The sequence below is a fragment of the Kitasatospora sp. NPDC057904 genome (assembly GCF_042887925.1).
Classification (GTDB): Bacteria; Actinomycetota; Actinomycetes; order Streptomycetales; family Streptomycetaceae; genus Kitasatospora.
This window is the reverse complement of sequence record NZ_JBHVOL010000003.1, coordinates 115,344-172,573: the sequence shown is the minus strand read 5'-3', so window position 1 is coordinate 172,573 and position 57,230 is coordinate 115,344. Positions and strand designations below refer to the sequence as shown.

Here is a 57,230-nt window from a genome sequence, read left to right as displayed (position 1 = left end):
CCGGCATTTCGAAGAGGCTTCGAAGAAACGCGGGGGAGTTCGGGGAATGGGACGGACCCTCAGATTCGGCGCAGCCACGGAACGGCCGGCACCGCCGCGAGGAACAGCACTGTGGTAACGACGAACGGCCATGTGAAGGCATGGCTGCCGAAGGGTGCGGCGACGGCGTCGATCGCCGGGGTCAGCACGGTCGCGGCGACCGCGCCGAGCAGCGCGTAGGCCGCGCTCCACGCTCCGGGGGCGACGAACACCCCGCAGAGGGCCATCGCCACCAGCACGCCGTTGTAGCCCAGCAGCCCCTCGCCGACGGCTTCGGCCGGGGCGCCGAGGGCCCAGGCGGTGACCAGCGAGGTGGCGCTGCCCGCGCAGGCCGTGAGGGCGGCGAGGCGGCTGGCCGCGAGGAGCCCGGCGAGGAACAGCAGGCCGACGTACCACTGGGACATGAAGAAGATCTGGCCGATGTTGGCGAAGAAGCCGTGCCACAGCTGGTCCCAGGTCGGCCCGGTGGGGCCGGTGGCGGGCAGGGGCAGGGCGGCCGGGGTGGGGGCGCCGTGCCACAGCTGACGGAAGCCCGGCGCCGCCGCCGTGGTCGCGGTGGCGACGAGGCAGAACGGCTCGGTGAGCACGGGCAGCCGCCGGGCGGCGAGCAGGGTGGTGAGGCCTGCGGTGAGGACGACGGAGACGACGGCGCCGAGCACCGCGACGACGAGGGTCGCCGGGTGTCCGGGGTCGAGGAAGACCGCGCAGCTCAGGGCCACGAGGCAGCCGTTGTACCCGTGCAGCCCCGCTCCCACGGCCGCGGGTGCCAGCTGCAATCCGTACGCGGTGCCGGTGCCGACGACGCTGCCGAGCAGGCCGTAGACGCCGTACTGCCAGCCGGCGGCGAAGAGTGCGGCCACGAAGAGGAGGCCGCACACGGCCGACGGCAGGAAATCCACCTGGGCGATTCCGCGCAGGACTTCGATCCCCAGCCTGAGGGATATCGGGCGAGTGGCCGCCGGAGCCGCCGGTTCGTCCTTTTCCTGAGCCATTCGTCGCACCAATTCCCGCTACGGCTTTCCACCGCAAGGCGAAGTTCCCCGCGAAGCTGTTCGACGTGCCCTTACGAACGACTCGCGATTCCGTCGGAACCGTACTCCTGCGGATCGCCGACATGCTCGCACACACCAGGTTACGGGCGAATGACAATTGGTGATCAACCCGCCCCTGAGCTGCAACAATCTGTTGAATCTGCAGGTCGAAGGCCCCCCTGAAGACGTCCATTCTTTGCGAAGTTTTACTCATGGCTGCCGCGACGGAGAAGGTGGCCAGGCCGATGAATTCCACCCGAATCAACTCCTGACCGGCAATTCGGACACCCTGCACCGCTAACCGGCGGCCCGAAAACGCCCGCCGTCCCGGGTAAGCGGTTCCGCCCCCGGGTGGGCTCCGGGAGGGTGAGGAGGTGCTCATGGGAGAACCGAAGAACGACCGGGACGACGGGTTCCGGGCCTTCATCGTCGCGGCCTGGCCACGGCTGCTGCGGACGGCCTACCTGCTGGCCGGCGAGCAGTACGCCGCCGAGGACCTGGTGCAGTCCGCCGCCGAGCAGGCCTGCGCGTCCTGGCACAGGGTGCGCCGCGCCGACGACGCGTACGCCTACGTCCGCCGGATCCTGGTCAACCGGCACGCCCGCCACCACCGGCGCCGGCCGCCCGAGCTGCTGGTCGACGCCGTGCCGGACGCGCCCGGCACGGAGGACGGCTACCGCCGCTCCGACCAGCGCTCGGCGCTGCTGACCGCCCTGGCCACGCTGCCGCCCCGGCAGCGGGAGGCCGTGGTGCTGCGGCACTGGGAGGACCTGAGCGACAGCCAGGCCGCCGCGGCGATGGGCTGCTCGACGGGAGCCGTGCGCAGCCACGCGGCGAAGGGGATAGCGAAGCTGCGGCAGACCGCGGCGCTGAGGGAACTCACCGACATGACGCACAACGGAGGCCAGGCATGACCGGCAACGAGGGCTTTGAGGGCAACGGCGGCGACGAGCAGGACCTGTGGGTCGGACTCGAACTGGCCGACGCGGCGGCCGGGGCCGCGGTCGGCCCGGTGCCGGTGGACCGGATCGTGGCGGGCGGGCGCCGCATCCGGCGCCGCCGCCGGGCGGTCGTGGGCGCGGTCGCGCTGACCGCGGTGGTGGTCCTGGGCGGCGGCGCGTTCGCGGGCCTGGGCGGGCGGACGGCGGGCGGCACGACGATCGGCGCGGCCGGCGGCGCACCGCTGTCCGCACCGACACCCGCGGCGACGTCCGGCTCCACGCCCTCCGTGTCGACGGCGGCGCGGGATCCCCTGAGCCCCCTCCGCGTCGTGCTCGCGGAGGGCACCGCCAACGGCAAGGAGTGGAAGGTGTGGGCGGCGCTGTGGACGCTCGCGCCGAAGGAGGAGGCGTTCCGGCAGGCGCAGGCCATCGCCGCGGAGCGGCGCGCGGTCGACCCCGAGGTGCCGGAGCCGACGGAGGCGTACGTCCGGCAGTACTGGCAGCCCCACGACGACGTCGTGAACCTCTACTTCACGCTCGGCGGCGTCCGGCTGCCGCACGACCAGGAGTTCACCACGCGCTCCGCCACCCAGGCCCCGCCCCCCGGAGGCGAGGCGCTCACCGGCACCAGCCTCGGCCACTGGGGCAAGGACGACACCGCGGCACCGGCGGACGTGGCGGTGGTCTCGGTCGCCCCCGACGTCGCCAGGGTCGCGGTGACCTGGGCGGACGGCACGACCACGGAGCCGCCGCTGGTCACCGTCGCGGACTCGCCGATCCGCTGGGTCGCGGTGCCCCGCAAGGCCGGTACCCGGGCCGAGACCTGGCGGGAGTTCGGCCGCGACGGCGCCGAGCTCCCGAACCGCGAGCTCGGCTTCCTGAAGTGACGGCGGGCTTCCCGGCGTGAGCCGAAGGACACGCCCCGGCGCCGGCGTCGTCCGGTCCGCGGCGGGTAGAGGGTCGGACATGGATGCGATATTGGTGGAAGAGGACTTCGCCCACATCGACGGCACCGACATGAACGCGATCCTCGAACTGCTCGGCCGGCTGGGCCTCGACGCCGAGCCGACCGCGCCGCGCGGCGGCGGCCGGGGCCGCCAGTGGGAACTGACGATGCACTGGCAGACGCATGGTCCCATCTCGGAGGCCACCGAGAACGGGCTGCGCGACACGGCCGGCCGGATCAGGGAGCACTTCGTCGCCGCCGGCAAGCGGGCCCCGTCGAAGGTCGTCCTGTGCGGGCGGGACGGGCTCGTGCTCCGGACCTTCCAGTAACCCGCCCGTGCCTCCGCAGCGGGAGTGGGAAGTCGGTGCGGCCGACTTCCCACTCCCGCACGCTCATCGCCCCGCGCGCTCATCCCCCTGCCTGCTCGTCCCCCTGCCTGCTCATCCATGGGGGCTCATCCCCGCACGATCAGCCCCGCATGATCAGCCCCGCACGATCAGCCGCGCGCGCCCGGCTCCACAAGCCTCGCGCGGCCGACGGCGCTGAGCACCGCCCGCACGCCTGCCGTCAGGACCGACGCGTCGCGCCCGGCGCCCCAGCGCACCTCGTCGCCCACCCGGGCCTCCACGTAGGCGACCGCGTCCGGGCCCGACCCGACGGCGTGTTCGCTGAAGTGCAGGATCTCCACGCCCAGCGCGTCGGCCACCGCGTCCAGCGGGCCGGAGCCCGTACCCGACCGGCCGTCGACCTCGGCCCGGTCGCCGGTGACCGTCCACGCCCACGGCGGCGCCGCGTCCAGGTACTCGGTGCGGAACAGCGCGTACAGCTCCTCCCCCGTCACCTCGCGCCCGCTGTCGTCCGTCGCCTCCTGCACGACGCGCGAGAACTCGATCTGGAGCCGCCGGGGCAGCTCCAGCCCGTGCCCGGTCTGCAGGAGGTAGGCGATCCCGCCCTTGCCGGACTGGCTGTTGACCCGGATCACCGCCTCGTAGTCGCGCCCGAGGTCCGCCGGGTCGATCGGCAGGTAGGGCACGTCCCACGGCGCCTCCCGCTCCGGCACGCCCAACCCGGCGGCCACCTTGGCGTGGTGGGCGAGGCCCTTCCTGATGGCGTCCTGGTGGGTGCCGGAGAAGGCGGTGTGGACGAGGTCCCCGGCGTACGGGTGCCGCTCGGGCACCGGCAGCCGGTTGCAGTGCTCGACGGTGCGCCGGACGGCGTCGATGTCGGAGAGGTCGAGCATCGGGTCGACGCCCTGGGTGTGCAGGTTCAGCGCGAGCGTCACCAGGTCGACGTTGCCGGTGCGCTCGCCGTTGCCGAACAGGCAGCCCTCGACGCGCTGCGCCCCGGCCAGGACGGCGAGTTCGGCGCACGCGACGCCCGTGCCGCGGTCGTTGTGCGGGTGGACGGAGAGGACGACCGACTCTCGCCGCTCCAGGTGGCGGTGCAGGTACTCGATCTGGTCGGCGTAGACGTTGGGGGTGGCGATCTCGACGGTCGCGGGCAGGTTGTGGACCACCGGGCGGTCGGGGCTCGCGTCCCACAGCGCGGTGAGGCCGTTGCACACCTCCAGGACGTAGTCCGGCTCGGTCAGGTTGAACACCTCGGGCGAGAACTGGAAGCGCACGCCCTCGCGCCCCTCGGCCCGCCGGGCCATGTGCTCGGCGGCCCCGACGATCAGCTCGCGCACCTCCTCCCGGCCCCGGCCGAGGACGACGTCCCGCCAGACCGGGGCGGTCGCGGTGTAGAGGTGGACAACCACCCGCGGCAGGCCCTCGACGGCCTCGAAGGTGCGGTCGATGAGGTCGGCGCGGGCGGCGGTGAAGACGACGATCGTGACGTCCTCCGGCACCGCCCCCGGCACGGTGGCGAGTTGGCGCACGAAGTCGAAGTCGGCCCGGCTGGCGGAGGGGTAGCCGACCTCGATCTCCTTGAAGCCCATGGCCAGGAACAGGTCGAACATCCGCAGCTTGCGCGCCGGGTCCATCGGCTCGGCGAGTGCCTGGTTGCCGTCGCGCAGGTCGACGGGCACCCACAGCGGGGCCCGCTCGATCCGCTGCCCGGGCCAGCGCCGCAGCAACGCGGGCACGTGGACCCGCTCGTGGGCGGGACGGTAGCGGTGGGAGGGCATCGTGCCGCCGCGCTGGGGGTTCCAGGCGGGGGCGCCGGCCGGGACGGGACCGGCCGGGGCGCGCAGGGTCGTCGTGTGACGGGGCGTTGCGTGACTGGGCGCCGCGTGACGGGGCGTTGCATGGGAGGGCGTCGCGTGAGGCGGCGTCGCGTGAGAAGTGGGCGTGCGCGGGGTCGGGACGGGCATGCGGGGTCCTTCGGTGAGTACCGGTGACCGGCAGGACGGCGCCCCGCAGCGGGGTGCCGGTCCGGTCAGACCCCGCTGCGGCCGCCGAGGAGGAGACGCCGCTGCTGCATGGCCGGTAGACTAGCCACACCACAACTCCTCAGACAACCTGACAGGTGAACGCGATGTCCCCGATCGGCCCCCTGCGCCCCTCCCCCCTGGCCGAACAGGCCGCCGCGCGGATCGAGGAGCAGATCACCTCCGGACACTGGCCGGTCGGCGGCAAGCTGCCCGGCGAGGTCGCGCTGGCGAAGGAGCTCGGCGTCGGCCGCTCGACCGTCCGCGAGGCCCTGCGCGCGCTGGCGGGGGCCGGCCTCGTGCAGAGCCGCCAGGGCGCGGGCGTCTTCGTGACCGCGGACCGGCCGGCCGGGGACTGGGCGACCCGGCTGCGCCGGGCGGAGCTCGCGCACGTCTACGAGGTCCGCACGATGGTCGAGGTGCAGGCGGCCCGGCTGGCGGCGACCCGGCGGACGGACGCCGACCTGGCCGCCGTCGACACCGCGCTCGCGGCACGACTCGCGGCCGGCGCGGCGGACGACGGGGCCTTCGTCGACGCGGACATCGCGCTGCACACCGCCGTCGTGGCGGCGGCTCACAACCCGGTGCTGGACGACCTGTTCGCCCAGTTCGTCCCGGTCCTGCGGGAGCACCTGGTCGCGCTCGTCGGACTGCTGGGGCTGCGCGCCGGGGACCCGGACCACGGCCACGACGCCCACGCCGGCCTCGTCGGGGCGCTGCACCGCGCGGACGCCGAGGAGGCCGGACGGGTGCTCGCGGAGGAGCTGGAGGCCACGCGGGCGCGGCTGCTCGGGACCTGATGGCATGTCCGCGATGGACGTCACACACTCTTCACGCGGGCGCCACCTTCCGGGCAGCCACGTACATGACACTGAGCCGCACGGCTCCGAACAGGTGTCGTTCGCTGACGAACGGTCAACGGGGAGATGACATTGTGTCGAAGCGGTGCATGAGCACCGTCCAGACGGCGAACGGGCTTTCACTCCAATAACACGGTATGACTAGTATCGCTTCGTCAAAAAGCCCGCCCTAAGGAGTCAGCTCTGCGCGCGCGTGCGAATCGGCGGCCCCCGACGCCGAAGGCCCCCCGCAGGCGTCCGCGCCTGTCCCTGCGGACGGCGCTGCTCGTCCTGGCCGTCGTCCCCAGCATCGCCCTCGCCCTGCTCTGGGCGGTCACCAGCGGCGAGACGCTCTCCTCCTTCCAGCGGCAGGCCGCCCAGGGCATGCTCGCCCAGAAGGCCGGCCAGCCGTCCAACATCGTCTACTACAACCTCCAGGAGGAGCGCCGGCTCAGCGCCGAGGCGCTCGCCCGGCCCGGCGCCAACGCCGACCAGCTGCGCAGGCAGCGGCAACTGACGGACGACGCGGTGCGCCAGTTCCAGGCGCTCTCCGGCGAGACCGCCGACGAGGCCCCCGCCGAGGTGCGCACCGCCGTCGCCGAGGCCCGCCAGGCGCTCGGCCGGCTCGGCGAGCAGCGGGCCGCCGTCGACCGCGCCACCATCGACCAGCAGTCGCTGTACGCCTACTACACCGACCTGATCGCCGTGGACCTGCGGCTGTTCACCGCGCTCAGCCACGTCGACACCGGCGAGATCACCTGGATCTCCAAGACCCTCGTCAACGCCTTCTGGGCCAAGGAGATGCTCGCCCGCGAGGACGCGATCCTGGCCCGCGGCTGGCCCTCCGGGCGGCTCGGCGTCGCCGAGTACCAGCAGGTGCAGGAGGCGATCGGGGCGCAGGACCACCTGTTCGCCGTCCAGATCGCGCCGTACGTCCCCGCCGCGGAGGCCCCGGCCTGGCACGACCTGATGAACAGCCCGTCCTGGCAGGCCAAGACGGCCGTCGAGCAGGCGCTGACCAGGCCGACGGCCGCCGAGCCGGGCGGCGCCACGGTCAAGCTGCCGCCGATGCAGGACCAGTGGCGCCAGGCCGTCGACCAGGTCAACCCGCAGCTCGTCAAGGCGATCGAGACCCGCACCGACGGCGTGGTCAAGGTCGGCCTGGACTCCATCGTCTCGCTCCTGACCACCGTCGTGCTGACCGCCGTCGTCGGCCTGGTCGCCGTCGTCGGGATCGGCATCGCGAGCTGGCGCCTCAGCCGCTCGCTGCGCCGCCGGATCAAGGAACTCCAGACCCAGGCCGAGGCGCTGGAGCGCACCCTGCCCGAGGTCGTGGAGCGCCTCGGGCGCGGCGAACAGGTCGACGTCGAGGCCGAGAGCCGCGCGATCACGGCCGCCGCCGGGACCCTGCGCGGCGGCGGCACCGACGAACTCGCCACCCTCGGCCAGGCGCTCAACGCCGCCCGCACCTCCGCCCTGGAGACCGCCGTGCGGCAGGCCGAGCAGCACCGCGGCTTCGAGCGGCTGCTCCAGCGCATCGCCCGCCGCACCCAGCTGCTGATCGGCCGCCAGCTGCGGCGCCTGGACGAGCTGGAGCGCAAGCACGAGGACCCGGAGGTCCTGGAGGGCCTGTTCGACCTCGACCACCTCACCGCGCGCCTGCGCCGCTACGAGGAGAACCTCGTCATCATGGCCGGCGGCCAGCCGCAGCGGCGCTGGCGCAAGCCCGTCCCGCTGCTGGACGTGCTGCGCGCCGCGCAGGGCGAGGTGCAGGACTACCGGCGGATCATGCTGGACGTCGAGGGTCACCCCTGGCTCTCCGAGCGGGCCGTCGGGCCGGTCGCCCACGTGCTCGCCGAGCTGATGGAGAACGCCACCACCTTCTCCAAGCCGCCGACGCCGGTCGAGGTCAGGGCCGCCATGGTCGGGCGCGGGCTCGCGGTGGAGATCGAGGACCGCGGCCTCGGCATGGACCCGGAGCAGTACGACGCGGCCAACGCGCTGATGCTCCGCCCGCCCGCCCGCATCGACGTCCTGGAGCGCGGCGACGACATCCGCCTCGGCTTCCACGTCGTCGCCCGGCTGGCCGCCAACACCGGCCTGAAGGTCGAGTTCCGCCCCTCCGCGTTCGGCGGCACCCGGGTGGTCGTCCTCGTGCCCTCCGAGCTCGTCATCGACGGCGACGCCGGGCTGCCCGACGCCGCCCACGCGCCGGCCGCGGCCGCCGGGCCGATCCCGCTCGTGCGGCGCTCGCGCAAGGCGCTGATGACGGCGTCCAACGAGGCGCCCGAGGCGCGGCCGGTCCACGCGCTCTCCCCGGCGGACTCCTTCGGGGTGGCCGGCGGGGGTCACGCCCTGGCCGGACCCGCCGGGTCCTCCAGGTCCTCCGGGCACATCGAGTACGCCGGGCACGCCGAGCCGGCCACCGGGGCAGCGGCCGGGGCAGCGGCCGGGGCGTTCGAGCCCGCAGGCCGGCACGCCGCACCACTCGTCGTGCCCGACGCCGCACCACTCGCCGCGCCGCAGGGCGGCCCGTCTCCCGACCCGTACGCCGATCAGCACGCCGACCCGCACGCCGACCCGCGCGCCGCTCACCACCCCGGCCGGCGCAGCGCACAGCACGCCGACCAGCCGATCGAGCACAGCTCCCCGGCCCCGGACACGGCCCTCGACCAGGCGCCCTCGCACGACGCGCCCGCCCACGAGGCCCACGACGCCCCCGCCTACCCGGACATCGCCTACGCCCTGGTGACGGACGCCGAGGCCCCGTACGCCGACGAGCAGTACCGCCCGGCCGACCACTACCGGCTGGCCGAGCGGCGCCGCCGCCGCGAGTACGCCTCCGCCGTGCCGCTCAGCCCCGCCGCCGGCCACCAGCCGCCGCTGCCGCAGCGCATCCGCCAGGCCAGCCTCGCGGCCGAGCTGCGCGTCCCGCCGCCGCCCGGCGAGCAGACGGAGCCCCAGCGGCCCGCCCCGGCCGCCCCCGTGGCGGACGGGCAGCCCGCCGGCGGCCCGTTCCAGCGCCCGGTGCGCCGCTCCGGCGCCACCATCGGCGCCTTCCAGCGCCAGTCCCGCGCCGCCCGCGCGCAGGGCCTCCAGGGCGGCTCCCAGGACAGCGGCGAGACCCCCCTCCCCCGGACCGCCACCCCGCCGGTTCCCCCCACCGCCCCGGCCGGCTCCCCGACGCACGCACCGGAGCCCTCCCCCTGGGCGCTGCCGGCCGCGGACCCCCGAACGACACGAACGGATGACCAGTCATGAACCGCACGATCGCCACCCACCAGGACATCGACTGGCTGCTGGACGGACTCGTCGACTCGGTCCCCGGGACCAGGAACGCCGTCCTGCTCTCCGACGACGGCCTGGTCGTCAGCCACTCCCGCAGCATCGAGCGCGCCGACGCCGAGCGCCTGGCCGCCGTCGCCACCGGCCAGCAGAGCCTGGCCCGCGGCGTCGGCCAGCTCTTCGACGGCGGGCCGGTCCACCAGGTGATCGTCGAGCTCGCCGAGTGCTGGCTGTTCGTCATCGCCGCCGCCCAGGGCACCCACCTCGCCGTCGTCGCCTCCCAGGAGGTCGACGCCGAGGTGATGTCGGTGGCCATGCACACCCTGGTGCAGCAGGTCGGCCAGAAGCTCGGCACCCCCGTCCGCGGCGAGGCCGCCCCCGGCTCCTTCGACGCCTTCGCCGCCCGCCGGCCCGGCGCCACCGGACGGGGCTGACGCGGGTGGGCCCGCACTGGAGCGAACTCGACGACGAGGACGACGACTTCGCCGCCGGGACGATGGTGCGCCCGTACACCATCACCCGCGGCCGCACCGCGCCCGAACGCGACGACCTCACCCTGATCACGGTGCTCACCACCGACGAGGAGGAGGCCGCCCGGGCCCTCGCGCGCAGCCGCGGCGGCGTCCGCGCCCTCCAGCCCGAACACCGGGCGATCCTCGACCGCTGCCGCCGCCCGGCCGCGGTCGCCGAGGTGGCGGCCGGCCTGGACCTCCCGGTGTCGGTCACCAAGATCCTGCTCGGCGACCTGATCGCCCAGGGCCTGCTGCGGGCCCGTGCGCCGCTCTCGGTGGCCCGGGCCGCCGGCGGCGCGGACCTCGGCCTGCTCACGGCCGTACGCGAAGGACTCCGGAGACTGTGACCATGGCAACACCCCACCCCGCGGCCCCCGCCGCCGTCAAGATCCTCATCGCGGGCGGCTTCGGCGTCGGCAAGACCACCCTCGTCGGCACGGTCAGCGAGGTCGCCCCGCTGCGCACCGAGGAGTACCTGACCAAGGCCAGCGTCGGCGTCGACGACCTGGCCGGCGTCGACCAGAAGGACACCACGACCGTCGCGCTCGACTTCGGGCGGATCACCGTCAGCCCGGAACTCGTCGTCTACCTGTTCGGCACCCCCGGCCAGGAGCGCTTCTGGTTCATGTGGAACGACCTGGTCAACGGCGCCCTCGGCGGCATCGTCATCGCCGACACCCGGCGGCTGGACACCAGTTTCGCCTCCATCGACTTCTTCGAGAGCCGGGGCATCCCGTTCGTGGTCGCGATCAACTGCTTCCACGGCCACAACACCCGCACCCCCGACGAGATCCGGGCCGCGCTCGACCTCGACCCGCAGGTGCCGATGCTGATCGGCGACGTCCGCGAACGGGCCTTCGGACGGGACCTCCTGCTCGCCCTCGTCGACCACCTGATGGACCTCGCCGGCACCGCCGCCCCCGTCGGCTGATCCGGCTCGCCCTTCACTCCCTGGAGCCCCGCATGACCTCTCCCCTGCGCGTCCTCGTCCACGGCGGCGGCATCGGCGGCCTCACCCTCGCCACCGCCCTCGCCCGGCGCGGCCACCACGTCGACGTCGCCGAACTGCGCGACGGCCTGGAGGCGCTGGGCGTCGGCATCATCCAGCCGTCCAACGCCCTGCACGTGATGCGCGAGATCGGCGTCCTGGACGCCTGCCTGGCCGCCGGCTTCGAGTGGGAGGTGCTGACCATCTGCGACCCGGCCGGCGCCACCCTCGCCCGGATCCCGCAGCCCCGCATGGGCGACGCCCCCGCCAACAACGGCATCCCGCGGCCCGCCCTCGCCGAGCTGCTCGGCGCCGCCGCCACCGCGGCCGGGGCCCGCCTGCGCTTCGGCACGACGATCGCCGAACTCGCCGACGACGCCGACGGGGTGGACGTCACCCTCACCGACGGCCACGGCGGCCGCTACGACCTCGTGGTCGGCTTCGACAGCATCGGCTCGCCGCTGCGCAGGCGCCTGTACGGGGAGAAGTACCCGCCCGAGTACACCGGCTTCGCCAACTGGCGTGTCACGCTGCCGCGTTCGCCCGAGGTACGGGGCGTCGTGATGTCCGCCGGGAACCTGGCGGCCAAGGCGCTGCTCACCCCGATCAGCACCGAACTCATGTACCTGGGCTCGGTGTTCGCCGAGCCCGAGGACTTCCGGCCGGACCCGGAGCGCGCCCACGAGCAGCTCGCCGAGCGCCTGGCCGGCTTCGGCGGCCCCGTCGCCGAAGCCCTTGCCCAGGTCACCGACCCGGCCACGGTGGTCTACTCGCGCATCTCCCAGGTGACCGTCGAGGAGCCCTGGCACATCGGGCGCGTCGCCCTCGCCGGCGACGCCGCCCACGCCAGCACCCCGCACCTCGCCCAGGGCGCGGCCATGGCCGTCGAGGACGCGCTCGTGCTCGCGCTGAGCCTCGACGCCGCCGACTCCGTCGAGGCCGCCCTCACCGCCTGGGAGGAGCGCCGCCGCCCGCGCGCGCTCTGGGTGCAGGCGCTCTCCCGCGCGATCCTCAAGCAGGAGACCGGAACGCCCACGACGCCGGAGGAGGACGAGCTGCTGAAGGTCGGCATCCCGGGCGCGGCGCACGTGCTCGTCAAGCCGTACTGACGACCCGCCGTACTGACGACCCGCCGCGCCGACGGCCCGCCGTACTGACGGCGGTCCGGTTCACGGTCGGGCGGTGACGTCCCGGCGGCGGTCCCAGACCGCCGCCGAGATCCGCGCGACCAACCGGGCCGCCGGGTCGGCGGTGCCGTGGCCGGAGGCGAGCGGGCCGGTGTAGCAGACGGCGATCAGGTAGGGCGGGCAGTCGTCCGGGTAGACGACGCCCACGCTGTGCCGGGCGCCGGTGACCCAGCCGTTCTTGAACGCGATCCGGGTGCCCGGCGGCAGTCCGGCCGCGAGGTCCACCCGGTAGGCGTTGCGCTCCAGGAGGGCCAGCAGCTCGGGCTCGCCGTCCAGGGAGCGCAGGAGCCGGACGAGGTCGCGGGCGGTCACCAGGTTGTCGACACCGGCCTCGCGCGCGGCGGCGTCCTCGATCCCGCGCGGGGTGGCGCTGTGCGTCGCCCCGGCCCGCCGCCAGACCCCGGCCACCGCCTCGGGGCCGACGGCGGCGAGGCACAGGTTGGTGGCGAGGTTGGAGGAGTGGGTGATCATCCGCTCGGCGAGCGTGCGCAGCGGCGCGGTGCCGCCGAGGAGCTCCCAGGGCAGCTGATCGCCGTCGCCGTCACGGGAGTTGGCGAACTCGCCGCCCACCGCCGAGTCGAACCGGTTCACCACGGGCACCTCGGCGTCCAGGTCGACGCCGCTGCGGTGCAGCGCCGCGAGCACGGCGACCTTCATGGTGCTCGCGGCGTAGTGCCGGACGTCCGCCGCGCGCCTGAACACCGGCTCACCGCTCCCCCAGGGAGCCACCACCACAGACAACATCCGGCAAGCGTAGGCCCGGGGGCGGCCGGCGGCGAACAAAAAACAGCTGACAGATAACAGATTTCAAACTCTGTTATCTGTCAGCTGTTATCTGTCACCCGTCAGCTGTCGGTACGTCAGCTGCTCGGGCGCGGGGACGGGAGGGCGGCCGTGCCCGCGAGGAGGGGCCATTCGCGGTGGAAGGGCGGCAGCGGGAGCTTGCCCTCGATGATCGGGGTGCCGAAGATCTTCAGGTGCGCGGTGAGCGCGCCGTTCAGGTCGATGCCGCCGACCACCGACCAGCTGCCCTGCGCCTGCGGGGTGCCGCCCGGGACGTCGGCGCTCAGCGAGCCCTCCGCCTTCGCGCTCAGGTAGGGCGCGACGGTGGTCTCCACGCCGACCGTGTCGTACAGGCCGACGCTGGCCTCGGCGCCGAGCGCGGCGCGGACGCCGGCCTTGCCGTTCAGCCGCAGGTGGACCGGGGAGACCTTGGTGTCGGCGGCGTCGCTGATCGGGGCCCAGCCCTTGCCGCCGGTGTAGTCGGCGCGCACCGACCACGTGCCGGTGGCCTCCTGCTCGGCCTCGACGTGGACCTGGCCGTCGGCGCTGATCTCCAGGTAGCAGGTGAGGCCGAGGTTGACCACGACGGGCAGGCCCGCGACGGTCAGCACCGGGCTCGCCTGGAGCTTGGCGAACGGCAGCCGCACGGGCGCCGCGCCGGTGCTGCGGGCGAGGTCGCCGGTGACCTTCCAGTGGGCGTTGGCCCCGAGGTCGAAGCCGATGGACGCCGTGCGCGGGCTGCCCGCGGCGGCTCCGTGGTAGGCGAAGTGGACGGCGGGGTGCAGCTGGAGGGAGCCGGTCGCCGCCACGCTCGCGCCCTCGGGCAGCGGAATCGGGGCGTTGACGTCGACCTCCAGCGTGCCGGAGGCGTCGGCCTGCACGCCGCCGGAGCCGGCGCCGACGGTCGCCTTGAGGTCCTTGACCAGCGGCGTCACCTTGATGCCATGCGGGTCGACGGCGACCTTGCCGTCCGCCTCGGTGCCGCCGAGCAGTTCGGCGAGCGTGGCCGGGCGGGTGGCGAGCTTGATGCTGTCGCCGGCGCCGGGCTGGACGCCGGTGACGGCGACGAGCGCGCCCTGGGGCGCGGCGGCGGTCGGCGGGCTGGCGATCAGCGCGCCGGGCTGCACGGCGGCGGCGGTCGCGGACGCGCTCGGCGAAGCCTTCGACGGCGCGGCCGACGGGGCGCTCGGGCTCGCGGTCGGCGCGGCCGTGCCCGGGGCTGCCGTGCCCGGGGCGGCCGACAGGACGGCCGTGCCGCCGGCCGGGTCGTACGCCGTGAGCTGGAGGTTCTTCGCGGTGGCGGTGACGGCGCCACCGTCCTTGCCCGGCGTGCCGATGGCGGCCTGCTGGGCTCCGGCGGGGGCCGCCGCGACGGTCGCGGCCGCCGTCGGGCGCCCGGTGGGCGCGGCGGCGGCCGTGGTGGCGCGGGCGCGCGGGGCGCCGGAGGTCGGGGCGACACCGGCCGGACCGGTGTCGGTCGCCGTGGCGGCGACGGGGGTAGCGGCCGGCTCGGTGGCGGCCTGGGGAGTACCGGTGGACGTCGGCCCGCACGCGGCGACCCCGGTCAGGACGAGGGTGAGGAGGGCGGGGCGGACGGCCCTGCCTATCGAGCTATTGAACACGCGGCGCCATGTTACTGACGGGGAATAATTTTGTCGAAGACAGGCCAAGTCGGGTAAGGGGCCACTGGTTCGGCGGGCGGCTCAGCCCAGCCGGGCCCAGCCCGGCTCAGCCCAGCCGAGCCCACCTCAGCCCAGCCGGGCCGCCGGCAGCCGGTCGGTGTCCAGCGGGCGGAGGTCCGCGGGCGCCGCGAGTTCCTCCAGGTAGTCGGTACGGGGCAGCGGCACTGCGCCGAGACTGCGCACGTGCGGGCCGTCCCACTGCGCGTCGAGGAGCCGGCCCCCGGCGGCGGTGAAGCGGGCGGCGAGGTCGGCGACGGCGACGCGGGCCGCGTCGGGCCGGCGGTGGAACATCGAGTCGAGGCTGAGGACGGGCCCGGCGGCGACGCCGAAGACCCCGCCGATCAGCTCCTCCCCCTCCCACACCTCGCCGCTGTGGGCGGCGCCGAGCGCGTGCAGCCCGGCCAGGCCGTCGAGCAACTCGGCGACCAGCCAGGCCGGTTGGCGCCCCTCGGCGCACCGCGCGAGGACCTCGCCGAAGGCCAGGTCGGCGCTGGTCCACCACCCGAGCCGGTTGCGCAGCCGGCGCGCGAGCCGCTGCCCGAGCCGGACCCCGCCGGGCCGGATGACGGGCCGGGGGTCGGGCGACCACCAGGCGACGGCGTACGGGTCGTCGCCGCCGAGCAGAGCGATCTCCCCCGCCTCGACGGCCTCCTCGAACCGCGCCTCGTTGTAAGCGATCGCGAACTCGTCGGCGGCCGGCAGGGGGAAGAGCCCGCACCGGTAGGCGGCGAGGATCTCCTCGGCCCCGAGCCCCGCCCCGAACGCCACCGGCCCGTCGCCGGGCGCGGCCCGCAGGTCCACCCCGGCGAAGGCGTTCACGCTCCCGCCCCCAGGTACCCGTCCGCCTCCAGCTGCCCGAGGTAGAGGTCGAGCAGTTCGGCGTCCACCGCCGGGAGCCGGATGCCGCTGCCCGCCAGCGCCGCCTCGGTGTGCGTCCGGTCGAAGCGCGGGAAGGTCGGCTGGAAGTACATCTCGCTGATCGACATCGCCGCTCCCGGGGCCCGGTCGACGAACAGCGGGACGAACGGGGCGATCGGGTGGGTCGGGTGCGCGGCGGCGTACCGGACGAGGCCCTGCACCCAGTCCCGGTACGGTATCGGGGCCACGGGGTAGCCGCGCACCCGGAGCCGTTCGGCGAGGTCGGAGAGGTCGGCGGGCAGGGGCGAGGTCACGTGGTACACCTCGCCGTCGGCGGGCGCGTGGGCGGCGATGTGGACGACCGCGCGGGCGAAGCGGTCGGCGGGGACGTAGTCGAGCGCGAGCCGCACGTCGGGGCAGGTGCCGCTGTCCGCCATGTACTTGATGAGCGCGCACATCTCCGTCCCGTGGTTCATGACGCCGGTCGCCAGGTCCCCGGTGACATCGTTGGTGCGCAGCACGGTGACGGGCAGTCCGGCCGCGGCGGCGTTGTGCAGCAGCTGTTCGGCCACCCACTTGCTCTCCACGTACCCAACGCCCAGCCGGTCCGGGTGCGCGAGCGGCGTCCGCTCGGTGACCTCGCGGATGCCGGCCGCGCCGAACCCGGCGATGACGGCGAGCGTGGAGAGGTAGTGCACGGGCACGCCCCGGCTGAGCCCGGCGAGGCGGACGACCTCGCGGGTGCCGCCGACGTTGGGGCCGCGCAGCTGGTGGTAGGGGTAGATGAAGTTGACCTGCCCGCCGAGGTGGTGGACGGCGTCCAGGTTCTGCGCCATCCAGTCGAACTGACGCTGCGTCAGGCCGAGCAGTGGTTCGCCGAGGTCGCCGACCACCGGCACGACCCGGGCGTCCGCCAGGTCGTGGCGCAGGAAGCGCTGCTGGGTGGCGCGCAGCCGTTCGAGGGCGTGTTCCTCGTCGGGGGCGCGGACCAGGCAGTGGATGCGGGCGCCGGTGGTGGCGAGCAGGGCGTTCAGCAGGTGGGCGCCGCAGAAGCCGGTGGCGCCGGTGAGCAGGATCTCGGCGGGTTCGGCGCGGCAGGGCGCGGGGCGCCAGGACTGGCCGACGGGGTGGCCGAGTTCGGCCTCGGCGGCCCAGTCGACGGCGGTCTCGCGGGAGCCGGTGCCGCCGGCCCGCGCGTCCCGTACGGCGGTGGCGAAGGCGCGCAGCGTGGCGTCGCGCAGGAGGGCGCGGGTGAGGGCGCGGATGCGGGTGACGTCGATGCCGAAGACGAGGCGGGCGCGGGCGAGCATCTCCATGGCGAGCAGGGAGGTGCCGCCGAGGGCGAAGAAGTCGTCGGCGGGGTGGACGAGTTCGACGTCGAGCAGTTCGGCCCACAGGTGTCCGACGGCGTCCTCGACCGCGCCGGCGGCGCCCGGCCCGGCGCCCGTTCCGGGGCTCGCGACGGCACCCGCGGTGGAGTTCGTGACGGCGCCGCCGGTGACGGAGCTCGTGGTGGAGCTCCGGCCGGCCCCGCGCGCCTGCGGCTCGGCCTGCGGGAGGCGGCGACGGTCGATCTTGCCGGCCGGGGTGAGCGGCATGGCGTCCAGCGGCACGAAGGAGGCCGGGACCATGTACGCGGGCAGCCGCTCGGCCAGGTAGGCGCGGAGGCCGTCGCGGCGCCCGCCGTCGGCGGCGGCGTGCTCGGCGAGCGTGTAGTAGGCGGTGAGGCGGCGGGGGCCGCCGGCCGGGTCGCCGTCGGCGGCGACCCGGGCCTGCCGGACGTCGGGGTGGCCGGCCAGGACGGCCTCGATCTCCGCCGGGTCGACCCGGTAGCCGTGCACCTTGACCTGGTCGTCGAAGCGGCCGAGGATCTCCAGTTGCCCGTCGGCCCGCCAGCGTCCGGCGTCGCCGGTGCGGTACATCCGCTCGCCGGGGACGGCGGCGTACGGGTCGGGCAGGAACGATTCTGCGGTGAGCCCGGGGGCCCGCCAGTAACCGCGGGCGAGGCCGGGCCCGCCGAGGTGGATCTCGCCCTTCTCGCCGGGCCGCACGGGGCTCATCCGGGCGTCGAGGACGTGCACCCGCACGCCCGGCAGCGGCCGGCCGATCGGTACCGGCGCCGCCGCCGCGGCCGCGCCGCCGTCCAGCACCGCGGGCGTCACCTCGCACAGCGTGGAGGTGACGGCCGCCTCGGTGACGCCGTACGCGTTGACCAGCCGGACGCCGGGCAGCCGCTCCAGGCAGGTGCGGCAGTCGTCGGCGTGCACGACGTCCCCGCCGACGACGAGCAGCCGCAGCGCCCGCGGCCCCGGCCCGCCGGCGGGGAGCAGCGCGAGCACGTGGTGCCAGTAGGCGGGGGTGAGGTCGGCGACGGCGAGGCCGAGTTCGCGCAGCCGGGCGACGAGTTCGAAGGGCGCCCAGGTGCGGCTGCCGCCGAGGACGAGGGTGGCGCCGGAGAGCAGGGCGGCGAGCACCTGTTCGAGGGCGGTGTCGAAACCGAGCGCGGCGAGCTGCAGGACGCGGTCGCCGGGGGTGAGGCCGTAGGCGTGGATGACGCGGTCGAGCGTGAAGACGAGCGAACGGTGCGTGACCGGGACGCCCTTCGGGGTGCCGGTGGTGCCGGAGGTGTAGATCAGGTAGGCGAGGTCGTCGGGGGCCGCGGCGTCGGGTACGGGGCCCTGCGCCGCCGGGCCGTCCACCGGGACGGTCTCCACCCCCGGCACGGCGCCGATCCCCACCCGTGCCCCGCAGTCCTCGACGAGCCGGGCCTGCCGCCGCTCCGGGTTGGCCGGGTCCAGCGGCAGGAAGGCCCCACCCGCCTTGAGCACCCCCAGCCACGCGACGACCAGGTCCGCGCCGCGCGGCAGGCAGACCGGCACGACCCGCTCCGCCCCGACGCCGCGGGCCTGCAGCGCGGCCGCCAGCCGGTCGCTGCGCCGGTCCAGTTCGCGGTAACTCAGCGTGGTGTCGTCGGCGATCACCGCGACCGCCTCCGGGTCGTGCGCGGCCCGCGCCCGGAACAGCCCGTGCACGGTGCCCGCGAAGCCGGCGGGCGGCCGGGCGGCGGTGGCCTCATGGCCTCCCGGCCGCCCTGAGGCCGCGAACCCGAGGTCGTCCGGCCGCCATTCCCGCTCGACGTGCGCACGGCACTCGGCCCGACCGGCCGGCCCGAAGACGCGCCGCCAGCCGCCCGGAACCGTCAAGTCGCCGGGCCAGATCGCATACTGACCGTTGTCATTACGGACCACGGCGTGACGGCCGGGGCCCGCTTCCTTCGGTGCGCCCTGTGCGCTGTCGACTGCGTCGTCCACCGGCTTGACCTCGTGGTGTGGCGGCAGAATGCTGGGAGGTGCGACATTTCCGACTATACGCACTCACGGCACATTGGGAACGTCCGGTGGCGATCCGCCGGAAGTCCCGGCACCGGACGGGACCGGGCGCCCCAGGACCGGACGCCCGGCGACCGGGCGTCCGGCGACACGCGCGCCCCCGTCACGCGCTCCCGCCCGAGCGGCGGGGTGAAGTCGCGGAGGAGGTAGCCTCGTTGACACGCCGGCGACAACGCCTGATGGTCGGTTACCTGCTGTGGATGGTGGCCTTCGTCTCGGCCTACTACTCCGACCCCTCGCAGCGGATCGTCTGGTGGACGGGCATCGGGCTGGGCGGCGTGGCCGCCATCGTCATCGGTGTCCGCCTCAACCGCCCGTCCCACGCGCTGCCCTGGTACCTGCTGGCGCTCGCGAACCTCAGCTTCACCGCGGGCGAGGTCGTCCAGGCCGTCCAGTTGCAGATCCTGCACCTGAACAACCCGTTCCCGTCGGTGGCCGACGGCTTCTACCTCGCCGAGTTCGTGCTGTACGCGGCCGGCGTGCTGGGCTTCATCCGCTGGCGGACGGCCCATCAGGACCGCGCGGGCCTGCTGGACGCCCTGATCCTCACCATGGGCCTCGCCCTGCTCTCCTGGATCTACCTGATCCTCCCGTACGCCCGGAACGCCGACCTCGACTGGTTCCCGAAGGCCGTCTCCATCGCCTACCCGCTCGGCGACGTCGTCGTGCTAGCCCTGCTGCTGCGCCTGCTGACCCCGCGCGGCGGCAACAGCCGCTCCCTGCAACTGCTCACCGTCGGCACGCTCGGCATCCTGACCTCGGACGTCCTGTACGGGCTGATCCAGTTGCACGGCACCTGGCGCATCGGCGGGCCGGTCGAACTCGGCTGGGCCGCCTTCTACACCGCGTGGGGCGCCGCCGCGCTGCACCCGTCCATGGTCGAGCTGACCCGGCCGGTGCCCACCCAGCAGCCCGACCTCGGGCGCGGCCGGCTCGCGCTGCTCACGCTCGCCTCGCTGATCGCCCCGGCGATCCTGATCATCGAGTCGCTGAACGGCAACACCAGCAACGCGGGCGTGATCGGCGCCTTCTCCGCCCTGCTCTACCTCCTGGTCCTGGCCCGCCTCGCGGTCGTCGTGGTGGCCCGCCGGCAGGCCGTCGGCCGCGAGCGCGCACTGCGCGTGGCCGGGGCCTCGCTCACCGCCGCCGTCACCGTCGAGGAGGTCGCCGACGCCGTCCAGGCCGCCGCCTCCACCCTGATGCCCGCCGAGGCCGGGCACGTCGCGCTGCTCGCCGTCACCGAGGGCGGCGTCCTGCACGTCCGGCACGCCGAGCGCGGCGCGGCCCGGCACACCGCCGCGGAGCACCCCGGGGGCCCGGACGAGGTGCTGGCGCTCGCCGCCTACCGCGAGACCCGCCTCCTGCCGGTCGAGGACATCGGCAGCGGCCTCGCCACCCGCCCCGACGGCATGCCCTCCGCGCTCCTGTGCCCGCTCACCCTCGCCGAACGCCCCTCCGGCGACCCGCTGATCGGCGCGCTCATCGTCACCGGCACCGAGCAGGAGCTCACCAGCCTGTGGGGCTCGCTGGAGATCCTCGCCGCCCAGGCGGCCCTGGCCGTCGAGCGCGTCATGCTGAGCCGGGAGATCATCCGCCGCAACAGCGAGCTGTACTTCCGCACCCTCGTGCAGAACGCGAGCGACGTCATCCTGATCCTCGACGCCGACGACGGCATCCGCTACGCCTCGTCCTCGGCCGAGCGCGTCCTCGGCTACCCGGACCTGGAGGGCACCCAGTTCACCGAGCTCGTGCCGCCGGAGGACAGCCGGGCCGTCGGCAAGGCGCTGGCCCGCATGCGCGGGCCCGCCGACCGGTCGGGGGCACCGGAGCACGCCGGCGACCGGCCCCGCGAAGCCCACCGCGAGCAGCAGCGCGACCACCACTGGCGGCTGCTGCGCACCGACCGCACCCCCATCGAGGCCGAGGTCCGCCACACCGACCTCCGCAGCGACCCGACCGTCGGCGGTCTGGTGCTCACCCTGCGTGACGTCACCGACCAGCGCCGCATGGAGCGCGAGCTCACCCACCGCGCCTTCCACGACTCGCTCACCGGCCTCGCCAACCGCGTCCTGTTCCTGGACCGGGTCGGCCACGCGCTGTCGCGCGGCGAGCGCAGCGGCGCCGTCACCGGGGTCCTGTTCATCGACCTCGACGACTTCAAGGTGGTCAACGACACCCAGGGCCACGCGGTGGGCGACGAACTGCTGGTCGCCGTCTCGCTGCGGGTCTCCACGGCGCTGCGCTCCTCCGACACCGCGGCGCGCCTCGGCGGCGACGAGTTCGCGGTGCTGGTGGAGGACGTGCTGCGCCCGGACGACGTCGACGCGATCGCCGAGGGCGTGCTGTCGGTGTTCGCCGAGCCGTTCAAACTGAGCGCGGGCTCGGTGCGGGTGACGGCGAGCATCGGCGTGGCGACGACCGAGGACAGCGTGGACGCCGCCGAGCTGCTCACCCACGCCGACCTCGCGCTCTACTCGGCGAAGGCGGCCGGGCGCCGCCAGTCCTGCCACTACCAGCCGGCCTTCCAGGCCGGGCTGGTGGAGCGGCACGAGCTGAACGAGAACCTGGACACCGCGATCGCCGAGTCCGCGTTCAAGCTGTACTACCAGCCGATCGTCGACCTGCGCACCGGCGACCTGGTCTCCTTCGAGGCCCTGGTCCGCTGGCCGCACGACCGGCGCGGCATGGTGCTGCCCGACGAGTTCATCGCCCTCGCGGAGGAGAGCGGCCAGATCGTTCCGCTCGGCGCGTGGGTCCTCGAACGCGCCGCCCAGGAGGCCGCCGCGTGGCACGCGGTGAGCTCCGCCGCCCGCGCCGCCACCGGGCGGCCGCCGCTGCGCGTCAACGTCAACGTCTCCGCCCGGCAATTCCGCGACGCGGGCTTCGTCGACGTCGTGCGGCACGCGGTCGCGACCTCCGGGATCGACCCGCGCACGCTCGTCCTGGAGCTCACCGAGTCGGTGCTGATGCGCCGCGACGAGCGCGTCCACGACGACATGACCACCCTCTCCGGTCTCGGCGTCGGCATCGCCATCGACGACTTCGGGACGGGCTACTCCTCGCTGTCCTACCTGCGCGAGTTCCCCATCTCGATCCTGAAGATCGACAAGTCGTTCATCGACGGCCTCGGCTCCTCGCAGCAGCAGTACGCCCTCGTCGAGGGCATCGCCCGGATCGCCGACACGCTCGGCGTCCAGGTGATCGCCGAGGGCATCGAGCACCCCGAACAGCGCGACCTGCTCGCCGCCATGGGCTGCCCGCTCGGCCAGGGCTACCTCTTCGCCCACCCGCTCACCTCCGAGCAGGCGCGAGCGCTCGTGCGCACGACGACGAACGAGCCTGCGCAGCCGGGAGCCCGCTAGGACACTCCCGAGCGCCACGGCACTAGGCGGTGAACGCGGTGCGCAGCGCTGCGGCGAGGGCGGTCAGGAGCGGCAGGGTCGGCGCGGCGTGGCCGGCCTCGATCGCACGGATCTGACGCGCCGTCAACTTCGTTTGCTCCGCCAGGTCTTCGACGGAGATCCCGAGGGCGGTGCGGCGCTCGCGGACCGCGTGGGCGAGGTCTGCGGCCGGGTCGCCGGCCGGGTGGGCGGGGAAGTCCTCGATCGGGCGTCTCGGCTTGCTCACGGCGTCTCCTCGTCGGCACGCGTCGTCGGCACGCGCACGCGCGGCGGTTTGGCGCACAGCGTGGCACACCCCCGGGTCCGGGCGTTCGAAGCGGCGGTCAAGAATTCTTGACCACCGCTTGGGAGTTCGGGCACTTGACGGCCCGGCCGCTTCCGCCGAGCGGATCACGGGCGGCCCCGGAACCGCGCGACGCCACCCGGCCGCCGACGCGCCCCCGGGCGCCGTACCCGTCGCCGCCAGTGCGCCCTTACTGTGGCAGAACGGGCTGCGTGCGCTCAGGAGGCCACTGTGGACGGGGAGTTGCTCTGCGGGGAGACGTACGCCGACGGCTGCGGGCGGGCGCTCGCCGCGCCCGCCTGGTGCCATGAGGGCGAACGCCCGGCCCTGCGGGACGGCCTGCCCGACGAGGTGCTGCGCACCCTGGCGGCGAGCACCTCGTCGGCCGTCCGCCTCGCCGTCGCCCGGTACGCGACCGCACCGGCCGACGTCGTCGACCGGCTCGCCACCGACCGCCACGAGGCCGTCCGCGTCCACGCGGTGACCCGCACCCGCTCCGAACGCGCCCTGTACCAGGCCGCCCTGCGCGGCAGCCGGCCGGTGCGCAACGCCGCCGCAGGCAACCCGCACACCCCCGCCGCCGCGCTCCAGCGCCTCGGCGGCGACCCGGACGTGGAGGTGCGGATCTCGGTCGTCACCAACCCGGCCGCCCCGCCCGCACTCGTCGACGCGGCCGTCCGCGACCCCCACCGGTACGTCCGCTGGTGGGCCCTCGCCCACACCACGGACGCCGCCCTCCTCCGCACCGCCGCGGCCTCCGCCTACCGGCGCGAACGCGAGTGGGGCGCCGGCAACCCGCACTGCCCGCCCGATGTCCTGGCCAGGCTCGCCCGCGACCGCAGCCCGCGCGTCCGCGCCCGGGTCGCCGCCAACCCGGCCTGCCCCGCCCACCTGCGCCTCCAACTGGCCGAGGACGCCGACCGGTAGAGGTCCGCTCCCGGCCGATCCGAAAGACACGCCCCGGTGCCGTGGCCGGATAGGCTCAGCCCATGCTGCTCCGGCACCTCATCGGCTGGCCGATCTTCCTCGTCGGCCTGGGCCTCCTCGCCCACTCCCGCAACGTCCCCCGCGCGAAGACGGCCGCCGGCGGCAGCGACTGGCGCTGGGCCCTGCCCGGGTTCGTCGTCGCCATGGCCGGAATGGTCGTCATCGGCTGAGCGCCGCCGGCTCAGACCGCCGCGGGCTGGGTGCCGGACGTGCCGCCGGACCGGGTGGTCGTGGGCAGGGTCGGGGGCGCGGTGCTGCCGGCCGTGGAACCGAGGGTGCGTTCGGCCTTGGCCACGGCGGTGCGGTACTGGAAAGACGCCTCCTGGGAGCCCGCGTCCTGGCGCTGGAAGAAACCGAAGACCATCGCGACCGTGCCGAAGCGCTCGATGCCGATGTAGGCGTTGAGCTGGACGCCGGCCAGGGTGCCGTCGAGGCGGACGGCGGGGGCGTCGGGGCGGTCGCCGAGGGTCACGGGGGCGACGGTGAAGCTCACCGAGTCCTCGGTGCCCGCGTTGAAGGTGATCTGGTGGCAGGTGCGGAACGCGTCGGTGGCGGTGTTGAAGTCGGTGGTGAGCTTGCCCGCGTCCTCGGCGGTGAGGTTCTCGGTCACCATCGGGTTGCCGTCCTCGCCGTCGAGTTCGGCCTCGACGTGCGGGCTCCCGGGCGTCGGGGTGGCGTCCGCGTGCATGTTGATGAGCGCGCTGAGGGCGTCGCAGCCGCTGGCCGGGGAGGGGTTCTCGCCGGGGGCGGGGCTGCTGGTGGTGGGGACCTCGGTGTAGCCGGGGCCGACGTCGTCGACGGTGAGCAGCGCCGCCTTGAGCTGGTCGGCCGTGGGGAGGTCCTGCGCCGGCGCCGCGGCGGCCACGTGGGCCGGGCCTAAGACGACCGCCGCGACGAGCGCTGCGGCGGTGAGGGCGTGGAGCGGCCTGGAGTGAGACATGCGGGCCCCCGGTCGAGAGTTCGGGCAGGGACAGGCCACCAGTGTCCCACCGGGGTCGGCGGGGAGCGCGCGGGGACGGAAAGCCGCAGGTCAGTCGGCCGGCAGCGCGTCCAGGGTCGCGGTGAGCCACTCCACCCAGAACGTCTCCAGACCGATGCCGGCCCGCAGCACGGCGTGCTGGAGCCGGTTCTCGTCGTCGGCGCGTTCGGCCGGGAAGTCGTGCTGCTCGATCCGCAGGTAGTCGGCCAACTGCGCCTGGTGAAGGGCGAGATGCCGCCGGAGCTCGGCGTCGAGACCGGCGGAGCCGACGACGGCCGCGGCGCGCAGCCGCAGCAGCAGCGGTTCGCGGACGGCCCGCGGGTCGGAGCCCTCGGCCGTCCAGCGTCCGAGCTCGGCGCGGCCGGCCGCCAGCACCTCGTACTCCTTCTTCTGGCCGCGGGCCGGGCCGGCCTGTGGGAGGGCCCGGATGTGTCCGGAGGCCTCCAGCCGGCCCAGCTCGCGGTAGATCTGCTGGTGGGTCGCGGGCCAGAAGAAACCGATCGACTTGTCGAAGCGCCTGGTCAGCTCCAGTCCCGAGGAGGGTCTCTCCAGCAGGGCGGTGAGGATGGCGTGGGGCAGCGACATGCGGTCGATCCTAGGGGCCGTTCGCGACTACAGCGCCGCCGCCAGCTCGGTGCCCTGCTTGATGGCCCGCTTGGCGTCGAGTTCGGCGGCCACGTCGGCGCCGCCGATCAGGTGCGGGGTGCGGCCGAGGGCGCGCAGCTCGGCGTCGAGGTCGCGGCGCGGTTCCTGGCCGGTGCAGAGCACGACGGTGTCGACGGGCAGGAGCTGGCGCTCGCCGTCGATGGTGACGTGCAGTCCGGCGTCGTCGATGAGGTCGTAGGTGACGCCGGCGACCATCGTGACGCCGCGGTGCTTGAGTTCGGTGCGGTGGATCCAGCCGGTGGTCTTGCCGAGTCCGGCGCCGACCTTGGTGGTCTTGCGCTGGAGCAGGTGCACCTGGCGCGGGGGCTTGGGCTGCTCGGGCCGGCGCAGGCCGCCGCGCTCCCGGTACTCCGCGTCGATGCCCCACTTGGCCTGGAAGGCGGGCGGGTTGAGGCTGGCGGCGTCGCCCTGGTCGGTGAGGTACTCGGCGACGTCGAAGCCGATGCCGCCGGCGCCGAGGATCGCGACGCGCTCGCCGACGTGGGCGCCGTCGCGCAGGACGTCGAGGTAGCCGACCACGCTGGGGTGGTCGACGCCGGGGAGGTCGGCGGGGGTGCGGGGGGTGACGCCGGTGGCGAGGACGATCTCGTCGAAGCCCTCGGCGGTGAGCTGTTCGGCGGTGACGACGGCGCCGAGGCGCTGGGTGACGCCCAGCTCGGCCAGCCGGGTGCGGTAGTAGCGCAGCGTCTCGTCGAACTCCTCCTTGCCGGGGATGCGGCGGGCGATGTTCAGCTGCCCGCCGATCGCGTCGGCCGCGTCGAACAGCGTGACGTCGTGGCCGCGTTCGGCGGCGGAGACGGTGAACGCGAGCCCGGCCGGGCCGGCCCCGACGACGCCGATGCGCTTGCGGAGCTTGGTCGGCGAGAGCACGAGCTCGGTCTCGTGGCAGGCGCGCGGGTTGACCAGGCAGGAGGTGATCTGGAGGTTGAAGGTGTGGTCGAGGCAGGCCTGGTTGCAGCCGATGCAGGTGTTGATGGAGTCGGCGCGGTCGTCGGCGGCCTTGGCGACGAAGTCGGCGTCGGCAAGCAGCGGGCGGGCCATCGACACCAGGTCGGCGTAGCCGTCGGCGAGCAGTTGCTCGCCGATCTCCGGGGTGTTGATGCGGTTGGTGGTGACGAGCGGGATGCCGACCGAGCCCATCACCTTCTTGGTGACCCACGCGAAGCCGCCGCGCGGCACCGAGGTGGCGATGGTGGGGATGCGGGCCTCGTGCCAGCCGATGCCGGTGTTGATGATGCTCGCGCCGGCCGCCTCGACGGCCTGGGCGAGCTGCACGACCTCGGCGAGGGTGGAGCCGCCGGGCACGAGGTCGAGCATGGAGAGGCGGTAGACGATGATGAAGTCCTCGCCGACCCGCTCGCGGACCCGGCGGACGATCTCGACCGGGAAGCGCATCCGCCGCTCGTACGGCCCGCCCCACTCGTCCTCGCGCCGGTTGGTGGCCGCGACGACGAACTCGTTGATCAGGTAGCCCTCGGAGCCCATGATCTCGACGCCGTCGTAGCCGGCGCGGCGGGCGAGCTCGGCGCAGCGCACGAAGTCCTCGACGGTCTGCTCGACCTGCTCGGCGGTGAGCGCGTTCGGGACGAACGGGCTGATCGGCGCCTGGAGCGCGCTGGGGGCGACGAGGTCGCGGTGGTAGGCGTAGCGGCCGAAGTGGAGGATCTGCATCGCGATCCTGCCGCCGGCCGCGTGCACGGCGTCGGTGACGACGCGGTGCTTGTCCGCTTCCTCCTCGGTGGTGAGCATCGCGCCGCCCTCCCAGGGGCGCCCGGCCTCGTTGGGGGCGATGCCGCCGGTGACGATCAGGCCGACGCCGCCGCGGGCGCGCTCGGCGTAGAAGGCGGCCATGCGGTCGAAGCCGTCGGGGGCCTCCTCCAGGCCGACGTGCATCGAGCCCATCACCACGCGGTTGGGCAGGGTGGTGAAGCCGAGGTCGAGCGGGCTGAGCAGGTGGGGGTAGGGGCTGCCGGGCGTGGCGCTCATCGACGTCTCCTGGAGGGCGGGGGTGCTCTGGTTACCGCAGGGTAGGGGACGCCCGGAGCCATGTGCAACTAGTTGCATAATGGCGCGGCGGTATCGTCCTGGCACGGGCAACGCCAGAGCAGTCGAATCATTCGAAGCAGTCGGGCAATCGGATGCACAGGAGGGGACGGACATGAGGGGTGGCTCGATCGCCGTGGTCGGCGGCAGCATCGCCGGAAGCGCCTTCGCCCGGGCGGCGGCCCGGCAGGGGGCCGAGCAGGTCGTGGTCCTGGAGCGCAGTCCGGGCCTGCTGGAGGACCGCGGCGTCGGCCTCTGCATGCAGGACGCCCGCTTCACCGAGCTCGTCGACGCCGGGCACGTCCCGGCGGACGTCCGCCGCCACCGCCTCGCCCTGCGCCGCTGGGTCACCCGCGACGACACGCCGGGCGGCGACGCGCGCGGACGGCGGCTGTGGACCCAGCCGTTCGAGTTCCACTCGTTCCACTGGGGCGTGCTCTGGCAGTCCCTGCGCGCACGGACGCTCGCCAACGTCGAGTTCCGCCTCGGCACGACGGTGACGGAGGTCGGCAACGGCGACGGCGTCGGCGCCTGGGTGGCCGACGGCCACGGGGGCCGCGAGCCGTACGACCTGGTGATCGGCGCGGACGGCTACCGCTCGGCGGTCCGCGAGGCCGTCTGCCCGCAGGTGGGACCCGAGTACGCCGGGTACGTGTGCTGGCGCGGCAGTTACGACGCCACGCTGCTGGAACAGCTGCCCGGCGGGGCGCGGGCCTGGCCGGAGGAGGAGTGCGCGACGGTCTGCTACCCGGGCGGCCAGGTCGTGCTCTACCGCATCCCGGGCATCGAACCCGGCACCACGCAGGTGAACTGGGTCTTCTACGCACCCACCCCAGACTGGCTGCGCCTGAGCGGCCCGACCAGCATCCCGGCGGGCGCGCTGGACGCCGGGCGCGCGGACGAACTCGCCGAGCTCGCCGAACGGCGGCTGCCGCCGTACTGGGCTGCCGTGGTCACCCTGACCCCGCCGGAGCGCACCTTCCTCCAGCCGATCTACGACCTCGCGACCCCGCGGCGCACGGCCGGGCGCCTGCTGCTCGCCGGCGACGCCGCCACGGTCGTGCGTCCGCACAACACCAGTGGCGCGGTGAAGGCCCTCCAGGACGCGCACGCCTTCGAGGAGGCGGTGCGCGGCGCCGACGGTTCGTGGACCGCCGCACTGTCCGTCTACGAGCGCGAACGGGGCACGGCGGGGCTGGAGTTGGTGGACCTGGGCCGCCGGCTCGGCGCGGCGCAGGTCGTCGACGCGCCGGACTGGTCGGCCATGGACGAACCCGCGATGGCCGACTGGTGGCACCGACAGGTCACCGGCAGCGGGGGTTTCGGCGGCAGCCCCCTCGGCTCACGGCCGGGGACCTGAACGAACGCGGACGAGCGGGCCGCACGCATGTCGCGCGGCCCGCTCGGCACACCGCCCGGGCCCGTGAAGACGGGCCGGACGGTCAGACGTTGACGCCGTAGTCGCTCGCGATGCCGCGCAGGCCGGAGGCGTAGCCCTGGCCTATCGCGCGGAACTTCCACTCGCCGCCGTTGCGGTACAGCTCGCCGAAGACCATCGCGGTCTCGGTGGAGGCGTCCTCGCTCAGGTCGTAGCGGGCGATCTCCTGCCCGTTGGCCTGGTTGACGACGCGGATGAACGCGTTGCGGACCTGCCCGAAGTTCTGCATGCGGGCGTCGGCGTCGTAGATCGACACCGGGAAGACCACCTTCGCCACGTCGGCGGGCACCCGGGCCAGGTCGACCTTGATCTGCTCGTCGTCACCGTCGCCGCCACCGGTCAGGTTGTCGCCGCTGTGCTCGACCGAACCCTCCGGGCTGCGCAGGTTGTTGAAGAACACGAAGTGCTGGTCCGACACGACCTTGCCGAGGGCGTTGCAGAGCAGCGCGCTGGCGTCCAGGTCGTAGTCCGCACCGGTGGTGGTCCGGACGTCCCAGCCGAGCCCGATGATCACGGCGCTCAGACCGGGCGCCTCCTTGCTCAGCGAGACGTTGCCGCCCTTGGCCAGCGAAACTCCCACGATTCCCTCCTCGGATCTCTCCCTGCCGAGGAATCTACAACACTGTAGAGATCACGAGAATCCACCTGCGGTCGCTGCCGACCCCCGGCTTTTCTCAGGGACGCGCGCGGGAACCGGCCGCGGCCCGCGCGACTCCGCGACCACCGGGTTTCCCGCGGCCGGCCCGGTTTCCACGCGGACGGGCCCGGCTTCCGCACGGACGGGCCCGGCCGGGGCGGCCGACCTACACTGGCCGTGCGGGCGGGGCGCCCCGCCCCGCGACCGCGCGGGAGGTTCCCATGCGCCAGCGGCACAGCTTCCACCTCGACCAGGCCGGCCACTCGGTCACCGTCAACGTCCGCTCCGGCTGGATCACCGAGACCGAACTGCTGGTGGACGGCAAGGAGTGCGCGTTCCACCGCGTGCACGGACACGGCTCCTACCCGCTGACGCTGGCCGGACAGCTCGCCGAGGAACCGCCGGTACCGCTCGCCGTGCGGCTGGACCGCACGGGGGTCGCGGAGCATCCGCTCACGTGCGTGCTGGAGCTGGCCGGGGCCGCGCGAGCGATGCCGGAGCGGGTCGGACGCTGAGCCGCGCGCCCGGCTTGCCCGGGATACTACGGAACCGTAATATCCGAAAACGTGACGTCCGATCCCGAACCCCCCGAGGCCGCCGAGCCCGGCGCCCTCGACACTCCTGACACCCACGACACTCCGGACACCCACGGCGCTCCCGGCGCCTCCGCACTGCTCGCGCTCCAGCGGGCCACCCACGCCACGCTCCAGCTGCTGGCCGCCGAACTGGCCGTCCTCGGCCTCACCGCCTCCGAGATCAACGCGCTCGCCAACCTCTCCGACGGGCGGGCCCGGACGGCCTCCGAGCTGGGCGCCGCCGTCGGCACCCGGCCGACCACCCTGACCGGGGTGCTCGACCGCCTGGAGCAGCGCGGCCACATCACCCGCGGCGCCCGCGCCGGCGACCGCCGCTCGGTCCTGGTCGAGCTCACCGCCTCCGGCCGGCAGGCCGCCGACACCGTCCGGCGGACCGTGACCGGCCTGGAGCACCGCGCGCTCCGCGACCTCACCCCCGCGCAGGTGGACGGCTTCCACGCCGTGCTCCTGGCCCTGACGAAGGCTTCCGCATGACCCCGCACGACACCCCGCACACTCCCGCCGCACCCGCGTCCATACCGGCGTCCATACCGGCGTCCACACTGGCGGCGGCGCCCGAACCCGCCGCCGCACCGGCCGAGTTCACCGCCCTGATGCAGGAGGTGACGGCCGGCGCCGAGCGCTTCGACCACCGCCGGCACGTCCACCTCACCTGGCTCGCCGTCCGGCGGCACGGCCGCGCCGCCGCGCTCACCCTGGTCGCCGACGGCATCCGGGCCACCGCCACCCGGGCCGGGGCGCCGCAGAAGTTCCACGTGACGATGACCCGGGCCTGGGTCGAGCTGGTCGCTCGACACGCCACCGACGACGAGGACTTCACCGCCTTCGCCGACCGCCACCCCGACCTGTTCGACAAGGGGCTGCTCGCCCGCCACTACCGGCCCGGGACGCTCGCCGACGACCGCGCCCGGACCGAGTGGATCGAGCCCGACCTCAAGCCCTTCGACCGCCAGCCCTCCTGACGCTCCGTCAGCTTTCCTGACACTCAGTCAGGATCTCCTCGACGGCCTTCGCCGCCCGCTCCGCGTCCTCCGCCACCAGGCCGATCCTGGTCCGGCGGTGGAGCACGTCCGCCACGTCCAGCGCGCCCTCGTGGGTCACGGCGTAGGCGATCTCCGCGCGCGTCACGTCGATCCCCTCGGCGACCGGCGTGAGCTCGCCGGCCTCCAGCACCTCCGCCGCAGCGCCGCCGTGGCGGGCGAGCAGCGAGGCGGGCACACCGCGCTCCGGGAGCGGGCGGCTGTCGCGGTGCCCGGGGGCGCCGACCAGCGGCAGCCGGGCCGTCCAGCACGCCCGCGCCGGGAGGCCGCGCAGGCGGACGGCGGCGTCCACCGCGTCCTCGGCCATCCGCCGGTAGGTGGTGAGCTTGCCGCCGACCACCGTGACCATCCCCGACGGGGACTCCAGCACCGCGTGCTCGCGGGAGATGTCGGCCGTGCTCCCGCCCCCGGTGTCGATCAGCGGGCGCAGCCCGGCGTAGGCGCCGCGGACGTCCGCCCTGGTCAGCGCGGTACTCAGGGCCGCGTTGACGGTGTCGAGGAGGAAGCCGATCTCGCCGTCCGTCGGCACCGGCTCGTCCGGGACCGGGCCCGGCGCGTCCTCGTCGGTGAGGCCGATCGCGACCCGCCCGAGCTGCTGCGGCAGTGCGAAGACGAAGCGGCTGGTCGAGCCGGGCACCGGCACGGTGAGCGCGGCCGTCGGGTGGCCGAGCGCGGCGGCGTCGACCAGGACGTGGGTGCCGCGGCTGGGGCGCAGCCGGATCGACGGGTCCACCTCGCCCGCCCACACGCCAGTGGCGTTGATCACGGCGCCGGCGCGGATCGTCAGTTCGTGGCCGCCGACCGTGTCGACCAGCCGGGCCGAGCCGCCGGTGACGTCCTCGGCGCGGACCCGGGTCAGCACCGTCGCGCCGTACTGTGCGGCCGTCCTGGCCAGCGCGAGCACCAGCCGTGCGTCGTCCACGAGTTGGCCGTCGTGCGCGACGAGTGCGCCGCGCAGCCCGGCCGTCCGGACGCCCGGCACCAGGCGGCGGGTCCGCTCGGCGTCGATCCGGCGCATCCGGGGCAGCAGCGCGCCCGGCGTGCCGGCGCTCAGCCGCAGCGCGTCGCCGGCGTGGAAGCCGGCGCGGATCAGCGCGCCCTGCCCGGGGCGCAGCAGGTCCGGGAGCAGCGGCACGAGCTGGGGCAGTGCCCGGATGAGGTGCGGCGCGGTGCGGGTCATCAGCACCCCGCGCTCGACGGCGCTCTCGCGGGCCACGCCGATCCGCCCGGAGGCGAGGTAGCGCAGGCCGCCGTGCACCAGCTTGGAGCTCCAGCGGCTGGTGCCGAACGCGAGGTCGCGGGACTCGACGAGGACCGTGCGCAGGCCGCGCGCGGCGGCGTCCAGGGCCACGCCGGCGCCGGTGACGCCGCCGCCGATCACCAGCAGGTCGACCTGCGGCCGGTCGGCGAGCGCGTCCAGCTCCACCGCCCGCCTGATGCCGTTGAGCCGGCTCGACCCCGCGAAGGGGCCCGCGGCCGGCGTGGAGGGAGTGGAGGGAGGCGTCATGGCGCGAGGTATCCGTTCAACGCTCGGGCCAGTTCGCGCCGCCAGGCCGCCTCGGGGAGCAGGGAGGCGACCATGCGGTGCGACTGGACGGTGGACTGGGCGATCAGGAGCACCATGGCGGCCAGTTCGAGCGGCTCGCCGGCCCGGATCGAGCCGTGCGCCTGGCCCTGCTCGATGCCGGTGCGCAGCGCCTCCAGGAGGCCGCGCTGGCTGGCGCCGAGCCGTTCGACGACGTACTCCAGGAGCAGGTCGGAGTCGTCCGAGTGCAGCAGGGCCCCGAGCACCGGGTGGTCGCGCAGGCGGACGGCGACCTCGACGACGCGGTCGACGAAGGTCTCGCGGTCGTGCACGTCCAGCACGTCGCCCTCCTGGGTGGCCACCAGGATCTCCCGGGTGAGCAGCGCGCCGATCACCGCCTTCACGTCCGGCCAGCGCCGGTAGACGGTCGGCCGGCTGACCCCGGCGCGGCGGGCGATCTCGGCCAGCTGCGTCCGGCGCACGCCGAGGTGGACGATCAGCTCGGCGGCGGCGTCGAGGATCGCGTCGTCGGTGCTGCGCGACTGCGGGGCGTCCTGGGAGGCCGGGGAGCCGGCGTTACTACTTGACATGATGTGTGAAACTGTAACGCATGGCACCTGAGACGCAAGCGGGCCCGGCCGACGCCGCGCTGCCGCTCCCCCCGATGAAGTGGGACGCCTGGGGCGACCCGGCCCTCGCCAAGGAGCTGTCCGCGGACATCAAGGGACTGCTCGCGGCCGCCCTCGGCGTCACCGGCGACGCCGAGCCCGGCCCCACCGCCGACGAGGTCCGCCTGCGCCCCTCCCGGCTCACCGACGCCGACCTCAAGGCGCTCGCCGCCGCCGTCGGCGAGGCGCACGTGAGCGCCGCCGACGCCGACCGCCTCCCCCGCGCCGGTGGCAAGTCCACCCCCGACCTGCTGCGCCGCCGCAGCCGCGAGCCGCAGGACGCGCCCGACGCCGTCGTGCTGCCCGGCAGCGAGGACGAGATCGCCGCCCTGCTCGCGCTGTGCGCCGAACGCCGCATCGCCGTCGTGCCGTTCGGCGGCGGCACCAGCGTGGTCGGCGGCCTCGACCCCGAGCGCGGCGGGCTGAACGCCGTCGTCTCGCTCGACCTGCGCCGCTTCGACCAGCTGCTCGACCTCGACGAGACCTCGGGCGAGGCCCTCCTCGGCGCCGGCCTCACCGGCCCGGCCGCGGAAGCGCTGCTCGCCGAGCGCGGCCACGAACTCGGCCACTACCCGCAGAGCTTCCGCTTCGCGACCATCGGCGGCTTCGCGGCCACCCGCTCCTCCGGCCAGGACTCGGCCGGCCACGGGCGCTTCGACGACATGGTGCGCGGGCTGCGCGTCGTCACCCCGGTCGGCGTGCTGGACCTCGGCCGCGCCCCGGCCTCCGCCGCCGGCCCCGACCTGCGCGAGCTCTTCCTCGGCTCGGAGGGCGCCCTCGGCATCATCACCGCCGTCCGGGTCCGCGTGCACCCGCTGCCCGCCGTGAAGGCCTACGAGGCCTGGAGCTTCCCCGACTTCGCGACCGGCGCCGCCGCCCTGCGCGCCGTCGAGCAGCAGGGCACCGGACCGACCGTCATCCGGCTCTCCGACGAGGCCGAGACCATGGTCAACCTGGCCATGACCGAGCAGATCGGCGGCTCGCCCGCGGTCAGCGGCTGCCTCGCCGTCACCGTCTTCGAGGGCACCACGGAGCAGGTCGCCGCCCGGCACCGGCTCACCCACGAGGTGCTCCTCGCGGCCGGCGGCACCTCGCTCGGCGAGGCCCCCGCCCGCGCCTGGGAGCACGGCCGCTTCAACGCCCCCTACCTGCGGGACTCCCTGCTCGGCGCCGGCGCGCTCTGCGAGACCCTGGAGACGGCGACGAACTGGAGCCGCCTGCCGCGGCTGCGGAGCGCCGTCACCGAGGCGCTCACCACCGCGCTGCCCGGCGCGCTCGTGCTCTGCCACATCTCGCACGTCTACCCGACCGGCGCCTCGCTCTACTTCACCGTCGTCGCCGCCCTCGGCGAGGACCCCCTCACCCGGTGGGGCGCCGCCAAGCACGCGGCCTGCGACGCGATCGTCGCGGCGGGCGGCACCATCACCCACCACCACGCCGTCGGCGCCGACCACCGGCCCTGGATGACCGAGGAGATCGGCGAGTTGGGCGTGCGGATCCTGCGCGCGGTCAAGGCCGAGCTCGACCCGGCGGGCGTCCTCAACCCGGGCAAGCTGATCCCGTGACGGCGCGCGCGCCGAGAACCGTCGCGCTGCTGGCCAACCCGGCGGCGGGCGCGGGACACGCCGCGCCCGCCGCCGAGCGGGCCGTCGCCCGGCTGCGGGCGCTCGGCGTCGAGGTCGAGCGCCACGCCGGGCGCGACGCCGAGGACGCCGCCCGCCTCGCCCGCGAGGCCGTCGCGGGCGGGGCCGACGCGCTCGCCGTGGTCGGCGGGGACGGCATGGTCAACCTCGCGCTCCAGGCCGTCGCCGGCACCGCCGTCCCGCTCGGGGTCGTCCCCGCGGGCACCGGCAACGACCACGCCCGCGAGTACGGCCTGCCGCGCGACGCCCCCGAGGCCGCCGCCGACGTCATCGCCGCCGGGCGGACCCGCACCGTCGACCTCGGCCGGATCACCGGCCCGGACGGGACGGCCCACTGGTTCGGCTCCGTCCTCGCCACCGGCTTCGACTCCCTGGTCAGCGACCGCACCAACCGCCTGCGCTGGCCGCGCGGCCGGATGCGCTACAACCTCGCCATCCTCGCCGAGTTCGCCAACCTGCGCCCGCTGCCCTTCCGCATCACCCTCGCCGACGGCACCGTCATCGAGCGCGACCTCACCCTGGCCGCCGTCGGCAACACCCGCAGCTACGGCGGCGGCATGCTCATCTGCCCCGCCGCACTCCCCGACGACGGCCTGCTCGACGTCACCCTCGTCGCCGCGATGCCCCGGCTGCGGATCGCCCGCTTCTTCCCGACGGTCTTCAAGGGCACCCACGTGCACCACCCCGAGGTGGAGACCCACCGCACCCCGTCCCTGCGGATCGAGTCCCCCGGCATCACGTCCTACGCCGACGGCGAGTTCATCGCCCCGCTGCCGGTCGAGGTCACCGCCGTCCCGAACGCCCTGCGCCTGCTGGTTCCGTAACGCACCATTCGTCGCCCGCCCACCACTCGGTCCCGCCGACCGCGGCCGCCCAGTGGTCCATCACCCGCTCGACCACCGCGCCACCGGCCGACCGCGCCACCGTCACCGTCACCACGACGAACCGCCCATCGGCCGGGGCCTCGGCGTCGTCGCCCACCGGTCAGCCCACCAGTCGTTTGCGCCAGGTCAGCGGGCGTATCTCGATCGCACGGGCGGCGTCGCCGTTCCACACGGCCGGCAGGCCGGCGTCCGCGAGGGCGGCCACCACCTCGTGGCCGACGGCGGTGGTGGTGAGCCGGGAGCCGTCGAAGCCGCCGTAGAGGAGCGAGAGGCCGTGGCCGCGGGCGGCCGACTCCGTGCACTGGGTGTGGAAGTAGACGTAGCCCCGGGCGTCGGACGCGCCCTCGGCGCCGATCTCGGCCTCGCCGCAGGTGCGGCAGCAGGTGAAGTGCTCGCGGGCCGTGATGCCCTCGGCGTCCAGGGCGGCGAAGGCGCGGGCGAGGCGTTCCGGGTCCGTCTCGCCGACCCAGCCGGTCTGCTCGCCGACGCGCTCCAGCCACAGCCGGTCGGCCAGCTGCTCGGCCTGCTCGCGGGAGACCGGACGGCTGCCCGGGGAGAGCAGGTACTCCTCGGCCTCCTCGGCCAGCGCGGCGCGGGTGGTGTAGCCGCAGGCCAGGGTGAGGCGCAGCCGCTCCTCCAGGTCGCGGCGCTCGCCGGCCGGCAGGTCGAGCGGGGGCACGGGCTCGGGCGCCGGGCCCGTGCCGAGCGGCTTCCAGTCCAGCCCCTCGCCCCAGCCGGGCTCGCGGCGCGCCCAGCCGAGCATGGCGGCGACGACCGGCTCCGGCCGGTCGAGCGTGACCCCGTAGTGCCGGTCGGCGGAGCCATCCCGGTGCTCCAGGGAGTAGTCGCCGCCCTCGGCGTGCCAGACCTGGATGTAGACGTCGGGCAGGTCGGGCACCCGCTGGACGACGACGAAGTTGTCCCCGTCCGCGCCCAGCCGCCCGACCAGCGCGCCGAGGGCGTCCGCACCCGCCCCGACGTGCCGTGTCCCGTCGTTCTCCTGCACCGTGATCGCCAACATGGGGCCACCCTGGCACACGCCACCGACAACGCCGCTGACGGTCGGTCAGCGCGGGGCCTGCCCCCGGCCGGGCGCTCACACGCCCCGGGTCGCCTTGATGCGCCCCTCCCCGATCGCGGCCACCAGTTCCGCGTGGTCGAGCTTCGTGCGGTCCGCGTACAGCATCGCGAAGTCGGCGATCGCCTCCGCGAAGGTGTCGGCCGCGCCGAGGTAGCCCGCGATGGCGAGCCGGTCGCCGGTGCGGGCGTGGGCGCGGGCGAGGGTGCGGCCGCACAGGTCGGCGTAGGCGCGCAGGCCGGCCGGGGCCATGTCCGCGACGTCCGCCGTGCCCTTCATGTCGCGCAGCTGGCGGGCGTAGAAGTGCCGCCCGGCCGGGCCGGTGGTCCAGCCGAGGAAGATGTCGCTCGCCGCCTGCATGAGGTGCTGGCCGGTGACGACGCGCCGCCCGCCGTGGTGCGCGGCGACCTCGGCGTCCACCCGCGTCGCCGGCAGGTGGTCCTCCAGCACCGAGCGCCCGGCCTCCTTGAGCTGGAGGAACAGCGGGTCCCGCCCGTCCCGGCCCTCCAGCAGGACGACGTAGCAGCGGGTGCCGACGCTGCCCACGCCGACCACCTTCACCGCCGCGTCGACGAAGCGGAAGCGGTCGAGCAGGACCCGGCGGTCCTCGGCGAGGGTGGCCCGGTAGTCGCTGTACACCTTGCCGACGGAGCGCAGTTCGGTCTTCGACACCGGCTCGATCAGCGGCGGTGCGCTGACGATGCGCCGCCGTCCGTCCCGCTCCTCGGTGAGCTTGCCGAAGGCCTGCAGGCTGGTGCGGCGCCGGGCGGCGGCGAGGTCCGCCTCGACCCGCCGGCGCTGCTTGCCCCGGTGCACCAGCGGCAGCAGGTCGGCGCTGTCGATCCGGCTGTACCAGACGTCGAGCTCGCGCAGCCCGGCCAGCCGGCGCAGCGCGGCGGCGTAGCCCAGGGCGGCGCTCAGCGCGGCGCGGCGCACGCGCTCCTCGTCGTGCCCGTTGTCGCGGGCGGCGACGGCGACGCTGGCGGCGAGGCGCTTGACGTCCCACTCGAAGGGCCCCGGGTACGTCTCGTCGAAGTCGTTGACGTCGAAGAGCAGGGCGCGCTCCGGCGAGGCGTACAGGCCGAAGTTGACCAGGTGGGCGTCGCCGCAGAGCTGGACGGTCAGGCCGGTGTCGGGCCCGGCCGCGAGGTCGGCGGCCATCACGGCCGCCGCGCCGCGCAGGAACGTGAAGGGGGTGGCGGCCATGCGGCCGTAGCGGATCGGCAGCAGCCGCGCGACCCGGTCCTCGCCCTGCCGCTCCAGCACCGCGACCGGGTCGGGCCGGTCGGCGGCGGGGATCCAGCGGCCGTGGGCGGAGCGGGAGACCCGCTCGCGGGCGGCCCGGCCCTGGCGGCGGCGTTCGGCGGGCGTGGTCATGCGCGGCTCCTCGGTCGGCCTCGGCGGGTACCCCTCCGGGCGACGCTAGGCGACGGCCGCCGGAGGGCGCACCGCGCGCCCTCCGGCGCTGCGCCGAACGGATGATCCCCCGGTTCCGGCGGGGCCATGCCCGGTCCCCGTTCACCGGGGCGGTTTCCGGACGTCACCTCCCGGTCGCCGAGCGGTGACGGTTCTTGGGAGGTGAGTCCGGAGGGTGGGTCACTGCACGGCGAAGTCGGCCATCATCGCCATGTCCTCGTGCTCCAGGTTGTGGCAGTGCAGCATGTACGTCCCCGCGTAGTCGGTGAACCGCACGAGCACCTCCATCACCTCGGCCGGCCGCAGGTCGACGGTGTCCTTCCATCCGGCGTCGTACGGCCCCGGCTCCTTGCCGTTGCGCGACAGCACCTGGAAGTGGTTGAGGTGCACGTGGACGGGGTGGTGCAGGTCGGTGGAGAAGCGCCAGATCTCGGTGGCGCCGAGGGCCGGGGCCGCGACGGAGCGGCCCGGCTCGTACGGGTCCCCGTTGATCGTCCAGCCGTCGCCGCGGCTGCGCCGGAAGGTGAAGTCGCGGGTGGTCGCGGCGGCGGAGGCGTCGAGCTCCTCGATCGTGGACAGCCGCTCGGGCACCGTCGCGTCGTCGGAGACCTGCCGGGAGGAGACGTCGAAGCGCATGACCTCGGCGGTCCGGCCGCTGCCGAACCGGTTCAGCAGGCGCACGGCGGTGCCGGGCGGGTAGCGGGAGAAGTCGACGACGACGTCGAAGCGCTCGGCGGGGGCGATCTCCAGCGCGTCGTGGGCGACGGGCGCCGCCAGCAGGCCGCCGTCCGAGCCGATCTGGACGAGGGCGTCGCCGCCGGACGGCTGGGGGTCGAGTTCGAGGCGGTAGAGGCGGGCGTTGGAGGCGTTGAGGAACCGCAGCCGGTAGCGCGCCCGGTCGACGTCGAGGCGGGGCCAGGGCGCGCCGTTGACGAGGATGACGTCGCCGAGGACGCCGTTCGCGTAGTCGGCGGTGACCCCGGGCCGGTCGGCCCCCACCGCCGGGTACCGGAACGAGCCGTCCTCGGCGAAGGAGCGGTCGGCGAGCATGAGCGGCAGGTCGCGATCGCCGTGCGGTAGCGGCAGGGCGGCCTCCTCGTCGTCGTGGACGAGGTGGAAGCCGGCCAGACCGCGCCAGACGCCCGGGCCGGTGAAGCCCATCCGGTGGTCGTGGTACCAGAGGGTGGCGGCGCGCTGGTGGCCCGGATAGGTGTGGACGCGCTCGCCGGTGACGGACTTCCCGGCCGCGTGGTGCTCCATGCCGGGCATCCCGGCCATGGCGCCGGCTCCGGCGCTCCCGCTCGACCCGACGGGCAGCAGCAGGTCGACCGGGTAGCCGTCGCTGTCGGCAGGCGTGTGCCCGCCGTGGAGGTGGACGACGGACGGCACCGGCAGCTCGTTGCGGTGCTTGACCACCGCCGCCCGGCCGGAGCGGGTGACCACCGTCGGCCCCGGAAAGCTGCCGCCGTACGTCCAGGCCTCGGTCCTGACGCCCGGCAGGATCTCCAGCTTGGCGACCTGCTGGACGATCTCGTACCGGTCGCCCGTGTCGTCGCCGCCGACCGGCTTGAGCACCGGCGGCACCGGCAGCGGCACCTGGAACGCCGGCGGCAGTTCGAGCCCGCTGCTCAGCAGTCGGCCCGGGCGGCCCTCGGCCAGCAGCCGGGCCGCGGAGGGGGCCGCGACGGCGGCCAGCGCGCCCGCGCCGAGGACGGAGGCGCCGATGCCGAGGAAACGGCGGCGGTTCACTTGGCCACCTCCACGGGCCCGCCCGGCCTGGGCAGCCGCCCGCTGCCGTCCGGCCCCGGCTCGGCGACGGCGGCTCGGGCGGGCAGCGGCTCGCGCCAGGCGCCGACCAGCGCGAACAGGATGCCGCTGACCAGCAGGACGCCGAGCGTGACGTGCACGCCGAGGGCCCGGCCGTAGCCGGCGGTGATCTGGCCGATGACGGCCACCGTCAGGACGGCGGTGCTCCACAGCGGCCACAGCGGCCCGCGCCCCGGCCACCGGACCAGGACGGCCACCGCGAGCTGCAGCACGGCGACGGTGGCCAGCGTCATCGCGTTGCCCTCGTGGTCCTTGAGGGACTCGTAGGTGCCGTTGAGGAAACTCCCGGCCAGCATGACCTGGAGGACGGCCAGCAGGCCCAGCGTGGTCGAGGTGACGCGCAGGAGGATCAGCGGCCAGCGGGGCGCGGGGGCCGCGGGAGGACTGGTCATTCCGGGCTACTCTCTGCTCGGCGGGTGGGGCGGGGCGGGCGAGAGCGTAGCTGATCCGGCGTCACGATCACGGGCAATAACGGGGGTTGGGCATCCGAGTGATCCCTTTGCGCCCGTTCGGGCCGCCGGATGTCACCCGGTCGGGGGACGGGACGGCCACGGAGGCGCCCTCGCCCCCGGCTCACACCGGGTCGGCCGCCACCCCCTGGTAGGCGGCGCGGAGTTCGTCGAGGACGGGGTGGTCCGCGTCGAACCGCGTGCCGTCGATCGCCGCCACCGGGCGGACGCCGACGCCCGCGTTCACCGCGAACGCGGCCTTGAACCGGTCGACCTCGACGGCGTCCACCGGCCCGCGCCCCTGCGGCCCGCCGTACGCGCGGGCGAGCAGCGCGGCGGTGACGCCCGGCAGGCTCGGGCCCTGCGGCCAGACCACGCGGCCGCCGTCGTCGACGAAGCCGACGTTCCAGGTGGCGCCCTCGGTCACCCGGCCCGCCGGGTCCACCAGCAACGCGTCGTCGAACCCTGCGAGTTGGGCGCTGCGGCGGTGGCGGATCAGGCCGAACAGCCCGACGTGCTTCACCTCCGGCGCCTCCCGGACGTACGCGACCGTGCGCACCCGAAGCGGGCCGGGCGCGGCGGCCGGGGCCGGGCGGGTGGTGACCAGCAGGCTCGGCGCGGCCGGCCCGGACGGGCGCTCCAGGCCGAGCTCCGGGTCGTAGACGGTGACCCGGACGATCGCCTCCGCGCCGTCCGGCGGCAGCACCGCGCGGATCCTCTCGCGCACGACGGCCGGGTCCAGCTCGGCGCCGAACAGCGCCCGGCAGTCCCGGACCAGCCGCTCCAGGTGCAGCGCGAGGCCCCGGACCCGGCCGGACCCGACGCGCAGGGTGGTGAAGTGCCCGTAGTTCAGCAGCCCCAGCGCCGCCACCCGCGCCGCGTCGGCGGGGGCGCCGTCGATCTCGATCTCAGCCATGGTCCGAGTCTGGCAGGACCCGGGCGCGATTCCGCCTAGTGCCGTGGCCCCGGACCCCTGTCCCTGGACCCCCGGCTCTGCCCCCCGGCCCTGGACTCCCGACCCTAGGGACAGACCGGGCGGTACGGCGTGACGACCCGCCGGCCCGCCGCCGCGGCCAGCTGCTCGAAGTGCTCGATCTTGTACGCGAGCCCCTCCGGCTCGCCGGTGTCCGCCCAGCGCCACGCCTCCGCCCACCACTGCGGCCCGCGCACCAGCGGGCGGCCGGCGAGCGCCAGGTGCAGCGCGAGCGTCGAGCGCGCGTAGCCGTGCACCCAGCCGTCCGTGCCGCGGTAGGCGGCCGTCTCGTCCAGCCGCAGCCAGCGGCCCTCGCGCCCGGCGGCCAGCAGCGGCACCCAGCCCTGCGCGCCGTCCTCCACCAGCAGGAGCAGCCGCCCGTCCTCCTCCCGCACGCGGTAGGGCGGGAGTTGGGGCATCCGCGCGAGGGCGAGCGAGTGCTTCCAGCCGACCACCCACAGGCCCCGGCGCAGGTAGTAGCGGACGGCGTGCTGCCAGGTCCAGTGCGCCTCCAGCCGGTAGCCGGGCAGGCCCTCGGCGACCGCGGCCCCGTACACGTCCGCCAGCACCCCGGCGGCCAGGCCGCACCCGCGGGCCTCCGGCCGCAGGTAGAGCGAGGAGACGGCGAGCTGGCCGGGCCCCCGCGTCCAGTTGTCGACGGCGACCGTCCCGGCGACCGCGCCGCCCGGGCCCAGCACCCAGTACCGGCGCCGGTACAGCTCGCCGCCCGGCCACTCCCGGCCGCTCTCGCCCAGCCGCTCCCGCCACCGCCGCTCGGCGTCCGGCGCGAGGGCGTCCGGGTCCACCCGCTCCCCCAGCTCGCCCTCCACCAGGGACGCCAAGTCCCAGAGCGCGAAGCGCCGTTCGTCCCCCTCGGGCACCACCGTCAGCCGCGGCCCCGCCGCCAGCCGATCCTGCGCCCGTTCCACCGCTGCATCCCAGGACCTCACCACACGGCCACGATAGACCTGCGGCGGGCACGGATCGTAATTCAGTCGACACCGAACGTCAGATCGGATACGAATTCAGCCGTCCGCTTCGTACCGGGGAAGGGGGTTCCCGATGTCTTCCGTCCGCCAGTCAGCCGTCCGCCAGTCAGCCGTGCGTCCGTCAGCCGTCCGTCCGTCAGCCGTGCGCCGCCTCGGCGCCCGCCTTCTCCGGGGCCTCCGTTCGGCTCTCCGCCGGTGCTTTCGCCCGCGCGGGCCGGGTCAGCACGACGGCGGCGATCACGGCCGCGCTGCCCACGAGGGCGTTCCAGCCGACGGGCTCGGCGAGGAGGGCCGCGCCCAGCGCCATCGACCAGACCGGCGTCACGTAGGTGACGGCCGAGGCCACCGCGGTGCCCGCCGCCCGGACGAGGCCCAGGTTGAGCACGTACGCGAAGCCGGTGCCGGCCGCGCCCAGCACGAGCAGCGCGGCCGCGGCGCCCGCGCCGGGCCAGTGCGGCGGGCCCGCGCCGAGCGGCGCCACGACGGCCAGCTCGGCCGCGGCGCAGGTGATCTGAGCGGCCGACAGCGCCGTGACGCTGTGCGGCCGGCCGCTCAGGAAGCGTCGCAGGTAGGCGAAGCCCGCGCCGTAGCAGCACGCCGAGCCCAGGCAGGCCAGCCCACCCGCGAGCTCGCCCGAGCCGATGCCGCGCCAGACGCCGAGCACGGTCAGCACACCGGCGAAGCCGAGCGCGAGACCGCTCAGCCGGCGCGCCCCCGGGCGGCGCTCCTCGGCCACCGCGGCCACCGCGAACAGCAGCGTGAACAGCGGCGTGGTCGCGTTCAGCACTCCGGCGAGCACCGAGCTGACCTTCGTCTCACCGAACGAGAAGAGCGTGAACGGCACGGTGTTGAGCAGCACCGCGACCACCGCCGAGTGGCCCCAGACCACGCGCTCGCGCGGCACCCGCTCGCGCCGCAGCACGAGGATCGCCCACAGCGTGGCCGCCCCGAGCAGGCTGCGCCACAGCGCGACCCAGACCGGCGGCACCCCCGCCGTCACCGCGACCTTGATCAGGGCGAAGCTCGCGCCCCAGATCGCCGACAGCACCACGAACCCCGGCCACCAGCGCCGCGCTCCGACCACGTCCGTCCTCCCCGCTCCTCAGTCCGGGACGGTCCTCTCCAGAACAGTCCGCGCCAGGACGGTCCGCGCGGTCCGCGCCGGACCGTCCGTCCTGGACAGAGGGTGGCCCTGCCGGGGAACATGAGTCCAACAAGTGACGATGCCGGATGGATGAGGAAGTCTCATGGCTTCGGAGGTCAACCTCGCCCAGCTCAGGGCGCTGATCGCGGTCGCCGACACCGGCGGCTTCGGCGCCGCCGCCGACGACCTGGGCATCACCCAGTCCGCCGTCTCGCACGCGGTCGCCGCCCTGGAGCGCACCCTCGGCGCGCCCGTCCTGCACCGCGGCAGCCCCGCCCGGCCGACCCCGCTGGGCGAGCAGATCCTGCCGCACGCCCGCACGGCGGTCGCCTCGGCCTCCGCCGTCCGCGCCATCGCCACCCGGCACTCGGGCGGCCTCACCGGCACCGTCCGGCTGGCCGCGCCCACCACTGTCTGCCAGGTGCTGCTGCCCGGGCTGCTCCGGGACTGGGCGGCGGCGCACCCGCAGGTGACGGTCCGGATCTTCGAGGGCGAGGACGCCGAGCTGGCCGTCTGGCTGGAGGCGGGCACGGTCGACGCCGCCGTCCTGGTCGACGCCGGACCGCTCCCGCCCGGCGCGGTCTCCCTCGGCGCGGACTCCATGCACGCACTGCTCCGGCAGGACCACCCCCTCGCCGAGCAGGAGTCCATCCACGTCGCGGACCTCGACGACGACGACTTCCTGCTCTCCGAGGGCGGCTGCGAGCGCCACATCCGCGAGGCGTACCGCCGGGCCGGCACCCGCTTCACCCCGCGGCACCGGATCCGTGACCTCAACACGCTCATCGGCATGGTCCACGCGGGCGTCGGCGTCTCGGTGATTCCCGCGCTCGCGCGGACGATGATCCCGGCGGGCTGCGTCCTCGTCCCGATCCGGCCCGCCGTCCACCGCACCCTGACGCTCACCGGACCGGCCGGCCGGCCGTGGTCCCCCGCCGTGAGCGGCCTGCTCGCTGCAATGCCTTCGGCTGCAGTGTCCTCGGCTGCGCTGTCCTCGGCGCCGGCGTCGTCAGCGCTGGCGGCGGAGGTCCTCTCGGAGGCGTGAGCCCGGCGGGCTGGGCTCCGTGGGCTGGACTCGACAGGATGGGCTCGGCGGGCCGGGCGCGGCACATTTCTGCGGTCGGGGCGTCCTCGGTGGAACGTTTCGCGGATGGAGGGCCGACCGGCTGGATCCGGCGGCACACCGGCCGCAGGGTGGCGGGCGTTGCAGTCCGCCCTCCGAGGGAGCCCCGTTGTCCACCACCGCACCGCACCACCGCCGTTGGGCGGCACTCGCCGCGCTGCTCACGGCCGAGGCGATGAACCTGCTGGACGCGACGATCGTCCAGGTCGCCGCGCCCCGCATGCGCGCCGAGCTCGGCGGCCCGGTCTCCGCCGTGCCGTGGCTGACCTCCGCCTACACCCTGCCGTTCGCCGTCCTCCTGCTCACCGGCGCCCGGCTGGGCGACCGGGCCGGACGCCGCCGGGTGTTCCGCATCGGAGTCACCGGCTTCCTGCTGGCCTCCCTGGCCTGCGCCGCCGCGCCCACCCTCGGAGCGCTGATCGCCTTCCGGGCCGTCCAAGGCGCGGCGGCGGCGCTGATCGTGCCGCAGACCATCGGCCTCATCAAGGCGATGTTCCGCGGCGACGAGACGGCGAGGGCGCTCGGCAGCATCGGCCCGGTGATGGGGCTGGCGGCCGTGTGCGGCCCGGTCCTCGGCGGGGTGCTCACGCACGCCGACCTGTTCGGGTCCTCGTGGCGCGCGGTCTTCCTGGTCAACGTGCCGCTCTCGCTCGCCGTCCTCGCACTCGCCCCGCTGCTCGCAGAGGACCGCGCGCCCCGGCGTCCCGGCCTCGACCCGGCGGGCACGGCACTCGCCGTGCTCGCCACCTCCCTGCTCGTGCTCCCGCTGCTGCGCTCCGGCGGCGGTCTGACGGACGGTCCGGCGCTCGCCTCGCTCGCCGCCGGGTGCGCGCTCGCAGTGGTCTTCGCCGCCCACCAGCGCCGTGGCGGGCGACGCGGGCGCGGCACGCTCGTGGAGACCAGCCTCTTCGCGTCCGCCCGCTTCCCGGCCGCGCTGGTGTGCTCCGCGCTGTTCTTCGGGGCCGGCACCGGGCTCACGCTCGTCGTCGTGCTCCAGCTGCAAGTCGGCTCCGGCGCCGACGCGTTGACCGCCGGGCTGACGCTCCTGCCGTGCTCGGCCGGGATGGCCTCGGCGTCCTGGTGCGCCGGCGCGTACCTGGTCGGCCGGTACGGCTCGCGGGTGCGCAGCGCCGGGCTCGCGGTCATGGCGGCGGGCGTCCTGATGACCGCCGGCGCGTTCGGCGCGGGCGGCCACCCGGCGCTGCTGCCGTGCGCGCTCGCGGTCGTCGGCGTCGGGCAGGGCCTGTTCACGCCGTCGTTCTTCACCGCCGCCCTGCATCCGCTACGGCCGCAGGAGATCGGCTCCGCCGCCGGACTCCTCAACGCCGTCCAGCAACTCGGCACCACCCTCGGCGTCGCCGCGCTCGGCCGGATCTACCTCGCGTCGGCGGACACCGCCGGGGCGCAGCGGGCCTGCTGGGCGGGCCTCGCCGCGCTGGCCCTGGTCGCGGTGGCCGGGCGGGCGATGCGCACGGGCCGCGGCCCGGAGGCGGTCAGCGGTCCGGAGGCGGTCGACGGGCCGGAGGCGGTCGGAAGCCCGGACTCGGTCGACGGGCCGGACGCGGTCCGAAGCCCGGGGTCGAGCCCGGCAGAATCGGAGGCCGCTCCGGAACCGGCCGCCGAACCCCTGGAACCCACGCATGCTCGATGAGCTCGACCGCGCACTCGTCCACGCCCTGCGGATCGACGGCCGCGCCCCGTTCAGCCGCATCGCCGCGGTACTCGGTGTCTCGCCGCAGACCGTCGCCCGCCGCTACCGGCGACTGCGCGCCGAGGCAGGCCTGCGGGTCGTCGGGCTCGCCGACCCGCACCGGGCCGGGCGCACGCAGTGGTTGCTGCGCCTCACCGCCGCTCCGCACGCCGCCCAGAGCGTCGCCCGGGCCCTGGTGCGGCGCGGCGACACGGCCTGGGTGCACCTCACCTCCGGCGGCACCGAGATCACCGCCGTCGTCGAGACCACGCCCGGCGACGACGGCCACGCCCTGCTGCTGGGCGACGTCCCGCGCACGGCCACCGTCACGGCCGTCTCCGCCCACTGCCTGCTGCACACGTACCGCGGCGGCCCCACCGTCTGGCCGGGCGGGGCCTGCACTCTCAGCGAGGAGCAGCAGGAGCTGCTGCGCCCGCCCGTTTCGGGACCCGCCCCTGAAGCCGTCCCAGGCACTCCGCCGTTCCTCGATGCGGCCGACCGGGCTCTGCTGACCGTGCTCCACCACGACGGCCGCACCGCCCTCGGCGAGCTCGCGGCCGCCACCGGCCGCACCCCGGCGACGGTCGCCCGCCGCCTCGCCGAACTCCGCGCGGACGGCAGCGTCTTCCTCGACGTCGAGCTGGACCCCCGCCTGCACGGCGCCGGCCTGCACGCGCTCCTGTGGATGACCGTCGCCCCCGCACACCTGGACCGCGTCGCCCTCGCGCTCACCGGTCACCGCGAGCTCGCCTTCATCGCCGCGACGACGGGCCGGACCAACCTCGTCGCCACCGTCCTCTGCACCGACCCGGCCGACCTGCACCGCTACCTCACCCGTCACCTCGCGGCGCTCCCCGAGATCACCGCCCTGGAGTCCACGCCCGTCCTGCGGACCCTCAAGTCCTCCGGGCCGATCCCACCGCCGCCCACCCGGACCTCCCACTGACGCCCCGGGTCACGGCCCGCCGTGCCGCACGGGCGGCTACCATCGCCCCTATGCCTCCGCAGGACCGCCACTCTCCTACCGAGCCGGTGCCCGGGCACCCTCGACGGGGGTGCTGCGGTGTGGTACCGCACGGTCGACCAGCCAGCCAGCCAGCCAGCCAGCCAGCCAGCCAGCCACGGCGGTGGGGCCGGCGCCGGCGCGGGTGCTGTTCGCCGCACGGTCGGCGGCCGCACTGCACCGGCTGCTGGATCTACTGCCCGTATTCGAGGGTGACGACCGGGTCCGCTGCCGGTTCACGCTCGTTCCCGGTTCGGAGTTCGACACCGACGCGCTCGCGGCCGTCGACGCCGCCGGAGCCCGCTGCCTCCCGTGGTCCGAGGCCAGGGCCGCGGAACACGACCTGATCCTGACGGCCAGCCCCAAGGGCGGACTCGGCGACCTGCGCGGCCACCAGGTGCTGCTCCCGCACGGCGCGGGATTCAACAAGGCGCTGCCGGACGAAGGCTCGCCCGTGCTGCCGTCCGGCCTCGATCCGGCGTTCCTGCTCAGCGACGGCCGGCCGACCGCGACGTTGCACGCCCTCGCCCACCCCTCCCAGGTCGAGCGCCTGGCCGCTCAGCTCCCCTCCGCCCGCGGCCACGCCATCGTGGCGGGGGACCCGACCCTCGACCGGATCCTCGAATCGCTGGACCGCCGCGATGCCATCCGCGCCGCACTCGGCACCGGGGCACGGCGGTTGGTCGTGCTGTCGTCCACCTGGGGCCCGGAGTCCCTCCTGGCCCGCCGCCCGGGGCTGCCCGCGTCGTTGGCGGCCCGGCTTCCGCACGACGCCTACCAGCTGGCGCTGATCGTGCACCCCAACGAGTACAGCCGCACGGGCGCCTTCGATCTGGTCCGGCAGCTGCGGCCCGCCCTGGACGCCGGCCTGGTCCTGGCGGCGCCGTACGAGGAGTGGGCGGCGCTGCTGGTCGCGTGCGACGTCGTCGTCTCCGACCACGGGTCGGTGGCGTTGTACGCGGCCGCCCTGGACCGGCCCGTCGTGGCCGGGTGCGTCGGCGCGAGCGAGCTCATCCCGGGCAGCCCGATGGCCGAACTGCTCTCCTCCGTACCACACTTGGACCTTGACACCGCAGCCGTCGCGCTGGCCTCGGCCGAGCCTGCGCGCACCCGCCGCTTCGCCGAGCAGGCCTTCGCCCTCACCGGGGAGTCCCTGGAGACGCTCCGCGCGGAGCTCTACAAATTGCTCGGGCTCTCCCCCTCTCCGTACCCCGTCCGGTCGCGCCCGCTTCCCGTGCCGGGACCGGCCCGTACAGCGCCGCACGCCCCGGCCGCGTTCGCCGTCCGGGCCGTCACCGAGGGGCGGCGCGTCACGGTCGAACGGCTGCCGCCGTGGACCGACCTGCCGCTCCACCACCGCGCCGCCGAGTACGGGCGGGCCGGCGTGCGCCAGCTCCAGAGCGCCGCGCTGATCTACCAGCGATGCGGAAACGGTTCCTCGGACCAGCCCCGGACGAACGAGCCCTCTCCGAACCAGCACCACACGAACCGGCACCACACGAACTGGCACCAGGAGTACCGGACGGCCGCCGACCGGACGGCGGAGGTGCTCGACGAGTACCCGGGCTGCCGCACCGCGGCCGTCGTCCTCTCCCCCGCCGCCTGTCTCGTCCGACGCGACGGCGCGGAGCCGTTCACCCTCCGCATCGGTCCCGCCCGGGCCGGCACCCGGATCCGCCTGACCGACCCGGCCGCCGCCCTCTCCGCCGTCCACGCCTGGCTGGGCGCCCACCCGCTCGCGCTGCCCGGCACGCTCACCGCCCGGATCGGCGGCACGGACTACCGCGTCGACCTGACGCCCGCCACCGAGGCCGAGCTGGCTCACCCCGCCTGACGGCCCGCGATCTCCGCCACCTCTGTGCGATAGCCCTCGGCGCGGGCAGCGTCGCCGCCCTCCTCGCAGAAGGCCACCAGCGTTTCCAGCACCCGCAGTTCGTCCGCCGCCGACCTGCGCGCCCTGGCCCCGGCGAGGGCGGCCTCGTACAGGCGCGCGGCCTCCTCGCGGCGGCCGGTCCGCCGCAGCGCCACGCCCAGTTCGAAACCGGTGCGCGAGGACATCCGGTCCCGGCCGAGCCGCAGCGCGGTCTCGTGCGCGTCGCTCAACAGCTCCACGGCGCGGTCGAGTTCGCCCATCGCCACGGCCCCACGGCCGATCAGGTAGGTCTGGAGCATCGCACCGTACTCGTTGCCGATCGCCCGGTGCACCTCGCGCGCGGCCTCGAAGTCGGGCACGGCGACGGCCCAGTTCCCCTGGACGGAGGCCAGCTTGCCGCGGAACTCGATCGCCGAGGCGTACAACTTCCGTTCGTCGTCCCGCTCCCCGAGCAGCCGGCCGCGCCGGATCGCGGCCTCGACCTCCTGCCGCGCCTCCGGGTACCGGCCCTGTTCCCAGAGCGGACGGGCGAGTTGGCAGTGCATCCGGACGATCCCGGCGGTGGAGTCCGCCCGCTGGGCGGAGGCCAGACCGTGGCGGAACGCGTCGATGACGTCGGCGTAGTGCTGGTGGTCGAGGAAGTGCGTCCAGAGCGGTTCGCACAGCGCGACGGCGTCGTCGTCCAGCCCGTCCTCGTGGGCGATCCGCACGCAGCCGAACAGGGAGAGGTGCTCGCGCTCCAGCCAGTGCATGGCCGCGTGCTTGTCGGTGAACTCCAGGTCCGGGACGTCGGCCAGGCCGGGCTCCTCCGGCGCCGGGCCCGAGACGGTGAGCCGGCTGCCCGCGGCGAGGAGGTCCGCCCTGGCCGCCTGGCGGCGCAGCCAGCGCACCAGTCTGCGCCGGACGTCGCCCGGGGCGTCCACGGCATCCGCACCCGCGTCGGCATCCGCACCCGCACCCGCGTCGGCCCGGCGGAGCGCGTGACCGCGCAGCAGGTCGTGCATGCCGAGGCCCCCGGGCCGGCGCAGCAGCAGGCCGGCCTCCTCCAGCTCGTCGACCGCGTCCTCGGCCCGGTCCAGCCCGGAGCCGAGCAGCGCGGCGGCGACCGGGACGGTGACCACCGGGCCGGGGTGGTGCGGCAGGGCCCGGTACAGCCGGGCCGCGGTGGGCCCCAGACGCGCGTAGGCGGCGTTCCAGACCGCTTCGACCACGGGGACGCCCTCCTCGCGGAGTCCGGCGGTGAGTTCGTCGATCAGTCGCCGCAGATCCCGGTTGCGGCGCTTGCGCAGCAGCCGCCCGGCCACCAGGATCGCGGCGGGCAGGCCCGCGCAGCACCCGGCCAGTTCGGCGGCGGCCTGCGGGTCGTCCACGAGCCGGGGGTCCTGGACGGCGGCGCGCAACAGGCCGGTGGCGTCCTCGCCGGAGAGCGGGCCCAGCGGCAGGTCGACGGATCGCGTGCCGTCCAGGTCGGCCAGGCGGGCGTGGCTGGTGACGATCACGACCGCGGCACCGGAGGAGGGCAGCAGCGGACGGATCTCCGCGCCGCTCTGGGCGTTGTCGATCACGAGAGCCAGCCGCTTGTCCTGGGTGGCCGCCCAGTACTCGCGGCGCCGCTCGGCGAAGCCGGCCGGCAGGGCGTCGCCGCGGCCGAGGGAGCGGCAGAGGCCGCCGAGCGCGTCGGCCACCTCGACGGCGCCGTCCCGCCGCAGGTCGTTCAGGTCGACGTGGAACACACCGTCGGGGCAGCGGCCGAGGCGCCGGAGTTCGCGGGCGAGGCGGAAGCCGAGTTCGGTCTTGCCGATGCCGCCCATGCCGCTGACGCACACCACCAGGGGGCCGTCGGCCGGTCCGTCGACTGCCGGCCCGCCGTGACCACCGGCGACGGCGGCCAGGACGAGGTCCTGCTCGACGGTGCGGTCCGCGAAGTGCACGGGCGGCGGGGGAAGTTGGACGGGCGAGTCCGGCTCGGCCGGCGGCGCGTGCACGCACAGGTGCTCGATGGTGTGCGCCTGGACGATGGTGCCCGCGCGCACCTGCCCGTCCACCCGGTTCGAGATCTCCTTGGCCACTCGTCAACTCTAGTGCCGACGGGGCGTGGCCACGCGGGATCGACTTGACCGTTTGGGGGTTGACCACCCTTCCGGAACAGGTCTATACCAGTGACAGTCCTCGGCGACGACCCCGTGCCGACGGACCGTTCGGCCCGCGCGCCCGCCCCCACGTCCGGCGCGGACGGGCCACTTCCCCCTGCCGTTTCCTGGAAAGGCTTCCGATGGAACGCGCTCTTCCCCCACACGCCGCGCCCCACAGAGCCCCCGGGGCCCACGAGCCCCGCACCCACCGCGCCGGCCGCACCACCCGCTGGGCCTCGCGCCGGGCCGCCGTCGCCGTCGCCGGCGTGCTCGGCCTGGTCGCGGGCGGCGTCGCCGCCGTCACCGCCTCCGGCTCCGCGTCCGCCGACACCACCACCACCGCCGTCACCGGCCTGGGCAGCAACTGGTACGCCTCGGCGCCCTACCTGATGCCCGAGGACAACAGTCCGCCGGACGCCGCCGCGGTGATGGACGCCGCCGGGCAGAAGGCCTTCCAGCTGGCCTTCATCCTCGCGCAGGGCAACAGCTGCGCCCCCGCCTGCGGCGGGACCTCCGCCATCGACTCCGACACGACGATGCCCTCGGTGATCCGGACGATCCGCGACAAGGGCGGGGACGTCTCGGTGTCGGTCGGCGGCTACGGCGGCACCAAGCTCGGCCAGGTCTGCGGCACGCCGGAGGCGACCGCCGCCGGCTACCAGCAGGTCGTCACCAAGTACCAGCTCAAGGCGATCGACTTCGACCTGGAGGAGCCGGAGTACGAGAACACGGCCGCCATCCACAACGAGATCGGCGCCGCCCGCATCCTCCAGCAGAACAACCCCGGCCTGTACGTGTCGATCACCACGGCCGGCACCAGCGCGGGCACCGGCTGGTTCGGCACCCAGATGCTGGGCGAGGCCAAGTCCCAGGGCTTCACGCCGAACAACTTCTCGATCATGCCGTTCGACGGCGGGTTCAACGGCGCCGCCGCCCAGACCGACGCGCTGGTGAAGTTCAACCAGATCCTGCAGAACACCTTCGGCTGGTCCGAGGCCACCGCGTACGCCCACGAGGGCGTGTCGATGATGAACGGCCGCACCGACGCCGCCGAGTACTTCCGTCAGGCGGACTTCCAGACCGTGCTGGACTTCGCGACCGCGCACAACCTGGCCCGCTACACCTTCTGGTCGGTCAACCGCGACCGCCAGTGCCAGGGCCCGGTGGACCCGGGGCTGTCCGGCTCCTGCTCCAGCGTGGCGCAGGGCGACTGGGACTTCACCAAGTACACCGTGAAGTTCGCCGGCGCGACGCCGCCCACCACTCCCCCGAGCACACCGCCGACCACTCCCCCGACGACTCCGCCCACGACCCCGGGGGCCTGCACCCTCCCCGCGTGGAGCGCGAGCACGACGTACACCGCGGGCAACAAGGTCTCGTACAGCGGGCACGACTACCACGCCAAGTGGTGGACGCTGAACGAGGTGCCGACCGCCAGCGGCCAGTGGGGCGTCTGGGCCGACGACGGCCCCTGCTGACGCTTCCCACTGGCGGTCCGCGTGAGGGGCGGGCCCCGGTGCTGCCACCGGGGCCCGCCCCGCCGCCGTTCGGTCAGCCCTGGTCGGCCGCGATCCGCTCCCGCAGGTCGGCCAGGATCTCCGCCGCCTCCGGCAGCCCGACCCGCCGACAGCGGTCGGCGGCGGCGGTCAGCCGGGCCACCGCAGCCCGCGTCCGCCCGAGGTCGGTGCCCTCGATCAGCGCGGCCATCCGCACCGCCTCGGCGCGCGGCGACTCAGCCTCCTCGCCGCCCTCCTCGTACACCTGGATCGCCCGCTCGGCCTCGGCCAGCGCCTCCTCGTGCCGCCCGGCGATGGCCAGGCAGCGCGCCCGCTCGTAGTGCGAACCGCCGCGCAGGAACCACGAGTTGTACGAGGCTCCGGCGCGCTCGGCGGCCGCGCCGACGGCGTCCGCCTCGGCCAGCCGGGCGAGCGCGGTCTCCAGCCCCTCCCCGCCGCGGGCGCGCATCACCAGCTTGGCGAAATCGCGCAGCGTCCCGGCCATCTGATCCCACTGCGGCGCCTCGGCGTGCGCCGCGAGGGCGCGCTCGCGGGCGGCGTCGGCCGCCTCCCAGCGGTCGGCGTGGGCCAGCGCGAGGGAGGCCTCGCAGGCGACCATGGTGTGCGTCGACCGGTCCTCCCAGCCCGCGACCGCGTCGGCGAGGCGCAGGTACTCCTCGGCCGCGTCGCGGTACTCCTCCAGCGCGAACAGTCCGCGGGCGAGGTCGAGCCGGACCTGGGCCATCAGCCGCTCGTCCAGCTCCGGGGCGGCGGCGTCGAGCAGCACCGACTCCAGCACGGCCACCGCGTCGGCCGCCCGGCCGCTGCCGCGCAGCAGGTCGGCCAGCTGCAGCCGCACCTGGGCGGCCTCCTCCGCCGCCGGCCGGCCCTTGCGGTCGAAGCGCGCGGCGGCCTCCGACAGGGCCCTGATCGCCCCGCCGTCGTCGCCGGTGTGCGAGCTCGCGTGGCCGAGCATCATGTACGTCGGGGCGAACGGGTAGGAGTCGTCGCCCCAGCGGGCGGCCTCGGCCAGGGCCCGGTGGAACACCTCGACGGCCTGGGCGGGTTCGCCGCTCTGCAGCAGCACCTGGCCGAGCAGGCCGAGCACCCGCGGCGTCTGCCACGGCAGTTCGGCGGCGTCCAACTGGTCCATGACCTCGCGCAGTTCGGCCGTCGCCTCGGCCATCCGGCCCTGCCGGGCGGCGGCGTCGGCGGCGTACTGGCGCGAGGTGGCGGCCCGGCGGGCCGACCCGAGCGCGCCGCTCTCGGCCCGGTAGGCGCCGACGGCCTCCTCGAACCGGGCGACGGCCCCGGCCGGCGGCTCCGGCAGCGCGGCGATCAGGTCGTGGTGCGCGGCGAAGGCCCGGCACTGGAGCACGATCAGGTAGTCGTCGTCGGCGATCCCGCCCTCGGCCCGCAACTCCCGTGCGCGGACGAGCGCTTCGTCGAGCGCCGGCCAGTCGGGCGCCAGGCCCTCGACCTCGCCGAGCTCGACGACGAGGGTGCGGGTGCGCACCATGAGGGCCTGGCCGAGCAGCCTCTCCTGTTCGAACAAGTCGGCAGCGACCAGCAGTTGGGCCTTGCCGACGACGTGGTCGTCGCGGTCCAGCGCCTCGTGCGCGCGCTGCTCGGCGAGTTCGGCGCGCAGCCGGCCCGCGGTGCCCGCCGCCGTGCCGTCCTCGTGCACGTAGCCGTCGGCCTCGAAGCGCTCGGCGATCCGGCGCCAGAGCCGGTCGGCGTCCGGGTGGCCGACCAGGTCCAGCTCGCGGGCGCGGACCACGAGGGCGGCGAACTCCTCGGGCTCCGGCTCGACTTCGCGGCGCGGTGCGGGCCCGGCGGCCGGGGCGCCGGCCAGCTCGGGCGCGGCGGCGGCGCGCACGCCCAGGGCGAGCGGCTCGGCGAGCAGCGGCCCGCGCTCCAGCCGCGCCCGGCGCCGGCTGCCGACCGCGTCGGTGCCGTTGCGGGCGTCGAAGCGGGCGGCCAGCGCGTCGGCCTCGGTGCGCAGGTGGGCGAGCAGCGTGTCGACCGTCCAGCTCCGGCCGGGCGGGCCGCTGACCGCGAGCTCGCCGTGGCCCTGGCGGGCGAGGGCGGCGATCAGCACCTCGACGCCGGTGAGGAAGTCGAGGCGGCCGCTCGGGTCGCCGGTGACGGCGAACAGGTCGCGGTTCTCGGAGAGGATCTCCAGGCCGCGCGGCTCGTTGCCGGACAGCGCGCAGAACTCGACGTGCTGGCCGACCGGGCGGGCCATGCCGGACTTGCCGCGGGCGAAGCGGTAGCCGACCAGGTGGCTGGAGCGGGCCTCGTCCAGGCGTCCCTCGCGCAGCAGCGGGAGCAAGGCGGCGGCGTGACTGAGGTAGGGCTCCTCGGAGCAGGTGCTGTGGCCGCCGAGGACCGGCCGCCACACCTCCAGCGCCCGGGCGTCGTCGCCGGCGCGCACGTGGTGGTTGGCGCGGGCGCGGAGCTCGCACGCGTGGCAGTCGCTCAGCTCGGTGCGCGGGCGGCCGGTCCACAGCTCGTACGCGTCCTCGGCGCCGACGCCGGTGTGCGCGGCCAGGTGGTAGCGCTGGGCGTAGTACGGCTGGAGGCCGAAGCCGGCCTTCTCGTACCGGGTGCGCATCTCGGTGTGCCAGCGCCGGATCGCCTCCAGCGGCACCTCCGGGGTGCCCGCCAGCGAGCCCGCCACCCACTTGAAGCGCCAGAACACCTGGTCCCCGGCCCACTCGCCGAAGCCGTCCGGGTCGGTGTCCCACAGCTTGAGCACACGGGCGAAGACCACCGGCGACTTGCTGCGCTCGCCGTCGTACTGGTACGCCTCCATGAGCTCCAGCAGGGCCATCGAGCGCACCCCGGTGTCGTCGAACTGCTCTGCGGCGTCGACGAGTTCCTCCGCCGCGACGGTCCGCTGACGACCGTAGGGGCGGGCGTCGTTCTCGCGCAGCGCGGCCATCACCGCGTCGGGGGTGTCCAGCATCACGCCTCCTTCGGGTCGCTGTCGGCGCCGCGGCCGTCGGCCGCCTCGTGGCCGAGCATGGCGTGGTCGAGCAGGCTGATGAACGAGCGGTTGAGCAGGGCGCTCTCGCTCGCCTTGAGCGGACGGCGGGTCATCAGGACCGCCTGCCCGTACAGCGCCTCGACCGCGGTGACGGTCAGGTCGCGGCTGCCCGCCAGCGAGGCGGCACGGCGCACCAGCGGGTTGAGGTGGTTGAGCACCAGCTGGGCGCGCGGCACCTCGGCCCGCAGCGAACCGAGGATGTCCGCCCACAACCCGTCCGCCTCGTCGGCGAGTTGGGCGCGGGTGCGCTCATGCCGGGCCTCCCGGTTGTCCAGCAGCAGGGCCGGGGCGCTGGTCGGATGGAAGCTGCGCAGCGCGACGTCGCAGTCGAACCGGCCGACCACCTCGCGGGCGATCGTCAGGAACGCGGCGGCGGCGAGCTCGGCGGCCGGGTCGACGGTGTCCAGGTGCGCGGTGACGGTGCCCGGGTCGAGGTCGGCGACCGAGACGCCGGGGCGGATCTCGGGCAGCCGGTGCACGAGGTCGCGGTCGTAGGTGTAGCCGCCGTTGACGACGCCGAGCCCGGCGGCGCCGGCGATCGGGGCCACCTGGCGGAACTCCTCGACCGTCCGGGTCACCAGCAGGACCGGGTGGGTGCGGGCGAACTCGTCCAGCGTGACATTGCCGTCGGTGGTCTCGAACGGCAGCCACGGCAGCATGATGCGCAGCAACTCGTCGTCGTAGCGCGCGAGTTCCTTGACCGCCAGGTGATGCACGGACAGGAAGCGGTGCAGCAGCGCCGGGTCGCTCGCGGACAGGCCGGTCAGCCAGTCGCGGATCCGGGCGCCGAGCGCGTCGCGGACGGCGGCCAGCGTCTCGTCCGCGTACAGGCCCTCGCGGGAGGCGGTCGGGCGCAGGCCGTCGGTGTCGACCACGCAGCGGACGAAGAACGCCCAGTCGGGCAGGAGTTCGTCGGCTTGGTCGGTCAGCAGCATGCCCTTGAGGTGCACCCGGTGGCCGGAGCGGCGGGAGGGCGGTGCGGCGTCCGGCAGCACGTAGGCGACGCCGCGCAGGCCGACCAGCGGGAGGTCCAGGTCGATGCTGTCCAGCGGGGTGAAGTCGAAGGCGGAGCGGCAGTACTCGGCCAGCGCGTCACGGCGGGCCAGCGGCGAGCCGTGCCGCTGCGCCCACGGCGGCGTCCGGTTGACGCGGTGCTCGGTGCCGTTCGCGTCGACGACCGTCACCTCCTGGCGCAGCAGGCCGCCGAAGTCCCGGGCGAGGGCCAGGACCCGGCCCGAACGCGTCCACTCGGCGGCGTCCGCGCGCGGGGCGAGGGTGACGGTGGTGCCGGGCTCGGGCCTGGCCTCGGCGGGGAGCGTGCGGATGGTGTAGCGGCCGTCGGAG

At 75.1% G+C, this 57,230-nt stretch carries 46 protein-coding genes (1 of these 46 only partly in view); 23 read left to right on the top strand and 23 right to left on the bottom strand.

The features are described 5' to 3' along the window. Positions 1-59: 59 nt before the first annotated feature. Complete coding sequence (locus ACFVSN_RS09560; protein WP_387954316.1) at positions 60-1,031, bottom strand: urea transporter; 972 nt, start codon at positions 1,029-1,031, stop codon at positions 60-62. Positions 1,032-1,450: 419 nt separating this feature from the next. Here ACFVSN_RS09560 and ACFVSN_RS09555 point away from each other — a divergent pair, with 419 nt between their 5' ends. From ACFVSN_RS09555 to ACFVSN_RS09545, 3 genes are all read left to right on the top strand, one after another. Beyond that, entirely contained in the window at positions 1,451-1,984 is a 534-nt protein-coding gene (locus ACFVSN_RS09555; protein WP_387589398.1) for a SigE family RNA polymerase sigma factor, read from the top strand. Next, positions 1,981-2,898, top strand: coding sequence for a hypothetical protein (locus ACFVSN_RS09550; protein ID WP_387589396.1), 918 nt, complete (start codon positions 1,981-1,983; stop codon positions 2,896-2,898). Before ACFVSN_RS09555 ends, ACFVSN_RS09550 begins: the two co-directional genes overlap by 4 nt. Before the next feature lie 79 nt (positions 2,899-2,977). Continuing rightward, positions 2,978-3,286 carry a hypothetical protein gene (locus ACFVSN_RS09545; protein WP_387954315.1) on the top strand — a complete coding sequence of 103 codons (309 nt, stop codon included), beginning with the start codon at positions 2,978-2,980 and terminating at the stop codon, positions 3,284-3,286. Positions 3,287-3,453: 167 nt separating this feature from the next. Here the strand turns inward: ACFVSN_RS09545 and ACFVSN_RS09540 are convergent, their stop codons facing one another. Next, positions 3,454-5,085: a 2-isopropylmalate synthase gene (locus ACFVSN_RS09540; RefSeq protein WP_387954314.1), complete on the bottom strand. Its 1,632-nt coding sequence runs from the start codon at positions 5,083-5,085 to the stop codon at positions 3,454-3,456. Between the two features lie 350 nt (positions 5,086-5,435). Here ACFVSN_RS09540 and ACFVSN_RS09535 point away from each other — a divergent pair, with 350 nt between their 5' ends. From ACFVSN_RS09535 to ACFVSN_RS09510, 6 genes are all read left to right on the top strand, one after another. Continuing rightward, on the top strand, positions 5,436-6,128 hold the full coding sequence (locus ACFVSN_RS09535; RefSeq protein ID WP_387954684.1) for a FadR/GntR family transcriptional regulator: 693 nt from the start codon (positions 5,436-5,438) through the stop codon (positions 6,126-6,128). 423 nt (positions 6,129-6,551) lie between these two features. Continuing rightward, positions 6,552-9,428, top strand: coding sequence for a nitrate- and nitrite sensing domain-containing protein (locus tag ACFVSN_RS09530; RefSeq protein ID WP_387954313.1), 2,877 nt, complete (start codon positions 6,552-6,554; stop codon positions 9,426-9,428). Beyond that, on the top strand, positions 9,425-9,886 hold the full coding sequence (locus ACFVSN_RS09525) for a roadblock/LC7 domain-containing protein (RefSeq protein WP_380436067.1): 462 nt from the start codon (positions 9,425-9,427) through the stop codon (positions 9,884-9,886). The genes ACFVSN_RS09530 and ACFVSN_RS09525 overlap by 4 nt, the downstream gene beginning before the upstream one ends. A 5-nt stretch (positions 9,887-9,891) precedes the next feature. Continuing rightward, entirely contained in the window at positions 9,892-10,311 is a 420-nt protein-coding gene (locus tag ACFVSN_RS09520; protein WP_380436065.1) for a DUF742 domain-containing protein, read from the top strand. 2 nt (positions 10,312-10,313) lie between these two features. Continuing rightward, positions 10,314-10,895 (top strand): ATP/GTP-binding protein, encoded by a 582-nt coding sequence (locus tag ACFVSN_RS09515; RefSeq protein ID WP_380436063.1) that lies wholly within the window; start codon positions 10,314-10,316, stop codon positions 10,893-10,895. A gap of 32 nt (positions 10,896-10,927) precedes the next feature. After that, positions 10,928-12,061 (top strand): FAD-dependent monooxygenase, encoded by a 1,134-nt coding sequence (locus tag ACFVSN_RS09510; RefSeq protein WP_387954312.1) that lies wholly within the window; start codon positions 10,928-10,930, stop codon positions 12,059-12,061. 60 nt (positions 12,062-12,121) lie between these two features. On the opposite strand, the gene ACFVSN_RS09505 is transcribed toward ACFVSN_RS09510, so the two are convergent. From ACFVSN_RS09505 to ACFVSN_RS09490, 4 genes are all read right to left on the bottom strand, one after another. Further along, positions 12,122-12,883, bottom strand: coding sequence for a serine hydrolase (locus ACFVSN_RS09505; protein ID WP_387954310.1), 762 nt, complete (start codon positions 12,881-12,883; stop codon positions 12,122-12,124). 116 nt (positions 12,884-12,999) lie between these two features. Beyond that, positions 13,000-14,544 (bottom strand): hypothetical protein, encoded by a 1,545-nt coding sequence (locus tag ACFVSN_RS09500; protein WP_387954309.1) that lies wholly within the window; start codon positions 14,542-14,544, stop codon positions 13,000-13,002. A gap of 126 nt (positions 14,545-14,670) precedes the next feature. Beyond that, entirely contained in the window at positions 14,671-15,423 is a 753-nt protein-coding gene (locus ACFVSN_RS09495) for a leucyl/phenylalanyl-tRNA--protein transferase (protein ID WP_387954307.1), read from the bottom strand. Further along, positions 15,420-18,773 carry an amino acid adenylation domain-containing protein gene (locus tag ACFVSN_RS09490; protein WP_387954305.1) on the bottom strand — a complete coding sequence of 1,118 codons (3,354 nt, stop codon included), beginning with the start codon at positions 18,771-18,773 and terminating at the stop codon, positions 15,420-15,422. The genes ACFVSN_RS09495 and ACFVSN_RS09490 overlap by 4 nt, the downstream gene beginning before the upstream one ends. A 233-nt stretch (positions 18,774-19,006) precedes the next feature. Between ACFVSN_RS09490 and ACFVSN_RS09485 the strand changes: the two genes are divergently transcribed. Next, positions 19,007-22,213: a putative bifunctional diguanylate cyclase/phosphodiesterase gene (locus ACFVSN_RS09485; RefSeq protein WP_380496204.1), complete on the top strand. Its 3,207-nt coding sequence runs from the start codon at positions 19,007-19,009 to the stop codon at positions 22,211-22,213. Positions 22,214-22,235: 22 nt separating this feature from the next. On the opposite strand, the gene ACFVSN_RS09480 is transcribed toward ACFVSN_RS09485, so the two are convergent. Continuing rightward, complete coding sequence (locus ACFVSN_RS09480; protein WP_380436049.1) at positions 22,236-22,478, bottom strand: helix-turn-helix domain-containing protein; 243 nt, start codon at positions 22,476-22,478, stop codon at positions 22,236-22,238. A gap of 288 nt (positions 22,479-22,766) precedes the next feature. Between ACFVSN_RS09480 and ACFVSN_RS09475 the strand changes: the two genes are divergently transcribed. Both ACFVSN_RS09475 and ACFVSN_RS09470 read left to right on the top strand, forming a co-directional pair. Beyond that, positions 22,767-23,462, top strand: a complete 696-nt coding sequence (locus tag ACFVSN_RS09475) for a hypothetical protein (protein ID WP_387589374.1) — start codon at positions 22,767-22,769, stop codon at positions 23,460-23,462. Between the two features lie 62 nt (positions 23,463-23,524). After that, positions 23,525-23,692: a hypothetical protein gene (locus ACFVSN_RS09470; protein WP_380436045.1), complete on the top strand. Its 168-nt coding sequence runs from the start codon at positions 23,525-23,527 to the stop codon at positions 23,690-23,692. A gap of 11 nt (positions 23,693-23,703) precedes the next feature. Here the strand turns inward: ACFVSN_RS09470 and ACFVSN_RS09465 are convergent, their stop codons facing one another. The 3 genes from ACFVSN_RS09465 to ACFVSN_RS09455 all read right to left on the bottom strand — a co-directional run bounded on the left by ACFVSN_RS09465 (position 23,704) and on the right by ACFVSN_RS09455 (position 27,153). Further along, complete coding sequence (locus tag ACFVSN_RS09465) at positions 23,704-24,462, bottom strand: hypothetical protein (RefSeq protein WP_387954304.1); 759 nt, start codon at positions 24,460-24,462, stop codon at positions 23,704-23,706. A 90-nt stretch (positions 24,463-24,552) separates the two neighbouring features. Next, positions 24,553-25,086 (bottom strand): PadR family transcriptional regulator, encoded by a 534-nt coding sequence (locus ACFVSN_RS09460; protein WP_387954303.1) that lies wholly within the window; start codon positions 25,084-25,086, stop codon positions 24,553-24,555. 27 nt (positions 25,087-25,113) lie between these two features. Further along, complete coding sequence (locus ACFVSN_RS09455; RefSeq protein ID WP_387954301.1) at positions 25,114-27,153, bottom strand: FAD-dependent oxidoreductase; 2,040 nt, start codon at positions 27,151-27,153, stop codon at positions 25,114-25,116. Between the two features lie 172 nt (positions 27,154-27,325). Here ACFVSN_RS09455 and ACFVSN_RS09450 point away from each other — a divergent pair, with 172 nt between their 5' ends. Continuing rightward, positions 27,326-28,570: a monooxygenase gene (locus tag ACFVSN_RS09450; protein ID WP_387954299.1), complete on the top strand. Its 1,245-nt coding sequence runs from the start codon at positions 27,326-27,328 to the stop codon at positions 28,568-28,570. A gap of 82 nt (positions 28,571-28,652) precedes the next feature. On the opposite strand, the gene ACFVSN_RS09445 is transcribed toward ACFVSN_RS09450, so the two are convergent. Next, the gene (locus ACFVSN_RS09445) at positions 28,653-29,228 is read right to left on the bottom strand and encodes a TerD family protein (protein WP_329930832.1); all 576 of its coding nucleotides are present in this window, start codon (positions 29,226-29,228) and stop codon (positions 28,653-28,655) included. 278 nt (positions 29,229-29,506) lie between these two features. On the opposite strand from ACFVSN_RS09445, the gene ACFVSN_RS09440 reads away from it, so the two are divergent. Genes ACFVSN_RS09440 through ACFVSN_RS09430 form a run of 3 tightly spaced genes read left to right on the top strand, consistent with a single transcriptional unit; the run spans position 29,507 to position 30,843 of the window. Then, on the top strand, positions 29,507-29,800 hold the full coding sequence (locus ACFVSN_RS09440) for a hypothetical protein (RefSeq protein WP_329930833.1): 294 nt from the start codon (positions 29,507-29,509) through the stop codon (positions 29,798-29,800). Between the two features lie 51 nt (positions 29,801-29,851). After that, a complete protein-coding gene (locus ACFVSN_RS09435; RefSeq protein ID WP_387954297.1) occupies positions 29,852-30,355 on the top strand; it encodes a MarR family winged helix-turn-helix transcriptional regulator in 504 nt (167 codons plus the stop codon). After that, on the top strand, positions 30,352-30,843 hold the full coding sequence (locus ACFVSN_RS09430) for a hypothetical protein (RefSeq protein WP_387954295.1): 492 nt from the start codon (positions 30,352-30,354) through the stop codon (positions 30,841-30,843). Before ACFVSN_RS09435 ends, ACFVSN_RS09430 begins: the two co-directional genes overlap by 4 nt. A 7-nt stretch (positions 30,844-30,850) precedes the next feature. Here ACFVSN_RS09430 and ACFVSN_RS09425 read toward each other — a convergent pair whose 3' ends face one another. Both ACFVSN_RS09425 and ACFVSN_RS09420 read right to left on the bottom strand, forming a co-directional pair. After that, the gene (locus ACFVSN_RS09425) at positions 30,851-32,428 is read right to left on the bottom strand and encodes a glycerol-3-phosphate dehydrogenase/oxidase (RefSeq protein ID WP_387954293.1); all 1,578 of its coding nucleotides are present in this window, start codon (positions 32,426-32,428) and stop codon (positions 30,851-30,853) included. Continuing rightward, positions 32,425-33,036 carry a TetR/AcrR family transcriptional regulator gene (locus ACFVSN_RS09420; protein WP_380436029.1) on the bottom strand — a complete coding sequence of 204 codons (612 nt, stop codon included), beginning with the start codon at positions 33,034-33,036 and terminating at the stop codon, positions 32,425-32,427. The genes ACFVSN_RS09425 and ACFVSN_RS09420 overlap by 4 nt, the downstream gene beginning before the upstream one ends. Positions 33,037-33,056: 20 nt before the next feature. Here ACFVSN_RS09420 and ACFVSN_RS09415 point away from each other — a divergent pair, with 20 nt between their 5' ends. Further along, complete coding sequence (locus ACFVSN_RS09415; RefSeq protein ID WP_387954291.1) at positions 33,057-34,679, top strand: FAD-binding oxidoreductase; 1,623 nt, start codon at positions 33,057-33,059, stop codon at positions 34,677-34,679. Next, a complete protein-coding gene (locus ACFVSN_RS09410) occupies positions 34,676-35,581 on the top strand; it encodes a diacylglycerol kinase (RefSeq protein ID WP_387954289.1) in 906 nt (301 codons plus the stop codon). The genes ACFVSN_RS09415 and ACFVSN_RS09410 overlap by 4 nt, the downstream gene beginning before the upstream one ends. Positions 35,582-35,741: 160 nt before the next feature. On the opposite strand, the gene ACFVSN_RS09405 is transcribed toward ACFVSN_RS09410, so the two are convergent. The 7 genes from ACFVSN_RS09405 to ACFVSN_RS09375 form a co-directional block, all read right to left on the bottom strand. Next, positions 35,742-36,662, bottom strand: a complete 921-nt coding sequence (locus tag ACFVSN_RS09405; RefSeq protein WP_387954288.1) for a DUF6891 domain-containing protein — start codon at positions 36,660-36,662, stop codon at positions 35,742-35,744. Between the two features lie 75 nt (positions 36,663-36,737). Continuing rightward, positions 36,738-38,096 carry a DUF2252 domain-containing protein gene (locus ACFVSN_RS09400; protein WP_380500438.1) on the bottom strand — a complete coding sequence of 453 codons (1,359 nt, stop codon included), beginning with the start codon at positions 38,094-38,096 and terminating at the stop codon, positions 36,738-36,740. A gap of 219 nt (positions 38,097-38,315) precedes the next feature. Continuing rightward, positions 38,316-39,884 (bottom strand): multicopper oxidase family protein, encoded by a 1,569-nt coding sequence (locus ACFVSN_RS09395; protein ID WP_387954287.1) that lies wholly within the window; start codon positions 39,882-39,884, stop codon positions 38,316-38,318. Then, positions 39,881-40,354: a hypothetical protein gene (locus ACFVSN_RS09390; RefSeq protein WP_380436017.1), complete on the bottom strand. Its 474-nt coding sequence runs from the start codon at positions 40,352-40,354 to the stop codon at positions 39,881-39,883. Before ACFVSN_RS09390 ends, ACFVSN_RS09395 begins: the two co-directional genes overlap by 4 nt. A gap of 181 nt (positions 40,355-40,535) precedes the next feature. Beyond that, a complete protein-coding gene (locus ACFVSN_RS09385) occupies positions 40,536-41,327 on the bottom strand; it encodes an aminotransferase class IV (RefSeq protein WP_380500436.1) in 792 nt (263 codons plus the stop codon). Between the two features lie 104 nt (positions 41,328-41,431). Further along, positions 41,432-42,313 carry a GNAT family N-acetyltransferase gene (locus ACFVSN_RS09380; RefSeq protein WP_387595745.1) on the bottom strand — a complete coding sequence of 294 codons (882 nt, stop codon included), beginning with the start codon at positions 42,311-42,313 and terminating at the stop codon, positions 41,432-41,434. Between the two features lie 196 nt (positions 42,314-42,509). Then, entirely contained in the window at positions 42,510-43,457 is a 948-nt protein-coding gene (locus ACFVSN_RS09375; protein ID WP_387954284.1) for a DMT family transporter, read from the bottom strand. Positions 43,458-43,620: 163 nt separating this feature from the next. Here ACFVSN_RS09375 and ACFVSN_RS09370 point away from each other — a divergent pair, with 163 nt between their 5' ends. The 4 genes from ACFVSN_RS09370 (at position 43,621) to ACFVSN_RS09355 (ending at position 49,167) form a co-directional block, all read left to right on the top strand. Beyond that, the gene (locus tag ACFVSN_RS09370; RefSeq protein WP_387954282.1) at positions 43,621-44,562 is read left to right on the top strand and encodes a LysR family transcriptional regulator; all 942 of its coding nucleotides are present in this window, start codon (positions 43,621-43,623) and stop codon (positions 44,560-44,562) included. Between the two features lie 187 nt (positions 44,563-44,749). Next, positions 44,750-46,291 carry an MFS transporter gene (locus tag ACFVSN_RS09365; RefSeq protein ID WP_387954280.1) on the top strand — a complete coding sequence of 514 codons (1,542 nt, stop codon included), beginning with the start codon at positions 44,750-44,752 and terminating at the stop codon, positions 46,289-46,291. Further along, positions 46,281-47,276, top strand: coding sequence for an Lrp/AsnC family transcriptional regulator (locus ACFVSN_RS09360; RefSeq protein WP_380500432.1), 996 nt, complete (start codon positions 46,281-46,283; stop codon positions 47,274-47,276). The genes ACFVSN_RS09365 and ACFVSN_RS09360 overlap by 11 nt, the downstream gene beginning before the upstream one ends. Before the next feature lie 181 nt (positions 47,277-47,457). Next, complete coding sequence (locus ACFVSN_RS09355; RefSeq protein WP_387954279.1) at positions 47,458-49,167, top strand: translation initiation factor 2; 1,710 nt, start codon at positions 47,458-47,460, stop codon at positions 49,165-49,167. Here ACFVSN_RS09355 and ACFVSN_RS09350 read toward each other — a convergent pair. Continuing rightward, positions 49,155-51,275 carry an NB-ARC domain-containing protein gene (locus ACFVSN_RS09350; RefSeq protein WP_387954277.1) on the bottom strand — a complete coding sequence of 707 codons (2,121 nt, stop codon included), beginning with the start codon at positions 51,273-51,275 and terminating at the stop codon, positions 49,155-49,157. The genes ACFVSN_RS09355 and ACFVSN_RS09350 overlap by 13 nt on opposite strands. 203 nt (positions 51,276-51,478) lie before the next feature. Here ACFVSN_RS09350 and ACFVSN_RS09345 point away from each other — a divergent pair, with 203 nt between their 5' ends. Further along, entirely contained in the window at positions 51,479-52,816 is a 1,338-nt protein-coding gene (locus tag ACFVSN_RS09345; protein ID WP_387954276.1) for a carbohydrate-binding protein, read from the top strand. Between the two features lie 73 nt (positions 52,817-52,889). Here ACFVSN_RS09345 and ACFVSN_RS09340 read toward each other — a convergent pair whose 3' ends face one another. Further along, entirely contained in the window at positions 52,890-55,805 is a 2,916-nt protein-coding gene (locus tag ACFVSN_RS09340) for a hypothetical protein (protein WP_387954275.1), read from the bottom strand. Further along, positions 55,805-57,230, bottom strand: partial view of an HSP90 family protein gene (locus ACFVSN_RS09335; RefSeq protein ID WP_380435995.1) — the 3' portion only. It continues 473 nt past the right edge of the window; only the last 1,426 of its 1,899 coding nucleotides appear in the window; its start codon lies beyond the right edge, outside the window — the gene reads right to left on this strand; its stop codon occupies positions 55,805-55,807. Before ACFVSN_RS09335 ends, ACFVSN_RS09340 begins: the two co-directional genes overlap by 1 nt.

Bases quoted from the DNA above. Each gene is read 5' to 3' on its own strand.
- ACFVSN_RS09420 (WP_380436029.1), bottom strand. From the start codon at position 33,036: ATGTCAAGTAGTAACGCCGGCTCCCCGGCCTCCCAGGACGCCCCGCAG.
- ACFVSN_RS09400 (WP_380500438.1), bottom strand. From the start codon at position 38,096: ATGACCACGCCCGCCGAACGCCGCCGCCAGGGCCGGGCCGCCCGCGAG.
- ACFVSN_RS09510 (WP_387954312.1), top strand. From the start codon at position 10,928: ATGACCTCTCCCCTGCGCGTCCTCGTCCACGGCGGCGGCATCGGCGGC.
- ACFVSN_RS09530 (WP_387954313.1), top strand. From the start codon at position 6,552: ATGCTCGCCCAGAAGGCCGGCCAGCCGTCCAACATCGTCTACTACAAC.
- ACFVSN_RS09425 (WP_387954293.1), bottom strand. From the start codon at position 32,428: ATGACGCCTCCCTCCACTCCCTCCACGCCGGCCGCGGGCCCCTTCGCG.
- ACFVSN_RS09505 (WP_387954310.1), bottom strand. From the start codon at position 12,883: ATGTTGTCTGTGGTGGTGGCTCCCTGGGGGAGCGGTGAGCCGGTGTTC.
- ACFVSN_RS09370 (WP_387954282.1), top strand. From the start codon at position 43,621: ATGGCTTCGGAGGTCAACCTCGCCCAGCTCAGGGCGCTGATCGCGGTC.
- ACFVSN_RS09540 (WP_387954314.1), bottom strand. From the start codon at position 5,085: ATGCCCTCCCACCGCTACCGTCCCGCCCACGAGCGGGTCCACGTGCCC.
- ACFVSN_RS09515 (WP_380436063.1), top strand. From the start codon at position 10,314: ATGGCAACACCCCACCCCGCGGCCCCCGCCGCCGTCAAGATCCTCATC.
- ACFVSN_RS09470 (WP_380436045.1), top strand. From the start codon at position 23,525: ATGCTGCTCCGGCACCTCATCGGCTGGCCGATCTTCCTCGTCGGCCTG.
- ACFVSN_RS09430 (WP_387954295.1), top strand. From the start codon at position 30,352: ATGACCCCGCACGACACCCCGCACACTCCCGCCGCACCCGCGTCCATA.
- ACFVSN_RS09560 (WP_387954316.1), bottom strand. From the start codon at position 1,031: ATGGCTCAGGAAAAGGACGAACCGGCGGCTCCGGCGGCCACTCGCCCG.
- ACFVSN_RS09360 (WP_380500432.1), top strand. From the start codon at position 46,281: ATGCTCGATGAGCTCGACCGCGCACTCGTCCACGCCCTGCGGATCGAC.
- ACFVSN_RS09455 (WP_387954301.1), bottom strand. From the start codon at position 27,153: ATGAGCGCCACGCCCGGCAGCCCCTACCCCCACCTGCTCAGCCCGCTC.
- ACFVSN_RS09385 (WP_380500436.1), bottom strand. From the start codon at position 41,327: ATGGCTGAGATCGAGATCGACGGCGCCCCCGCCGACGCGGCGCGGGTG.
- ACFVSN_RS09415 (WP_387954291.1), top strand. From the start codon at position 33,057: ATGGCACCTGAGACGCAAGCGGGCCCGGCCGACGCCGCGCTGCCGCTC.
- ACFVSN_RS09440 (WP_329930833.1), top strand. From the start codon at position 29,507: ATGCGCCAGCGGCACAGCTTCCACCTCGACCAGGCCGGCCACTCGGTC.
- ACFVSN_RS09340 (WP_387954275.1), bottom strand. From the start codon at position 55,805: ATGCTGGACACCCCCGACGCGGTGATGGCCGCGCTGCGCGAGAACGAC.
- ACFVSN_RS09550 (WP_387589396.1), top strand. From the start codon at position 1,981: ATGACCGGCAACGAGGGCTTTGAGGGCAACGGCGGCGACGAGCAGGAC.
- ACFVSN_RS09525 (WP_380436067.1), top strand. From the start codon at position 9,425: ATGAACCGCACGATCGCCACCCACCAGGACATCGACTGGCTGCTGGAC.
- ACFVSN_RS09555 (WP_387589398.1), top strand. From the start codon at position 1,451: ATGGGAGAACCGAAGAACGACCGGGACGACGGGTTCCGGGCCTTCATC.
- ACFVSN_RS09535 (WP_387954684.1), top strand. From the start codon at position 5,436: ATGTCCCCGATCGGCCCCCTGCGCCCCTCCCCCCTGGCCGAACAGGCC.
- ACFVSN_RS09450 (WP_387954299.1), top strand. From the start codon at position 27,326: ATGAGGGGTGGCTCGATCGCCGTGGTCGGCGGCAGCATCGCCGGAAGC.
- ACFVSN_RS09390 (WP_380436017.1), bottom strand. From the start codon at position 40,354: ATGACCAGTCCTCCCGCGGCCCCCGCGCCCCGCTGGCCGCTGATCCTC.
- ACFVSN_RS09465 (WP_387954304.1), bottom strand. From the start codon at position 24,462: ATGTCTCACTCCAGGCCGCTCCACGCCCTCACCGCCGCAGCGCTCGTC.
- ACFVSN_RS09405 (WP_387954288.1), bottom strand. From the start codon at position 36,662: ATGTTGGCGATCACGGTGCAGGAGAACGACGGGACACGGCACGTCGGG.
- ACFVSN_RS09345 (WP_387954276.1), top strand. From the start codon at position 51,479: ATGGAACGCGCTCTTCCCCCACACGCCGCGCCCCACAGAGCCCCCGGG.
- ACFVSN_RS09460 (WP_387954303.1), bottom strand. From the start codon at position 25,086: ATGTCGCTGCCCCACGCCATCCTCACCGCCCTGCTGGAGAGACCCTCC.
- ACFVSN_RS09545 (WP_387954315.1), top strand. From the start codon at position 2,978: ATGGATGCGATATTGGTGGAAGAGGACTTCGCCCACATCGACGGCACC.